Below are 57,671 nucleotides of genomic sequence, written 5' to 3'. Positions count from 1 at the left end.
GTTTCCGGGTTGAGCTACAAAGACTACCTGCAACAGCATATCTTTACGCCGCTGGGTATGAGACACTCGCAGGTACTCATCAAGGGGACGGGTGGCGATGAAGTAAAAGGCTACAGCTCTACAGACGATAAAAAGACACCTGTCGCTCCTTTTTATGTTGATCGCAGTTGGATCTATTCAGCCGGTGGCATCGAGACAACACTGGCCGACATGAGCCGTTGGCACCGTGGCCTGAAAGCCGGCAAAGTAGTCAGCCCGTCCAGTTATCAGGCAATGATCACCAGTGCTACGCTCAACGATGGCTCTGCTGCCAACTATGGCTATGGTTTTTACACCTTTGAGCTTGCCGGACAGCCAAGCTATTTTCACGAAGGGGGGGTGCCCGGATTCCTGGCCATGTCGGTGTATTTTCCTGAGGACGATTTATTCGCCACTGTATTTAGCAATCAGGATACCTTACACCCGGGTCCCGCACTGCTGGATATGGTTGCGCAGCATCTGAACATTACGCCAAAGCCACTACCAGATGCGAAGGTGGAGCATTTCGCTAAAACTTTGGTTGGCGAGTATCAGTCAGCTGGCAAGCAGCTGAAAGTGACGTTTGAGGAGGGGATTCTGTACGGGCAAAAAGGGCAAGGCGAAAAACGTAAACTGGTCGCCAGAGCCAATAACGCTTTTTCTTTTGAATGCACGCAGAATTACTATCAACTTAGTGTGGCTGAAGGCAAAACCAGCCTGACCCCGGTCGGGCTGTATCGGGGTAAGGGCAAGCCGCTGTTTAAGCTGTGAAGGTCAATTCTCATTCGTTCTGAGAAAACTAAAAAACCCGGCTGATGCTGCAGTGCCGGGTTTTTTTTAGCTTTGATTCAGGATGACTATTGCATTGGTGCGACGTATACACCTGCGTTAGCAAATCCGACGACATCAGCCGTGCCATCGCCATTGGCATCCGCCATCATCCGAGGGTGCTGTCCAACTCGCCAGCCACCGGCTGAATAGCCAAAATTATCAACAACGCGTCTCGGTGCTGAGAAACTGCTGCCGTTTGAAGTGGAGATATAGACACCAGCATTGGCAAAACCAACGACATCTTTTCTGCCATCGCCATTCACGTCAGCCAGGAAACGGGGATGATTTTCTACGCGCCAGCCACCAGCGGTATAGCCATAGCTTGCAACCCATTGACGTGCTGTACTAAACCCAGAGCCCGTTGACAGGGATACGTATACACCAGCGTTCGCAAATCCAACAACGTCATCGCGGCCATCACCATTGACATCAGCCATGTAACGAGGGTGGTTCTCAACTCGCCAGCCACCTGCATTATAACCAAAGCTGCCTACCCATTTTTGGGGTGAGCTGAACGAAGAGCCATTGGACAAAGAGACGTATACACCTGCGTTAGCAAATCCGACGACATCTTGTTTACCATCACCATTGACATCAGCCATCATACGCGGGTGCTGTTCAACTCGCCAACCGCCAGCGGTGTAACCGTAGCTGCCTACCCATTGCTTAGCAGCGCTAAAGCTTGTACCGGTAGACAGAGCAACGTAAACACCAGCATTTGCAAACCCAACGACGTCTTGCTTACCATCGCCATTGACGTCTGCCATCATACGAGGGTGTTTATCAGTGCGCCATCCTCCAGCCGTGTAGCCAAAACCACTGTTCCACTTCTGCGGAGCAGTGAAACTACTACCTGTTGACAGAGAGACGTAAACACCCGCATTGGCGAAGCCAACCACGTCGTCACGGCCATCACCGTTTACGTCGGCCATCATACGCGGATGATTTTCGACTCGCCAGCCACCGGCGCTATAGCCAAAGCTGTTAACCCACTGTCTTGGAGATGAGAACGAATTACCATCCGACAATGAAACGTACACGCCGGCATTGGCAAACCCAACCACATCTTTTTTACCATCACCATTGACGTCGGCCATCATGCGAGGATGGTTTTCAACACGCCAGCCACCGGCATTATAGCCATATGAGCCGACCCACTGACTGTAAGGTGGTTGTTGTGTCTCGTGAATAGAAAACAGCAATCGATTAGGAGAACCCTGGGGATCGCCAATCTCATTAGCCGTTGAATCGCCAATAATTCTGGCCGTGACCTGGGCAGGAGTTAAATCAGGCGATTGTTGTAAATGCAGTGCAGCAACACCTGCAACATGGGGGGCAGCCATTGAGGTGCCATCGATAGTATTGGTGCCACCATTGAGCCATGCAGAGGTAATGTCCTGGCCTGGCGCAAAAATATCAACACAGTTACCGAAATTGGAGAACCAGGCTCTGGCGTCTTGATTGGTTGATGCCGCTACGGTGATCGCATTCGGTGCACTTGCAGGCGAAATTCTACAGGCATCATTATTATCGTTACCGGCCGCAGCGACCATAGTGATACCTGCGTTTATACTGGCCTGAACGGCATTGTTTAACGCAGCACTGACCGGTGTACGGAAACTCATATTTGCCACTGCAGGTAAGTTTGCATTGGCCGTTAACCATTCTACACCGTCGATGATCGTTGCTGTTGTACTACTTCCTCCACAGTTAAATATCCTGACACTGACCAGATTGACATCTTTGGCAACCCCAAAGGTTTCAGAGCCAATCGTACCTGCAACGTGGGTACCGTGACCATTACAGTCGGCGGCATTGTTGTCGTTATCGATGAAATCAAACCCACTAACGGCCCGTCCACTAAACTCTGCATGATCAAACTGTATACCTGAGTCCAAAACATAGGCTGTGACATTGGAACCTGTGTAGTTGTATACATATGTAGAATCGAGAGGCAACTGGCGTTGATCTATTCTGTCCAGACCCCATGTCGCGTTTTCCTGTGTAGCGCTGATGCGGGTATCCAGCTGAACGACCTGGTTGGGCTCGACAAAGGCAACGTTTGGATCGGCAAGCAGCGAAGCCAATTGCTCTTTTGAAGCTGTTACTAGGGCACCATTCAGACTGGCAGAAAAGGTCTTTTCAAGTTGTATATTGTACTGATTTGCCAAGTGTTGACTCTGTACTTTGGTAAAGTCGGTTTTGGCACTTAGCGAATCTGCAGCAATTGTTTTTGGGGTCTCAAACACAACAATGTAACTGTCTTTCACGACCTGACTATTCGCGGAGGCTGCCATCAGTTTAGGATGAGCAACCTGTGCCAACGCAGCTGTACTGGACAGTGTAGTAAATAAAATGCCGGTTATGGTTGCGGCGAGTTGATGTTTTTTACGCATTGTAATTCCTTTTTAGTTGTTGGGATTTTACTGTAAGGGCCATCTTGCCCTTGTGTTTATAAAAATGTTTCTATGTGACAATTATGTGATTTTGTTGTGTTATTTATGTTTATTGACGGCGAGTGCTCAAAAATATTTAGTATTTTTTTTGCACACAGAACATCAGGCTTTGTGATGCAAGGTGAGTATTTGTGTTTGATTGGGTGAATGTTGCTTGGGTGAATGTTGAGAGCCGTTTTGGCTACGTTTAGAATGCTTGAAATACTGGATACTGAAGCCTGATGTTGGCAAATGCGCCATTTACAGCGTCTGAGTGCATGACGTAAAAATACTTAACACGTTACTATTTTAAATGTATTTTTCGATTGGTATCACTCACTGCCATCCTGCGCTAGACGAGGCGCTGCTTACAGGCCACTTGTATTTTACTGTGTTATTGACTGCAAAGGCTCAGATGATCCCCTCTTGGTCTGTGAGTAGATACCGGCTCAAGGCCGGTATGACGGAGGTGGGGCGGTATAACGGAGGAGGGCGGTATGGCGGTTGTCAAATTGACTTCGCTCCGCCAGGGTCACATAGTCATAATGAAAAGCGCCATTGAGCGATCAGAAAATGCGTGACACAAGGTCACTCACCTTCTTGATTCCCGCGCCTAAGCATATTTCACCGACCAATTTTCTATTTGAGCGAGCACTTCATCAACGGTTTCTTTAAGCTCGTCACCCATTTTTAATATCTCATTGGGATATTTATCCTGCATCAAGGTCATCAGGGCATAGTAGATGGGCTTGAAACGCTCTTTCAGTTCATATTGTTCGAACCAGCGTTCGACTAAATTGGTCTGGCCTTTGGCAAGGAATGGAATAAAGAGATCTGTGAGCAGGGATTCATCAGCACTGTCAAGCCCGTAATTCTGGCTGAGTAATGCATCCATGGTTTGGGTTGCGTCCTGAAAGAGGTTATTCCATAGCATAGCTCGAATTAGTGCGGCAGTGGAATTTAACGATGGGGGTTTTTCCATTCCCTGCCTGGCGCATTGCAGAGCCGTAGATTTGTTTATTGGGTCTGCCTGGAAGTAGTAGCACAGTGCCAGCATGGTATAAATCACATGGCTTTTATCTTTGCTAAGGAATTGCTCAAAATAATCAATTGCCTGTGAGAAGTTTGCTTTGTACACGTTTAGACATCCCAACATGTCCAATACAGGTTCTCCTGCGTCCAGAGCGGATAGAAAGTGTTGTTCTGAAAGGTCATATTCACCTAGTTGATGGTATATTTCTCCCAAGCTTCTGTGATAGTAATCCGGAAGACTGCTTCGCAGTTCAGATTCTGCAGCTTGCAAAGCCGTTAGGGCTTTATTCCATTGAGCTGAATCTTGATAAATCCCGCATAATCCTATTGCGGCAACAACATTTGCAGGTTCTCTCTCTGTTATTTGCTGAAATACCATCTTCGCATCAGCATCTTGGCCCGATCTAAAGTAGGCAAAGCCTTTAACTATGAGGGCTTTAAAACTGTCTCTTTCTTCTAGATCTTCAGCAAGTGTAAGTAGTTTACTTGATTTATTGTCTTTATCCTTGGCCATGGCGATATGGAAAATGCCCTGCACAGAAAGTACACTCACAGCCTTTTTAACAGCCTCAGTCATATCTGCTGGTTCGTCACTTCGCAGCCACTCAATAAGGATCTGTTTGTTTTTATCTCCCTCTACATCTGTGATATCAATCAGCTCTTTACTCAGCGCGGTGTGTCCCGCACCGCTTAGGTACTGCTGAGTTTGCTCAAGAATTTGTTGTTTGTCTGTGTGCTCAAGCTGGTCACTGCACAGCAACGCATTAGCAAACGTCAGTGTGGCTTGGGGATGACACGGGCCTGTGAGTTGCGCAAGAAAAGACTGGCTGCGCTGCTTTAGCTCGTCGCCAACGCACCAGACTTCCATAAAGCGCGTCAGCCAGAGGACCCGGTTTTTGTCCCGGCGTCTGCCGTAGCGCATTAGATACCAGATATTAAAAAAGCGCTCCTTGATACGATACAGGTTGTTCTTGCCATCGGTTTTGATTTTTTCAATGACCCAGTTTTTCTCCAGCTGGCTGAGCTGGGCCGAGATATTTTTGCTGGGCAGGCGGGTTTTTTCGGCTATCTCCTTGGCTGAGATGGCATCCCAGTGCAGTGCGATGGCGTTGACTATGGGTTTTTGCTGTGGTGCCAGGTCGTCCATACGGTGTTTATACAGCGGCGTGGTGCGGTCTATGGTTTCTTCCAGCAGTGCATAGGTCTGGCCGTTGGCGCCTTCCATCAGAATATTAAACAAAATAACCAGTGTGCGCGGAATACCGCCCGTTAAGCGCCGGATAGATTCAATACGCTGCGGCTCTTGCTCAAGGATAGCCAGCAACCTTTGTTCTTCACGTTCACCACTGTGACTGGCCAGTGCCCGCAACAGCGCCTCGGTATCTGGCTTGTCTAATCCGGCTAAATTGATCACCTCAAAGAACTGGTAAAAGGGGGCCTGGTGATCGTAAAAAGCTTCCAGGCTGACCGCCGAGCCACCTATCAGCCTGAAGTAAGGATTGGTGGTGAGTACTTCCCTGAGTATCTCTGTTTCTTTGCGATTAAAGTTTTCGAATAGTTCCACCAGGTTATCAATAAATAACACAACCCGTTTGTCTTGCTTTTTGAGCCGCTCACTCAGCAACTGAATCGCGGCTTTAGGGTCTGGATCCTGACCAGCAATGGCATCCAGCCCATCCAGCAGCCCGGCAAACTGGTCGTGATAATGCTCTTCCAGCTCTTCAGCGACGCGCTCCCAGAGCGTAAACAAAGAGCTGATCCCGTATTCTTCTTCTTTAAAGGTGACAGGCAGCAGCCAGGTGTTCAGCTCGTCACTTTGTGCAAGCTCTATGGCAAGGCGTCGCAGCAAGGTGGTTTTACCGGCGCCGCGCACGCCCTGGATCAGGTAATTTTGTTCGGGCACCTCTTTGTTGGTGCTGGCAATGGCACGCCAGATTTTTTTGTATTCTTTCAGTCGGATCACAAAGTGCGTTTTAATGAACTGGTCTGATGCATTTTGTGCGTTGTATAGCTTTACGCCTTCTTTATAGTCGTCGAGTTGCATAGCGCCCCCACCATTCTTTGAGCATGGGCGAGGTGAACTGATAACACTGCGCCTGATTGATAAAAATATAACCATCGTGGATCAGACAGTCGATCACGTATTGGCAATTGGTTTGCTGATACTGGTTTTCCTGCGAGAGGTTAAACAAATGGGAACCCGGCAGCTCGGCATGCTCACACATCGCTGTTAATACGTCACTTGCCAGTGTTTTTTCGCTGTCCGCAAAACGGTTTAGCCGTTCTGCCCAGTGATTAAAGTGAGATTGATATTGTATCGAAAACAGCTTGTTGTAAGCGGCGTCAATATTTGCCGGGCTGACAGAATCCAGTCCTTCATCAAAATACACATCAACCAGCTGCATCCACAGGATCTCGATGTAATAGGGCATCAGCCAGCCAACCTTGTCGAGCAGATAATCCTGCGCTGTGGCATCAATCTGGATGGGCTCCAGTTCACGATGGTTGAGCGTGTTGATAAACTCGCGGCCCTGAGCCTGGCTTAGTGGCGCAATAGACACCGGGATGAGCACATTGATGAGATCTGACAGTGCCATTTTGCTCACCAGCGTGTCCAGCCCAATTGAGCCCGTCAGCACAAATTGCACATGTTGGTTGAGCCTTTGCTCTGACCACAACTCACGACAACCAGATAAAAATGACTCCGCACTTTTGTGATCTTGCTGATCATAGATCTTCTCAACAACATCCGGAAACTCGTCAATGATTAGCACCAGTTTTTTGTCCAGTGTCAGTGCATTGAGGGCGGCGCTGAGATCTCGGTGAGTGAGCTGACGGTCCTGTTGATCAAACTTGATACCCGTGGCGCCGACTGATACGTCGGTAATGCTGCTGCGAAACTTGTCAATTTGATCTTTGCCCCATTTAAAAAGGCTACTCAGTTGGTCGGTAAACTCGGAATGGAACAGGTTGTCTATGATCTGTTTGTAGTATTCGTGCTCGATTGCACAGGATTGCACGATATTATAGAGAAACACGTAGCCATCTGGTGGGTTGTCTTGCAGGTAAAACAGCATAGACGTTTTACCGACACGCCGCGGGGCAAGGACCAGCAAGTGACTTCCGTCTCTGAGCCGCCGCAACAGCTTATTTTGATCTGTTTCCCTGGGGAAATATTTATCACCCCGAACCACCTGACCCGCCATAATGCCTCCTGACAAAATTCTTATAGTCAAAGTGTAGTGACAATAAATTTATTGTCAAAAGTTTTGGCAATAAAATTTTTGTCATCTTAGAGGCAGGGTGTCGTTAAAATTGTTCGAATGGCTTTGGCGGTATCTGCGCCTATGCCGTCAACAGCCATTAACTGGGACTGGGTGGCATTAAATACGGTTTCAATTGAGCCAAAATGGTGTAGCAATCTTTTGGCCAGTTTGGGGCCGACATTTGGCAGGCCTTGCAGCAGGTATAGCTGCTTTCTCAAATATGTTTTTGGTCTAAAACCCTTGCGCGGTAATACATCAGAGTTTAATCGGCGCTGCTGCTGCGCAGCATATTGCATAAGCTTTACCGTTTCTTGTTGATTGTGCGTTCTGAGTGTTGTTATGGCATAAATCAGTCCTATGCTGGCCAGCGCGCCTAGCACTGCTCGCCTATCCATAGTGCAGTCCCGGATATCAGCGGCGTTGCCTTCAATGATTAGGAGTGGCTGAAAACCTGAGTCAGAGAGCCGTTGCGCCTGGCTAAACAGCCTGCCATCAATGATGGAAATCAGCAGATCTCTGATTTGTTTGCGTTCTATAATCAGCCAGTCATCGATCAGATAGTCACCAACGGTCAGGCGCTGTCTTATCAGGTTGACGGACTGACAGGTAGAGAGTAATTGGAGTATTCCAGACGCTTGTTCACGGTCATCAGCTACTATATTCATTATCCAATCCTTGTTCTATGGCTACCTTGCCTGTTCAGTTTAGCTCACCGCAGCCATCCCAGCTCTGTCGCAAATCTCTTTCCCTAATAACTTTGTCTGTTATTTTGTTTGGCGACTAATAACAAATATAAAAGGAAGGGTAATGAACAAATCTATGCTAAGTCTGAGTTTGGCGTCGATTCTGGGGGCTTTGAGTATGAGCGCTCAGGCGGCGGATCATGCCAGTTTGCTTAAGCAAGTGGAGCCTAAAGTGATTGAATGGCGACGGGATATTCACCAAAATCCTGAGCTGGGTAATCGTGAGGTACGTACAGCGGCTAAGGTGGCTAAACACCTTAAAGCGTTGGGCATGGAAGTAGAAACCGGAATAGCGTATACCGGAGTGGTGGGTATGCTCAAAGGCGCTAAGCCTGGGCCGACTGTGATGTTGCGTGCGGATATGGATGCGCTGCCGGTGACCGAGAAGAACGACCTGCCGTTTAAATCCATCAAAACTACTAATTACCGGGGTGTGGATGTGGGCATTATGCATGCCTGTGGCCACGACACCCATGTGGCCATGTTAATGGGCGCGGCTGAGGTACTTGCCGGCATGCGTGATGAGCTCGCAGGCAATGTGATGTTTGTCTTCCAGCCTGCTGAAGAAGGCGCACCTGAGGGCGAAGAAGGTGGCGCTGAATTGATGCTAAAAGAAGGGATCTTTAAGAAACACCAACCTGATGTGGCGTTTGGTTTGCATATTACCTCTAAGCTCAATGTGGGTCAGCTGGGATATCGCAGTGGCCCAACCATGGCCAGTGCTGACCGTTTTGAGATCAGTGTCAAAGGAGAGCAAACTCATGGTTCTACACCCTGGGCTGGCGCAGATCCGATAGCTGCTGCTGCACAGATAGTGTCTGGGGTAAACCACATTGTCAGTCGTCAGATCAATATCACCAAAGAACCTGCGATTGTCTCATTCGGTAAAATTGCCGGTGGTGTGCGCAACAACATCATACCGGAAGAGGTAAATATGGTCGGTACCATACGTAACTTTGATATGGATAACCGCGCGCAGATATTTAAAAAACTGACCCATACCGCAGAGCATATCGCTCAGGCCTCCGGTAACACGGCAGAAGTAAAGATCATTGAAGGTTATCCGGTCACGGTGAACGACCCGGCCCTGACTGAGCAAATGCTGCCCACGCTTGAGAAAGTGTTTGGTGCTCAGGGCATGATTGAAATGCCTAAAGTGACAGGCGCTGAAGACTTTTCGTTCTATGCAATGGAAGTGCCCGGATTATTCGTATTTTTGGGCGGCACTCCTAAAGGCACGGACCCCAAAGACGCTGCCAGTAACCACTCACCGTATTTCATTGCCGATGAGTCTTCGTTTAAACTGGGCACTCGGGCACTCACCCAGTTTACCCTGGACTATATGGCGCAAGCTAAATAGCGCCGCGTTAGCAGAGGCCATGGAGAGGCCTCACAGTTAATGCGTTAAACTTCTATCGATTGAGCATGGTGGAGCTGGTTGTTGGGATCCAACTGACGTTTCACCTGCTGTAATCTGGCGTAGTTGTGTTTGTAGTATAAATGCTGCCAGTCAGGGATATCGACGTCGGCATAGTTGACATAACAGCCATCCATCACCTCATCGGGTACCGGACCCGCATCGCCATACATTGCGTGATAGAAGCCGTTGATCCAGCCAATATGATAGGGGTCCTGCGCAGCTTCAAACCAGTAGGTCTGGTATTGCAGTTTCATAATAGAGTCTCGGTGGGATACAGCGGTTTCTGTCTGAGATAGCGCATTGATCTGACCACCATAAGATGACAGCTGCAACATACCACCGGGGCTCAGGTAGTCACCATGGCGCAGTGTGTTCCACAGGGTTTGGATCTGTGCCTCAGGAAAAGGCTTTTTCATATAAGCCGATTTATTTTTACCGCGCGCACCAACCAGAGTGCCCGCCCCATATTGAGTGCCGTACCACCAAGGCATGCTGAAGTAGCTACCAGGCGGTACCGGGCGCTGAGGCGCATTTTCCTGTTCCTGTAAGCCCATATGATTGGTGGTGCGTAGTCCTTTTTTGGCATCCTGCAGTTGCGCAGGGGTGAACAGCCTATCGATAAACTCGTCAATGAGCGCAGGATCACCACTACAATACAGTGATAGCCGGATCTCACCGCTGCCACCCACTGAGTTGGGTATGGCCATCGAAACATGCAGCGGATTAAAGCGACTGTCGGGCCCATTGTGTGTTTGCCAGAACTCACCAAAGTTGCGCAGCAGCGTGGCAAACTGGTCATAGTCGAACAAATGCCAGGGCAAAGCAATTTCCTGTAAGTGCAGGTAAGCGGGCACCGGTGGCAAGTCTTTAAAGAAATACTTAGTGACTATTCCAAAGTTGCCGCCACCTCCACCCTGATGTGCCCAGACAATTTCGTCAGCCCGTGCAGATTGTCCCTTAAAGTAGGTGCGTGGATAGTTGGCCTGCCCGCCCCACTGGTCAAAGGATATCAATTCAACACCTGCCAGATAGTCACTGCTCAGTCCATATTGTCGGGAGTGAATGCCAAACCCACCTCCACAGACATGGCCGCCGACACCCACACCAAAGCAGGACCCACCGGGCATGATCACGCCAAACTCCTTAAACAGGGTTTTATAGGTATGTCCCAAAGACGCGCCGGCTTCGACGACATAATAGTCATCGTTGCGATAGACGCGATCCATATTGCTCAGATCGATCACCACACCCTGATCATTCACTACAAAGCCTTCATAACAGTGGCCGCCCGAGCGCACTGTGAGCCTGAGGTGGTTAGCAACGGCTTCTCGTGCTGCCATATAGACTTCATGTGCCGAGCTACACACCGCAATATAGCCAGGCTGGTTGGGAAACCTCAGATTGGAACCGGTTAACATGGAGTCATATCTGGCATCGTCGGCGTACACTTTGTGGTACTGACCATACTGAGAGCTGGCCGCAGCCGGGTTACTGAGCATCAGTGGGGCTGCGCCGATGGCGCCACCCATTGCCAGAGAGGTTTTGAGAAAATGACGTCTGGAGCTAACGTCGGGGTTAATGCCAGAGCGGTTTTTGTCTTGTTTCATAAACACATCCTTTTTATGTTGTATCTGTGAGGGCGCGTAAATTGAGTGCTTTTTACGCAAGTTGAATGTATCAGATATCGGACCGGGAATGAGCGAAAAACAAGCAAAAAAGTGTCATGATGCAAAAAGTTCAAGATGCCGCCGATATAGATCGGCGGCGGGAGTCTTAATCAACAGCTACCTTTAATATCAAATCATCAAAGTAGCTGTCATTGTCGCTGCCCTGATTACGCGTTCCTTGCAAGACAAACTCGATATAGGCCGTGTTTTCGAGGAGCAATGCTTGCCCGGATACGGTTGTCCACTTTGCAGCCGTTGTGCTGAGTTTTTCACTGTTATTAAGCAACTGGCCGCGATTATCAAGAAAACGCAGCTGTACCGAGGGCGTGTCTTTACCACTGTAATTACGAAGCTTGCCGCCGTATATCACCTTAACCTGGCCAGCAGCGATTAAACTGGCATAGTGCTGCACCGAGATTTTCTGGCTGATCTGTCCCTGAGCTGATTCTCCATTGCAGACACCACCTACTGCAAAAAAGCGCTGGCCGGTTGCTGCGGGGATTGAATCACACTGATAGTTGGTCAGCGATTCTACCGGACCTGCGCCACTCCAGCCCTGAATACCCGCTTCAGCGCCGGGGTTTTGCAGTAAATTTTCAGAGTTGCCTGGTTTTTGGGTAATAAACTCATCGGCTACGCCAGTCGGCCCTCTGTCCGGCACCCTTGTGCAGCTACTTTGCTCAGCCAGTCTTAGCTCCAGATTATCAAAATAGCTGTCGTTGTCAGTGCCGCTGGTACGCTGACCTGTCAGCACAAAATCGATATAGCGAGTGTTCGCAGGGAGTTGGGCTTCATGGCGATGTTGCTGCCAGCTGGCGCTACTGCCTTTGACCTCGGTTGTACGGCTCAGTAGCATCAGGCTTGCATCACGAAATTCAAGCGCAACAGCGGGAATATCGCTGCCTCCCCAGCTGCGAAGCCTGGCAATGTACAGGGCTTTGAGCGTACCATTGTCTATGCTGGCAGCCCAGTTGCTGACATCAACACGCTGATATGCCCGACCCTGGTCACTTTCATTGTCACACACGCCCCCGACGGCAAAAAAGCGTTCGCCCTGATAGGGTGACACCGAGCCACAGGCTTTATCTGTCAGGCTTTCCAGTGGTCCCTCACCTTGCCAGCTGTCGGTGCCCAGCTCTGCGCCTGGGTTTTGCAACAGGTTATCGGTCAGATGTGCGCTGTCTGTGGTGGTGAATGGGTGTGGTTGTGACCAGTCACTCCACGCCAGTGAACGGTCTCGCATTCTCACTCGCAGACAATATTGAGCACCGGGTTCCAGCTGGCCGAGTGCAAAGCGGTTTGGTGCCAGTCCCGCTCGGGTATCGACACCATCCCAGATGTTTTCGTGCTGATACCAGGTATCGACCAATGGCTGACCAAAGTCATCACAGCGGCTACTAAGTTGCCAGTGTGCAGCACCAAAGCGGTCTTTGTCTGGATCCGCAAATAAAGTGGCGACTGCATTGGCACAGCTTGCTGAAATGCTGGCTGTGGGGGCTAATATTTCAGGCGTAAACGGCGTCGTGTTGTTTAATCTTACAGTCAGCGTGTCCTTGATCTGGCTGTTCAGTGGCACCTGCTCATCGCCCATTGAAATGCGTTTGAGTTCGAAGGCCGGGTCGTCACCGGCGGTAACATCGACCACCACAAAGCCATACTCGTCTTCGCTGACCGAGAATTCGGTGTAGTCGCGCTGGGCAAATTCACCAAAATAATCCAGGTTGCCCCCTGCGGAGGCCACGTTCACCATAGTGTGATTGTGATCCCGGCTGGTACCGCGAGAGTAGGCATGGGTATGACCAAAAAAGTGAATACTGGGTTTGTTACAGCGGGTAGAAAAGGCTTCCAGGCGTTCAACAATCTTACCGCTGTAGTTGGTCTCTCCGGCTATCCACATCTCCGACTTATGCGGGTGATGCATCTGGGCGAAGACAAAGTCGGTTTGTGCCCGCAGGCAGGTTTCGGCCAGCACTTTGTCCAGCCAGATCAGCTGCTCATCAATCCGGTAATTGGTGTTGGTGTCGAGTGACAGTACGCGAATATTGGAATGATCCTGATACCACCAGTGTTCTTCATACCCCGGTGTGCCGTTTTCGGGCAGGTGAAAATATTTAAAGTAAGTCGGTGTATCGCGTTCGTGATTGCCCGGGGCTGGGTAAAGGGGTACTGAGCTGGCCAGCGCCGCAATGGGTGAAAAGAAGCTGGTGCGCCAGCTGTTGTAATCCTGACCGTTGTCGACCAAGTCGCCGGGGATCAAGGTCATATTAAGACCGTCTTGTAACTCCAGCCCCAGCGCTTGCTGCACATAAGGTAACACGCCCTGATTAATGATCTCGCCGAATTTACCCGGATTTCCCGAGTCACGCTGCATATCACTGACAGCCAGGATCCGACTGCTTTTCTCTGCAGAAGCCAAAGGAGGTGTTCTGAATTTGTGAACATGACTGTAGGTATTACCCGTTCTCACCCGGTAGAAATACACCGTATCTGGTGCCAGGTTGGTAAGCTGAACTTCGTGAATGCGGCTCAGCAGGTAGCCAGTTTCGCTGGTGCCACTGGCTTGCTGGCCAAGTTTTGCTGTGTCGCCCCATTCTACAATGGACTCATCACCACTGCTGGTTTCCCATTTGATCCAGATACTGGTCGGGGTTGCAGATTGCAAATAGGGATGGACAGCCAGCCCTTCAGTGTGGGCATGGGACTGGCTAATGGCTAGCAACAGGCTCAGCGACAGTACCCGCAGATTATATGTCATGTTAGTTTCCTTGGTAATTGAACGAAACGCGGGATTATCCTGGGAGCTAGTGTATTAAAAGTGTAAATGATGTGAATTTTTGAGGTCTTATTTATGACCCCTACTGGCAGGGGTCTGTGATATAGTAGGGACATTATGCAGCCGAAATGCAGGAGTCAAACGTGCGGGTAAGTGTGATCTTTATGTTGGCCTGGATATGTTTTCATAGTGAAGCTTATCAGCCAAGCCGGCTTATGCACTTTGTCGATGACTGTCGTTCTGAGCAGTACAGTGCACTCAGGCAGGGTTGCCAGGGCTATTTATTTGGCTTTCTTGATGCGCTCAGACTGAATCCACCACTTGGGGTTGATGACCAGTGTCTGCAAGCCTGGAACCCGGACACTTTGCTTGCAGCGCTGGATAAGGCAATTAAGCTACAGCCCGAGCTTGGCAAGCAATTTTATTACGACGGCATCAATGCATTCATTAACACTCAGTGTGGTGCACGGCTGTCATCATGACTGAATCTAAAAGGTCCGTAACAGCATGAAAAAAATCGCCATTCTGGTCGATGTACAAAATATATACTACACCACAAGGCAGGCCTATGGCCGAAGCTTTGACTACAATGCCTTTTGGCAGGCAGTACTGCAAGAGCGTACTTTATACCGTGCGCTGGCGTATTCCAGTGAACCCAATGCCCCTAAACAGCAACAGTTCCAGAATATTTTGCGGGCAATCGGGTTTGAGGTAAAACAGAAGCCCTATATTCAAAGAGCGGATGGTTCTGCCAAGTGCGACTGGGACGTGGGGATCACCCTGGATGCCATGGAGTGTGCCCCGCATTGTGATGTGGTGGTGCTACTGACCGGAGATGGTGACTTTGACCTGTTGGCTGAGCGCATTCAAAGCCGCTATGGGTGTGAGGTTGAGGTATATGGCGTCCCTCAGCTGACCGCGAACTCGCTCAAGCGCGCGGCTACCCGTTATATTGCCATTGATGAGCGCTTGCTGCTAAATGCAAAGCCAAACCATAATAATGCAGGCCAGTAGAGATACGATAAAATTTCTAGGTTCTCAAAAAAGCTATAGCAGATCAGCACGGCCATCAGACACAGTGCGGTCTGTGCAGTTTTCGAATCCTGTGAAGCCCATAATAAATAGACGCTCGACACCAGCATGGGCACGGCCAGTGCCACGGCCCCGACAATGCCTTTTACAAACAGCAAACCATACCAGCTGTGATGCGAGCCGATGGGCATAAACTCCACCATTTTTGGTCCTCGCTCGACAATGCCATGACCCCAGATAGGCGCTTCAGCCTGCCAGCGCTGAATGGCGATATTCGCCAGCGCTTTGCGCACCCGGGTGGACCCCGGGCGCTGCTGTTTCACTGCTTCATACGAATCCATCAATGTGTTGTAGATAGGTTCACCCAGCAGCAGGATAACAGGTACGGCGATCCCCAGCAGTAAGAGCATCCAGGGCTCTTTAAATTTGTCGCTGAATAGCACCAGCGGAAACAACATAATGAAGATGGCTATCCCCGCGCGGGATTGTGACAAGATCAACATGGCCCAGCAACCTGCAATGGCCCAGCGACGAATGCGGGCGTTTTTTTCCTGCAAACAAAACACCAGATAAACACAAGCCATAAAACCGGCGGCCGGTGCCCAGGGGGTAAAGAAGCGCCAGCGTCCGGCGCCTGTTTCGGGGTTAATGCCATAAAAACTGACCATAAAGAAACTCTCACCCGGACCCCCAATTACTTTTAAAGGCGACAGGAAGATATCACCCGGTAACTTAACCACATAAAACGCCAAAGAGATAAAAGAGAAAATCAGGGTGTGAATGGCAACAATACATACGCCCCGGATCACCACTTCTTTGCGAATTTTCGCAAGCGCTGCAATCACCGGAAAAATGGCCAGCAAGGCCCAGCCCTTCATCCAGCCAATGGATGACTTAATGGTTTGCCCGGTGCCCAGAGACCATTCGCTATGGGCGATGAGCAAGGCGATTAACATAAGCAGCATGGCCACTATCCACAACCAGATCATCGGCGAGAGTGGACGAGGTTTGGCATGCAAGTCCAGATAGCAGCGCATCAACACCACCATAAAAATAACCCAGCCTATGATGGACCCCATCACATACAACATGCCCAGCATAAAAGCGGGATAGGTGAGCACCAGACCCGCCCAGACCAGCTTTTCTTCCGTGCTGATAAAGCGTTTTTCCTTAAAGGGTAAGTAGGCGGTAAATAACATGCAGGTCTCCGGCTAGTCTGGCTGCTTCATCACAGCTGAGATAATCACCCGACGCTTGTTGATCATCAGCACGGCCATGGATAAGAAGATCATGGCAGCCAGTGCGGCAGCAACAGCGATGGACTTTTTCGGTGAGTACGAGTTGACGGGTAGCGACGGTGGTGACATCAACTGGATCACAGGGTAAGACGCAAAGATATCTGCTTTACCCGCTTCCAGACGAGCTACCGCGGAGGTGAAGACGGCTTTGGCCAGGTCAAATTCGCGCTCCAGACGTTCCAGCTCAGCGGCTTCCCGGGCGTAGACTTTAAGCTTTTCGTTAAGCAGCTGTACTTCGTTTTCCAGCTCAACCAGTTTGGCTTCAGAACCCTTTTTAGCTGCAAAGGCACTGATCAGATCGGCAAACAGCTGGGCCCGGTTGGGGTTAGAAGCCAGATCTGTGGTATGAAACGCATGAGCCGCATTGATCCCGACCAGCCCTTCTGAGCGGGTTCTGAGCGCCAGTTTTGATTGCTCAAAGCGTGCCAGCTCCGCTTTAACCATGGGATGACCATCATCCCAGCGCGAGCGATATTCGCTCAATTGTGCTGCGCTTTTGTCCAGCTCAGACAAGTAGGCTCTGAATTCACCATCCGATTGCAGCACAAAAGCCTGGCCTGCCATGGAAGGCGAGACACCTAAATCAACACTGAGCTGGCCGACAAAATACTCCGCACGGCCAATCTCCGCTTTTACAATAGCCACCTGTTCTTTCAGGTTTGTCAGTGTGCGCATTTGCTGGTCAAGCTGGTCCCGGCTGATCAGTAAAGAGCGCTGCTGAAAATCTGTAATATTGCTGCGCGTCAGGTTGAGGCGCTCTCTGTACTGGTCCAGCACAGACTTGATGCTGGCATCACGACGCTGCACTTCGTCGGCGCGCAGGTGGTCAAGCTGACCCTGCAGCGCGTTATACAAAGCCCAGGCTTTTTTCTCGGCGATACGCGGGCTGGCACCGGTGATTTCTATTTTCAAAATAGAAGTTTGCTCGGTCAGGCGCACTTTTGGGCGGCCAAACTCTTTGGCGGACATGCCCATGGAAGTCGCTGCATTCTCAAGTAGATTTTTGCTCATCAGCATTTCTTTGTAATTTACTCTGGGGTTGTAGCCCTTACCGAATGGGGCGCTGGTGGACGACACCACCTGGCCCACTTCATCGAGCGAGACATTGCTATTGGCACCTGTGCCGGGTAGCACCATGTCCAGGTCGCTGCGGTACTTTGCAGGTTGTTGCAGATAGGCAAATACCAGCAGCAAAATAACGGCATAGCTAACCAGGCAGGTGACCAGGTAAGGCTTATGCAAGGTGCGATAAATCGCCGCCCTGAACCGTGAATAGGGCGTGGTTACCTGAAGTTGCGTGTTCATGAATCCTCCTTACTCAGCAAAGAGAAGGGTGCCACGATATCGAGTAGCGTTTTTGCGATATCACGCAAGTTAGTGATATCTGAATCATAGCAGGCAATCGCATCGTTCGGCATGACATAAGGGTTAATATGGTCGCGATAAGACATCCGCATCAGATCTTCCACTGAGCGTTCGACGACCTGGGTTTTTCCGGTCAGAGGATGGTTGCTGACCAGTACAACACGACGTGGCGCATTGGTGTATTCTTTACCGCCAACGCAGTTGGCAGAGATCGCAGCTTGTAATAAGCGTGTGCCGTAGGGCAGGTTACTGGAAAAGCGGCCGATCGCTGCATTGGCGTTACTCATTGATGAGTCAATCAGGTTAGACATAAAGACCCGAAAACCTTTAGGCGTGATCTGCGAGGGCTTTACCAGGTTGGGCTGAAAACAGCCAGTACTGGGTACGATGACCTGGTCGCCCGCGATAAGCACATGATCCGACACCGGCTGGCCGGTCATAATACCGGTCAAATCGGCCTCGATACGCCAGCCCTGACGTACCAAAATCACCTGATCCAGCTTGGCATCGGGACGTACACCGGCTGCAGCCCGAATGGCTTCAGAAAGCAGGCGCTGTTTTGAATGGTCGCCAGAGGCTGCGACTTGCTGATCCAACAATTGTTCAGGTAGTTTGGCATTGATGGTGACCCGGCCCGGTGAAAATACGGCTCCGGATACCGGCACTTCGATGGCGGCCCAGGTTTTTACCTTAACGGTGACATCCAGCGTTTGAGCGCGAAAAATTTTGGCACGAATAAGCGCCAGTTCGACTTTTTGTGCCAGCGCTTTGGTGGTTAAACCCGCGGCGTAAATTGGCTCAATCACAGGCAAAGTCAGTGCGCCTGAGCTGTCCAGTACATAGTCGCCGTTGAAACCTTCGCCATACTCCATTTTTACCTGAATAAGGTCGCCCGGGCTCAATGGCGCCGCACCAAATGCACCACGGTGACTTGAATCATTGGGATTCAGACCGGGCGCTGCAAGCGGTATAGGTTGGTCAACCCGAAAGTTTGCCGCGGCTGCAAAGTCGTCAGCGTCAGTGCAGTTCAAACGTGAAGCAAAGACAGAATTCGATTGGTTGAACTGGGTACCGGCCGCATGCGGCATGCCGTAAAATTCGTCATCATGATAGTCCGGGCTGAGTGTGCATCCTGAGCCAAGCACACACAGTACTAACGCAGAGATACGGGTCATCAGGGCTGTGGTTGAAGTTGCTTGTCTCATATTGGGCTCCTTGGCAGTGGCTCTCACTTGGTGGTCTTAATGAGATAGGAGCATAAACTGAGCCAACTTTTAAAGTTGTTAAAATTCAATGGTTTGATTGATTTTTGATTAGTGTTTAAGAGGGCTTTTTTCTATTTTGCAAAGCAGTTTCAAAATGAAAAGAAGCCAGCGAAAGCTGGCTTAAGGGCCATCAATGTGAGGTGCGCTATCTTGCTGAGTTGGTAACAGCAGATAAGCGCACAGGCCCGGGAGCGAAGGGTTAGCCCGCAGGATGTTTACTGGCGTGTCCTATTGTGCGCATTGCCAGCTTCTCGGCACGATCGTACAAGGATTTTGGCAACAGGCTGGTCAGGGCACAGCACCAGGTCAATGCGGTGCGGCCAGGTTCTTCCAGTAAAATGCGAATGTCGGTAAACAGCGCTTTGTGGATCAGTTTAAGTGCGGCTGCGGTGTTGCGAGATTGCACTGCACGGCGGCTCAGGTATCTGAGCTGATACGCGCGTGCCAGCGAGCCACATTGCTTAAAAAACTGCGCATGGCTGCGACGGTGTTTATTGACCGCGCTTTCCCAGCTCTGATATTGCTTTTGCAGGTTAGCTGACAAACCACTGGCATTGACGCGATAAAAGGTCAGCGGCTCTGGGATCCCCGCAAAAGTCGCATCGGTATACAGCGCCAGGCGCAGCCACATCTCTATGTCTTCTGATTGTCTGAGGTTTTCATCGAAATACTGACGCCAGCTGCGGGTTTCATCGTGAAACGCCACTTTTTCCAGTGCGGCTGCACGGATCACCGGCGCTGACCCATTGCCAACCGGATTGCGGCAAAAAATGGTTTTGGCATCAATGTTGTCTAATTTCGGAAACTGGCCAATGCCCAGTTGTTTATTGTCATCATCCACAAACAAAGAAGGACAATAACTGACATCAACATTGGGATGGCGATTCAAATGTGCGACGTGTTTTTCCAGTTTATTGACTGCCCAGTAGTCATCGGCATCCAGCAGGGCGATATAAACGCCCCGGGCGTTGCGGATCCCAGTGTTGCGCGCTCCGGACAGGCCCCGGTTTTGCTGGCGAATAATATGGATCCGATGATCTTTATAATCTCTCAGATAGCTCAGTGTATTATCGCTGCAGCCATCATCAACACAGATCACCTCAAAATTTTGATAGGTCTGGTTGAGTACTGAACAGATGCATTTATCAATATATTTTTCAACGTTGTACATAGGTATGATGATGCTGACAACGGGTTTTGAGTTAATCACATAGTTAGTCATAATGGGCTCCGGATCATAAAGAAGATTTTGTTGCGCCAGCGTGACAACGTCTTAGCGCAAAGTCTGCCAATGGAAAGAGCAGCCACAAGGCGCTACAGCTGACCAGTACGGCGGCAAGTAAATCGGGTTGGCCTGGCTGTATCATTAACAGCCCAACCAGTGAAATCACTAAACAGTAAGCATTCAGTTGGCACTCTCGGGCAAACCGGCCTGCGGCACGTTGCATGACGGCGTAGCTGTCTGTCCATACTGTGCTGGTGGCTATCAGGCACAGCAGCGCACTGGTGGTAAAACTACCCTGCCAATGTTCATTGAATAACACTGGCACATACCAGGGAACCAGCACGGCCTGAAGAATAAAAATTGCAGACACAGCCGCAGTGATCGCGAGCAGCAGGTGACTGTGTCTGGTGCCAAAATTGCCTGCGTTTTTAAGTTTGCAAACAAATGGGTAGAGTGCGGTGGTGTAGGCCTGAGCGACAGATATCGCCAGACCCACGCCCACGCTTTTGGCAAAACTGTAGAGACCGAACAGCTCCGGGGTCAGCAGACGTGCTGCCACGAACATGTCCATATTCACACGTAGTGAGCGCAAGATTTCGCTGCCTGCAAGCTGTGTTGATGCACCAAGTAAGCGGGAAAAAACAGCCTTACTGTAATGTCCGGCCATAGACGATGAAGGGACGAAGGCAAAGCATCCCAGCCAAAGCAGGGTGAATGCCCATTTGCCGATCACGACGGCCAGCAGCCCTGCACCGAGGTAAAGTGCCGCAGCCAGAGCCAGATTTTCGGTGATAATACACACGCTGCTGATCAGGCCAAACAGACCCATCTGGTTTCGGCGTTGCATCAGAAACACCTGATTACAGACTAACGGAAATACCAGGTAAGTCAGTGCCATCAGGGCAATCAGCAAAGTCATGTCCTGACCCGGAAACATCCAGCTGCTGGCCAGTGCGACCAGAATCTGCACGACACATAGTGCGCCACATAACAGCCATTGCAGTAACCGACCGTTTTTCAGAAAAGCGGGTAATTCGTCATCGCTGGCGCGGATCACCTGAGCACCAGCACCAGAGCGCAGTAACAGCCTCAACACTTCATGTACCGTCAGGGCAAGCATCGCCGTGCCATACTCGGTGGCAGACAGGCAAGCGGCCATCGCCATGATACTGATCAGCCGCGAAGCCTTGGCAACCACCTCTGCACCTATGAGGTAGGAGGTATTGCTGAGCAGGGTCCGCATTGTGCTGGTTGGATGTGTCATGGCATCGCTCTCTTGATATCGGATACCTTTACTAACCAAAATCCGTACCAAGGCGCTCAAATGCTCGCAATCAACCTGTGAGAATTATTTAATGTTTTGAATATAAAGGTTTTTTAATTAATTGTAGCAGGGCGGCTATAAAGCCGAAGCTGATGTGATGAGGAGACATTGGCAAAGATAAATGCACGCAGATTGCATTTTGCGACGCCGGTTTTTGCAATTTGCAATCTGCGTATTTGGCAGAGCCCGATAAAATCAGGCGCCTGTGTTCTTGTCTCCCCACTGCTGTATTTTACGGTACAAAGTAGACGGGCTGACTTCCAGTAAACTGGCTGCTTTCACCACATTGTCATCGCATGCTGCAATGGCTTTTTCGATGGCAATTCGCTCTACCTCGGCCAGCGAGCAGATTTGATTTTCAGATGGGATGTCGGCTGCCTGCTGAGGCGATGCATAGCCGTTTTCCTGCACGCTGACTGATTGTTGCGGTGCTCTGCTTTGTATCGGCCCAGAGCCACCAGACTGACCATTGAGCAAAGCCTGGGCATCGCTGGGTTTGAGTTTAAGCTGCATTTGCAAAGTGTCTTCGGTGATCAGTGGCCCGTCTGACATCACCACACAACTGTGGACCAGGTTTTCGAGCTGGCGCACATTACCCGGCCAGTCGTAGTTTAAGATCAACTGCTCTGCAGCAGGTGAAAAACCAACAAAGACTTTGTTTTCGAGCTCGCTGAACTTACTCAGGAAGTGCTGCGCGATTTGTAACGCGTCATGATCGCGTTCATGCAATGCAGGCAAATCAATGGCGATGACATTGAGGCGATAAAACAAGTCTTCGCGTAAACGCTGATCAGCAATGGCCTGATGAGGCTCACGGTTAGTTGCACAGATAAATCGGACATCGACCTTTTCTTCTTTGCCGCTGCCGACTTTCTGGAAGGTTCCCGACTGCACAAAGCGCAGGATCTTGGCCTGCAAATTCATGTCCATCTCACCAATTTCATCCAGAAACAGGGTACCGCCATCTGCCTGCGTCGCTGCACCATCCCGATTGGTAACGGCACCCGAGAAGGCGCCTTTGATATGACCAAAGATCTCGGATTCCATCAGCTCGCTGGGAATGGCGGCGCAGTTAATACACACCAAAGGTTTGTCTTTGCGGGTGCTGGCACGATGAATGGCATCGGCAGCCAGCTCTTTACCCGTTCCACTGGGCCCGGTGATAAACACATTGGCCTGGCTGGGGCCGGCTTTTTCAATGGCCTTATAGACCATTTGCATGGCAATGGAGTCGCCAACAAAGCGATAAAATTGCGAGCGAATTGAGCTGCGGTAGCGCTGCAGGCTGGCACGTAACATATTACGTTCAGCAACCAGCATCTTTGTCTGTATTGCCTGTTCGAGGGTCAGCTTGATATTACTCATGTCGAACGGCTTTTGCATGTAACCCCAGACTTTACCCTGGTTAATGGCGTCAATCAGGTCTTCCACTTCAGTAAAGGCGGTCAGCATCATGCGAATGGTATCGGGAAATCGCTCTGCAACCTGAGCCAGGAACTCAATGCCTGACATGTTGGGCATCATTTTATCCGACACCACCACGTCGATAGGGTGCTGTTCTAACAAGGCCAGGCCTTCTTCTCCACTTTGCGCGGTAAACACAGTGTAGGGCTCATTTTGGAGCGCGCGCTTGAGTGAGCGCAGAATAAGGGGTTCGTCATCGACAAACAGCAAGGTAATGTTAGTAACTGGTTCCATGTAATCCTGCCAGAGTTAATGCGTGTTAATAGAAGTATTACACAGTCTTAGACAAATTGAAGCATTTATACCGTGGAGTTTATGGTGATAAATAAAACCGCCTGCCAGAGGTGAATGGCAGACGGTTTTGCGAGGAATGGTTTGTCGGCTCAGTTGAATTGATGTGCCACTGTGGTTGTTTGCATGCTCAGTTCGCTAAGCAAATGGTTGTCTTGCAGCATGCCGTCCACACTAATCAGCAGTGTTTTGTAATTAACCGGAACGTCCAGAGTCATGGTGATTTGACCGGCACTGTTGAAGCGGGTGGTCGCCAGTAGTGCTTTGTCTGCTATAGCCTGGTCTTCGTAGCTTTCTACAACCTCGTGCAGGGCATACACTTTGACCATTTTATTTGCCAGACTTGCACCTAAAACGTCTTGTCCGCTCAGATCCAGTGTAACCGTCTTACTGGTGCTAAAGTTAAAATCCGCTTTCACATGCAAGTCGTTGGAGGTTTCGGCCTGGCTGTCGAGCAAACTGGGGTCAGGCTCGTAACTGAGGGCAGGTTCAGCGGGTGTGACGCTCGTATCCTGCTGGTCTGAAGTCGTGTCCGTGGACACTGTTGTGTTGGTGTTACTTGCAGACGTACTGGTCGTATTGCTGCTTGAGGTTGCGGAACTTGGTGTGCCGCCCTCACCACCGCCGCCACCGCCACAGGCACTCAGGGTGGAACAAACAAACGTTAGGGTAAAAAGTTTAGTGAATGTATTCATGATCGTATCCTCTTAGTGTGCGCTGAAAGTATGGGTGGTGCGTTCGTTGGTCATAAACCAGTCCTGAGCGTGTTCGCCGTTGCTTTCTACCCAGGTTTCATAAGCGGGATACGCCCAAATCACATCGAGATACTCTCTGGGGTAATGCCAGTCATTACTGATCATCAGTGCCCATGGCAGGTTCTCGGCCGTTCTGAAATAGCGTCCCGACTGCGCACTGGATGTGTCGTCCGCATTGCCAAAGCGACTGGTATCAAACTTGTCTGTCGGTGGGTAATCCGCCAGATGAATTTCCAGAGAACGGTCTTGTGTGCGGTACAAGAAGAAATCGAAGTCATTCACACTGAGCGTATCCAGACCTTGTTCAAAGCTGACATCGAAGGTGTAAGGCACGGGCTCAAAATAGTCACAGGTCATCACGGTATTAAAGTGCTGGCACTGGCCAGATTGACCTGTGTTAGTGAATACATGGGCGTTACTCCACAGCGATAAAACCGCATTACTTTGCCCGTCTTCAGCAAGTTTGTCATAGCTTTGGCCATTTATGGTCAAGGTCGCTTGTTTTACGAGCGCCGGATCGCTGTTCATCAGACGAAGCCCAAAGCCATTCTGATAAGCTGCGCCGCGCGCAGTGATCCAGCCGTTGATGATAAAGCCGCTGATTTGATTGTCGGCATTGTAGGTCATTCGGATACGTTGTTTGACGACCAAATCGTTCATGTCGTGGTCGCCGCGTGCGGGCCAGTTATCTTCAAATGCCAGTGTTGTTACGCCTTGTGCGCTGGGAAAGTACTGGCTGTACGCACGATTAAAGTCGTTGGGAAACTCATCCTGTTCGTCTTCGATGCCATCCGCATCGCTGTCGTTTTGCTCTGGCATAACGGTCAGGTTAAGGGACGAAATCGCAGAGGCCGGGGAGCTTTTAACACTGAAAACCGCATCGTTGAAATCGTTATCGCCCCAGGTACGTGGTAAATCTTCAAACCCGATTACCACTTCCTGTTGTTCTTCATCCAGTAACAGTACGCAATGCTGGCGCAGGGTTTCGTCGCTTTCCGGGTTAAGGTCAGACAACGAATAATAGTAGGGAGTTTTAAAAGGTTTTACGCCGGTGTAGTACCAAAAGCCGTTCGCAGCGATAAAGAAGCCGATACTGGTGCCTGCCGGGAACTCACCTATGCTTACGCGGTGGCCGTTAGTCAGGTGCGGATAACTGAGGTTGGGAAAGACAATGGTTTCCTGCACTTCCTCTGGGGTTTGAGGCGGATTTTGCGGATCAAAGGTGAAATAGCCAAAAGAGTTTTTGTAGCCTGCGCCTTCGTGAATAAAGGTAACAAATACCTCGGCGTCTTCACTCAGGTGAATGGTCGAGCCTTCATCGCCTGTGATAAAGGCTTCGTTTACTCTGGCCTCTGGCAGCGCATTTTGGATACGCTGGAAAAACGCCGGGTTGTACTGGTCGCGTGTGTAAATCAGCGAATCTGGCTTACCCGTGGACTGGTTGTAGCCACCGGGCCACGCCTGTCCAGACTGGAATTGCCAGACATACTGACCATCAACTTGTTGGACTGCGCCGGCGGTGAAAGAGAGAAGCCCTGAGGCCAGTAAGGGATACAGCAGGTTAAATCGTTTCATAATCGTCGCTCCAAATGAAAAGGGTGTAGATTGATTCTGTAAGGACCATTTCACGAAGCATGCCAAAAAATAATGCTCCTATAATCAGTGGGTTATGTTTTTGATTTGAACGGGAAGCGCTTTTTTCGCAAATTGCACTGCATTGCGCTTTGCAAACAAAAAATAGCCAGCCATTTTTGAAAGCCACCCGGGCAAGTAGTGAGAAATTGTGTTTAATGTGCTGTTTTTTGCGATCGGTGCAATACTTGCTTGAGCAGGGAAAACGATAAAGGAGGTGAGTATGAGCGTTAATCGATCACACACTTTGGTGTTTAGTGTTGCCCTGAATGGTTACCAGTGGCGTTACCGACGTTATCTAAACAGCCAGCGCCGCTACGCCAGGCGTATGGGGTACGACTATGTGGTGGTTACACGTCCCTGGTTTAACAGGCTGGGGGCGGAGTGCTGCTGGCTCAAATTATTCTTGCTCAAGGCCGCACTGCTTTCTGGCTATAAACAGGTCCTGTTTGTGGATGCTGATGCCTGTATTCAGACGACGTGCCCAGCACTAGAAACATTATACGACGAAGACACCTTTTTACACCTGGCAAGAGGCTACAGTGGCGCGTTTAATTCCGGGGTGATGCTGATGCGCAACTGTGCCCGGGCAATTGAGTGGCTCGACACCCTGATTGCGGCCATGACTCAGCCTGTGGCTGAGTCGCAAGGAATAGGCTGGGGTGAAAATGGCCATGTGATCCATTATGCCAACAACTGTGACGGGGTGGCGGAGCTGGACCGGCGCTGGAACAACACCTATGACGCAGAGCTGACTGACTACATCCGCCACTTTAACTATGGACCGCTGAAATGCTCCTGGCTGGATAAGTGTTTCCACACTCTTATTTTTAAATGTTCACGTCTGTTGTTGGGCTATAGTCTGTCCCGACCTGATCAGCAGGCAGGCAAGCTGGGTGTAGTTCAGCTGCGTATTCCTGCAACTCTGGCGCAAATTCAGCAGCTATATCCGCGTTATTTTCCCTCTGTCTGAGCGCCGCACGGCGCTTCTCAAAATAAAAAAATTCCCAAAATGCAACGCACTTTTGCTTCTTAAAAAAACACTGAAAACCAACAAACTCATTTGTAATCAGGCATTTAAAATTTGGCATGGTCCTCGCTATATTCTTGTCGTGAACAGATAAGCACCGGAGGACGCGATGTCATTTAATCTCACTACATCATCACCAGAATCAGGCGAGGCCACAGTACGTAAAGCATTGCGTTTTTGTGTTGCCCTGATATTGATTGCAGCATTATTGCCCGTGTTCTCTGTTAATTGTGTGCTGGCTTTACTGTGGTTCAAAGCGCCGCTAAAACGCCTGACCTGGATTGACATCAGCGCGCAGCCAGTGCGTTTATATTGCTGGCAGGCAGGGCTGTTTAAACGCAGCGCTGCCATTTTAAATGTGCTGGGTGGCACGATACGCTTTGTTGGCAACCCGTTAGTACGCGACGGTGTGAGTATTCCTGTGATCAGGCGTTTCCATTCCCCCTGCAGCAGACCAGGCCTTTTCGACAGCCTGTGGCTGTATAGTTTGACCGGGCTCAGTGTTAAAGCGCCTTTAGCGTTGCTGCAGCAGCAAAGAGATCAGAGTGTGCTTGCTGATACCTGTTTGGTTATCAAGGTGATGCTGTGCCTGTGCTTGTATCGCAAGTCTGCACCCATGCCATCACACAGCAAACTATTTGGCATCCCGTTCAGTAATACACGCATGCAAACGGCGGTCGACTGGATTGTTCAGGGGGCCCAGCAGCAACCGTTACAGTCTGCATGCCGAGCGGCCTATTACATCAACGTCAACTCAGTTAATTTGTCGGCGGCGAATGCCCGTCTTTATCAGGCGCTACAGAGCAGCGACCGCAACTTTATCGACGGGTCAGGCATGCGTATCGCGGCGCGTCAGGCAGGAATGGGCCTGGCCGATAACAATAACGGCACAGACATGCTGCCGGCGCTTTGCAAAGCCGCCGTTGAGCGCAAGCGTTCTTTATTTCTGCTGGGTGCACAACCGGGTGTTGCCGAGCAGGCGGCCAGCAATTTACGTCAGCAGTATCCCGGATTGCACATTGCCGGTGTTCATCATGGTTATTTCGATGATGACGAGCAAGTCTGCAACACCATTAATCAAAGCGGCGCCGACATAGTGCTGGTGGCGCTGGGGTCGCCTCGTCAGGAAATCTGGATAGATAACAACAAGCATAAACTCCAGGCACAGTGTGCACTGGCTGTGGGCGGATTGTTCGATTTTTTCTCTGGCAATATAGCGCGTGCGCCAATGTGGATGAGAGAGCTGGGTCTTGAGTGGATCTGGCGCCTGATCCAGGAACCCAGAGCTAAATTTAACCGCTATGTGCTAGGTAACCCGATTTTTCTATTCCGTGTTTACGTTTTACAACAAGCTTTGCGAGGATTTTAATCATGTATAGCATCAAAAAAACCACAGCAACTCAGTTCACTCCAGTAACTCCGTCTGCATCTGCGCAGGTTAAACTGGATGGTCGTCACCATGGTATTCCGGCCTGCTTACAGCGCCTGGCTGCGATAACCGGATTACTGCTGCTCAGCCCGTTTCTGCTGGTTCTGATAGCGTTAATCAAACTGGAAAGTCAGGGTCCCTGTGTGTACAAGCAGGTCCGGGTGGGTAAGCTGGGTCGTCGCTTCACTATGTATAAGTTTCGCTCTATGTATATGCCGGAAGATCCGCGTTTCCGTAACCCTGATCCGGCTCAAAGCGACCGTGAAGGGGTCTGTGCTAAGTATCGTAATGACCCACGCATTACCCGCATTGGCGCATTTATCCGTAAGTACTCAATTGATGAGCTACCCCAGCTGATGAATGTGGTGCGTGGCGACATGCTGTTGATTGGCCCGCGTCCGGCGCTGGAAAAAGAGGTGCATGCTTACAAACAGCATGAGTTAGGACGCTTGAACAGTGAACAGGGTCTGACTGGCTTGTGGCAGGTGACTGGTCGTGCCGATACCACATTTGCGCAACAGGTTCAGCTGGACAAGCAATATATTATGGAGCAAAGCGCGCTGAATGATGTGAGCATTTTGCTCAAGACCATTCCGTGTGTTATTGGTGCCAAAGGCGCTTATTAAACTCAGCAGGAGCTACTATCTTGAACCCGATTTGTCATTTCCCATAAAACCACCGCTCAGTCGGTGGTTTTTCTTTTTTATAAACTCATTTCTATTTTGATAATTGCAGTGTGACAACGCGTCGCCTTTTGCAAATTAGCATTTGTATGAACGTGGAAAAACAATGAAATGCATTTAAAAACAATGGCTTAAATTTTGGCATGAGAGCTGCAGTCACTTAGTATCTTAACTTAGCGAGGCAGCACAATGACAGCAAAAAACAAAGCTTATATTGTCGGCTACTATGGCATGCGTAACAGCGGTGACGATGCGCTTATGCTGGCAGCGGCGATGGGCGCCCGGCGTTTTCTGGGCAGTGAACAGCTCACCATCAGCGCACCTGACAACGACCCTTTGGTCAATCAGTTGGGGTGCAGTGGACAACAGCCATTGCTGTTTCGCGGTCACCAGAGGCTGTGGCATTACCGTCATGCCTATAGTGCAAACCATGTCATTTTTGGCGGTGGCTCGGTATTGCACAGCAGCCGCGATATTGCCCTTAAGCGCCACATGATGGCTCTGAGTGGTCGCAAACAGGCTATGGCGCTGGGTGTGGGCATTGAGTCATTCAAAACTCTGGATGATGAACAGCAGTGTAAGAAGTTTTTGAACGAATGCGGGCTGGTCACCCTGCGTGACAAGCAAAGCTATGAGATTGCCAAGTCACTGGCACCTCAGGCAAACCTGAAGCACACCTTTGACCTTGCGCCTTCTTTGTTGCATCACCTGAAAGGGAGACTGAACCCGGTGGCGCGTCAGGGAATTGCTTTTAATTTTTGCCCGCAATCCATAGACGCGTTTGGCAATGTCAACGAGCACAATGAACTGTGCCGGATTGCCAAAGCCGTTGACCTTATTACCACAGTGTGGAGTTTTACCAACGAAGACATTTATCTGGTGGATCTGAACGATCAGACAAAAGGCAGTGACAGAGCAATCCACGACAAAATAGTGGCTCGCCTGCCTGAGTATGTGCGGGTTAAGCGGATCCACTATGTGGCGAATCCGGCCAGTATTTTACAGTGTATGGCGATGTTCAGGGTCATGGTGGGGATGCGGCTACATGCACAAATTTATGCCTATATGACGCAAACGCCTTTTATCAGCCTGCAATATCACGCCAAATGCACGCAGTGGTGTGAACAGATTGGCTTGCCTGAGCAGTACGCCTTTGACGCCAACGAATTCAGTCCGGACACCCTGTTCCGGGTGATGTATCGCGGCCTCGAACGCGGTTTCGATGCACCAACTCTGGGCCTGGATCAGGCCATCACTTTGTCACTTTCTAACTGGAGCGAAAACTATGAACAGCATTCAATTCACAGTCGTTATTCCACTGTACAATAAAAGCGAGTGTATTGTCCGGGCGCTGCAAAGTGTTCATACACAACACCATCAGGCCGCTGAAATCATAGTCGTTGACGACGGCTCTACTGATGACAGTCCGCAAAAAGTGATTGATCTGGGCCTGCCTAATCTGCGCCTGGTACGTCAGAGCAATCAGGGCGTCTCTGCTGCACGCAATAAAGGCGTTAAAGCTGCAAGCAATGAGTATGTGGCATTTCTTGATGCCGATGATACCTGGAGCCCCTTCTTTTTGGCACGTATGGCGGAATTGATCCAGACCTTTCCACAGGCAGGCCTGTTTGCCTCACGCTATCAAAAGGTGCTGGATAATGGTGAGTATATCGATGCCAAAATCGCACTGACCAACTGGGCACCAGAGGGATATGAGATGGACAACTACTTTGAAGTGGCGGCGAACGGCGACTTACCTTTTACTATGTCGAGCTTAGTGGTTGATAAAAAGGCATTTAACCAGCTGGGCGGTTTTCCGGTCGGTGAATGGATGGGAGAAGATCAGAGTTTCTATGTACAGGCTGCACTGAAGTCGCGTATTGCGTATTCTCCTGCAATTGAGAGCTTTTACTTTCTGGGCGCACCGGGCAGTGCCTGTGATAAAGCGCCGCCGTCGCAGCTGTGTCCGTTTGCTGAGCGTTTACTGACTGCCATTAAAAACGGTGAGGTGGCGCACACTGCGATGGCCCATAAATATGTGGCGACCCACATCTGCGACCTGGCCAAACGCAATATTAAGCATCGTTTATACGGCCATGCACTGCGCTTGCTGGCCAATCCGGTGGCACGCGCCAAGCCACTACACTGGAGCGCCTATATGATGTTAAGCGTTTTCAGAGGGGTATTATCGCGTATGTCCCTGGGGATTATTCGTTAATTCTGCTGTCGGCATTTACAGGGCATTGCAGCAGGTATCTGGTTTTCGCTAGGAGCTTGTCGTCTGGCCAGTCGATGACCTGTATTCTTTTTTGCCGGGGCTGTTGTGGAGGTAAGGTAACGACAGTCCCATTATGCGAGAAATATCGGAGGCGGGCTCATCAATTGGTGTCAAATCGCTCAACGCATTGCCTCCCGGGTTTTACTTTTGCAGATTACCTGAAGCTGACACCCAATTGAGTGCCAGCCGCAGGCAGAGCTTCGCTGTGTTACTGCCGGGCTCTGAGGGTATCTATGATGCTGGCATCGACCCAGTATATATCAACATTCTTGTTGTCGTCACTGACGCCGCGGTTAAAAAGCAGGTATTTACCATCGGGTGTCACTGTGGCGTAGGCATCCCATTTATCTGAGTTGACGGACTCACCCATATTGATTGCTTTTCCCCAGCTGCCGTCTTGTTGTTTAAAGCTGATATACAGATCGGAATCGCCAAAGCCGTCTTCGCGTTCGCTGTCCCAGATAAGATAGCTCTCATCGGGCGCGATAAAGGGGTGGGCGGTCATTTCCCCGGAGTTGACCACCTTACTCATGACCTTTGGCGCTTGTCGCTGGCCATCTTTGATCTTAGAGATACGCACTACTTTATTTTTATAATCGTCAAAGACATAAGTGCCTTTTTGGGATGCAGATAAGCGCATAATGCCAAAGTCCTCGCGGTCAAACATCGGGCCCAGACTTTGGCGCTCTGTCCAGTTATCGCCCTTGCGGTCCCGGTAGCCTTCGGCCATATGCATGCGCTGGCCATCGGGCGAAAAGCTCACTTCGCCGATCCGTAAAAACTCGGTAAACTTTACCCAGGTATTGTTCTGTTGTCTGAACCCAATCACAGTCGGGCGAAAACCGGTTTTGTTGGGCCCTTCATAGACACCCCGGTCAAGGGTAAAGTAAAACTCCTGCATGCCGGGTGCAAAAACGCCTTCCAGCTCCCAGTCTGCTTTTGAAATAATACCCGGGGCAAAGGGCTCAGCAGTCATGCCTGGTGGTTTCTGGCCCATTAACGGGCCTGTCAGGGTGCCGAATTCTCCCTTCGCCTGCACCAAGGTACTGGCCAGCAAGGTACTTAATGCGATAGTTGTCAGGGTTACAGGTTTCATAGTGTGTCTCCTTGCGTTGTGCGTTGTGATAACCATTTGATTGCATACACGCCAGTCAGGGGAGCGGCGCTCTGGTGGGTGCCTTCTATCTCGGCCAGCTCAACATGCAGCTGGGGGTTGTTTTGTTTTTTCAGAAAGCTAAACAGCGCTTTGATATGCGGGCTTAGCTTGTCTTCCAGGGTGCCGTGCGACAAATAGACGTTGGCTTTTGTTTTCGGTGCCCCCTGGTTGCGTGCTCCAAGAAGCTGCGGAAGGCGCCACACCGACGGGCTGCCAAGCAGATAGTTATCAAAGGTATCGGGCTGAGTCAGTAAAGTATAGGCGCCAAATAACCCACCCATGGAGTAGCCAAAGTAACTGTCGTTACCGGGCTTAACACGATAGTGTTGCTCAATATAAGGCTTGACCTGATTGCGGATAAAGTCGATATGGGCATTGGCTCCGCCAAATTGGTATTTTGCCTGATTGTCGGGTTTGGTAGAGGGCGCAAATGAGTAATCACGGAAACGGCTGACGTGTGCGCCTTCTTCTTTGAGCAAAGGCGCTGGCATATTGGTTTGCCAGGAAATACCGACCAGGATCGCGTCTTCCATCAAAAAGTAGGCGGCAGAGGCCAGCATTTCAATGTGCCAGGTCATATCGGTGTAATACAGCACCGGATGTTGCTTTTGTGCTGAATAATTCTCGGGCAGCTGGATAACCAGTTCATACGTCCGTTCGGTGCCAGCCTGAGTCAGCTGAACAACCTGGGTACGGGGTATTTCATAGGGCTCAGGTTTGTTACCAGCCAGTAGCTGCATTGGCAGTAGCAGAATAAAAATTAAAATAAAGATGTTATGGGTCATCGTCGTTCCTCTGTCATTTCAGGTCGCAGTGTGAACGGGTTTGTCACAGCGGGTAACGACACTGTATTGAATAGCCTAAAAAACACATGATGTTTCCTTGATATTCGGCTGAATTCTTTATCCTAATATTAAAAGTGTATTTATCAGTTGGTTAGTTTGTGTATTCAGGTGGAGGTGACTCTCAGGTATGTTCTGTATTGAGAGTTTCGCGCTCAAATTTACTGGAGTTGGATTACAAAAGTGGCATTAAATTGGGTGGGTCAGAGAGCCGCTCACCTGGAAAAGACAGGTCGATGTACCGTTTTTTGTGGGCTGATGACGCAAGTGCGCTGGCTTAACGGAGGAGCTGGCACTCAGTGAAGTGTGCCAGCTGTGTGTCTTTTTACTGACACTTTTTCGCAGTGATGTCGGCCTCGGTCAGGGTCATTTTTTCAGGAGAAATGACGACTTTCTCAGTCGCTGAGCCGACAACCAGAGAGCCACTGCCTACCGTGATGTTGCCACCATAAATAATGTACTGCAGCGTGTTATCTTCATCCACTTCAAACGCCAGGCTGGGCTCTGCGTCTTTAAGTTTAAAGTGGCGCAGGTTTTCATCATATTCAAAGCTCAGGCCATTGAACTTTTGGTTGGGGGTTGAAGCAGAAGGAGCCGCATAACAGTCTTTATTGTTGCCGGTAATGTCATTCAGATCATCAAACACCTGATACTTACCATCAGCAGAAATCACAACAACCGCTTTATTGCCCTGGAAAGTGGCATCGTAAACGCCAACGATAGGCGCAAACTTGTCAGACTTTTCAGGTGTCTGAGTATTAGCCGTACCGGTGTTTGCTTGTGTTTGTGACGAGGTGTCGGCTGCCTTGTTATCCGAGCCAGAGCCGCCGCCACAGGCTGTGAGTGTGAGCGTCATGCACAAAGGAAGCAGTGCCTTTTTAATCATGGATAAAATCCTTATACCTTAAAAAGGTCCGAATCTTAAAGAACTGATGCTTTATTTGCAATAAAAGTGCCGTTCAGTTGATGGCGTTTGCTCAAATATAAACCACCCTTGCGGGCGGCAGTTGACAACCCCTTAGCCTGATGCAATTGGTTTTTAAACTGCACACTTAAGCTGAAGACTTTAATTGAGCTCGATGGTTTGGCTAAAAATCAAACAAGGTTTTGATAGACTGCTCTTTAAGCTTATCCATTTCGACTTTGATTTGTGGTCCCTTAACTCCTTTGGCGATGACATCCTGTGCCCTGACTTGTGCAGCAAGGTGAAGTGCCTGCGCCAGCATGTTGCAGCGCTGCGCCAGTTCATCACTGAAAGTGCGGGCTGCTTTGCACAGTAAAGTCAGGCGTTGTGGTCGTCGCGATGCATCCAGTAGCGTGAAAAGTTGCATGATAGTGGCAGGCTGCCAGTCGGGACCCTGTAGCAATGGCAATGCGGTTTGCAGGTCGCGCAGTGCTTCGCTATAGGCTTTTGGGATCTTATAGTCCTGTTCCAGATTATAGCCCTCAAGCTGAGCATCATGCTGCCACAGTGCAAAGCTGACCGTTAGAAAATCAGGGTCTTGTTTGTCCAGCTGAGCAATACGCGATTGCAAAACTGTGCTGTTTTGTGTGCTCCAGTTAGCCAGCCAGGGCAGCACCAGGTGGAGTGCATTCAGGCTGGTCAGTACCTCAGAAAAGACCTCAATGGCACCATCTTTGAGTGACTTTTCAATCTCCAGCCAGACCCGCTCTTTGGTCAGAGTAGCCAGTTCACCCTCATCAACCATACGGTGCATTAAAGCCTGCGTTTCTGGTGCGATGGTAAAACCAAGATGATGATAGCGAGCAGCAAAGCGGGCTACTCGCAGCACGCGCAGAGGATCTTCAGCAAAGGCATCACTGACATGGCGCAGGATACGCGCTTCCAGGTCTTGTTGCCCCTGATACGGGTCTATTAATGTACCATCCTGATCCCGGGCAATGGCATTGACCGTGAGATCACGGCGCATCAGGTCTTCTTCCAGCGTGATGCTTGGGGCAAAATCACAAATAAACCCGGTATAGCCCTGGCCCTGTTTTCGCTCAGTGCGGGCAAGGGCATGTTCGTCTTTGCTTTGGGGGTGTAAAAATACCGGAAAGTCTTTGCCAACTTGCTGATAGCCCAGAGATTGCATTTGTTCAGGGGTGGCACCCACCACCACATAATCGCGCTCCAGAACAGGGCGTCCAAGGAGTTGATCACGCACTGCGCCACCGACCAGGTAAATTTTCATGGTAAATTCCGTATTGAAAAAGCAAACAAGGTTTTAACTTGTGCCGTTTTTTTGCCATTATAGGCCCCATTCTAACAAGAAAGAGACGAGCCGTGTATTTACGATATTTTGGTCTGACCGAAAAGCCGTTTTCGATAGCACCAAACCCGGAGTTTTTGTTCCTAAGCGAACGCCATAAGGAAGCGCTTGCTCATCTGACTTATGGCCTGGGCGATGCTGGTGGTTTTGTGTTGCTGACCGGGGAGGTGGGAACAGGTAAAACCACAGTGACCCGCAGCATGCTGGCACAGTTGCCCGAATCTACGCAGGTGGCATTTATCCTCAACCCGGCGTTGTCGGAAATGGAACTGCTTGCAAGTATCTGTGATGAACTGAACATAGACTACGACGCAGACAATGCGACGCTTAAGTCACTGACCGATGTCATTAAAGCACGCCTGCTGGAGAATCATCAGCAGGGCGGCCACACTATGTTGATCATTGATGAGGCGCAACACCTTGCTGCTGACGTGCTGGAGCAATTGCGATTACTTACTAATCTGGAGACCGACCATAAAAAACTATTACAGATAGTGCTTGTGGGTCAGCCGGAACTCCAGCAGTTACTCAAACGCAATGAGTTGCGTCAGTTAGCACAGCGTATTACGGCTCGGTATCATTTATTACCGCTGACAGAGTCTCAGGTTTTTGCCTATGTGAAGCATCGTCTCAATAAGGCCGGTTGCCAGACCAGCCTGTTTGAACCTCAGGCCATTGCCTATATGCATCAGGTGACGGCTGGTATTCCGCGGCTGATTAACTTGCTGGCCGACCGCTGTTTACTCGGTGCCTACTCTGCACAGCAACAAGTGGTGACTAAGGCCGTCGCAATTCAGGCAGCCAAAGAAGCTTTGCCACTGGATTTGGTTCCGCAGGCAAAAGAGCAAAGGATGAATATGCCGGTACTGGTCTCTGGCTGGGTGGCCGCCATGTTTATGTGTGGCATCGGTCTTTCATATATTTTTTAGTGGTGTGATATGTCGTACCTAATCAATGCATTAAAACAATCTCAACAAATCGACTCTGAGCAGGATTATCAACAATCACGTCATGAGCAACAGGTCCGTTTCTATCGCCGTCTAAGTCTGTCTCTGGGTGGCGCGCTGATCAGCGTATGTGCTTTGGGCGCTGGCTATTTTGTCGGTGAAGCCTTTCAGGAGAGGCAGGCCGACGCAGTGGTTGCGAAAACAGCCGCTGAGCACGATGACACCGCAAATGTTACAGTGGCGAATCAGGCAGAGAAACAAGACAGCCCCGCCACTGCCGCAGCGCCAATAACGGCCGTGCCGGCAAATGTTCAGGTGCCCCATAATCAGGTTGCTATGGGTAATCCGGTTGTTGCTCAGACTGGTCAGATTGTCAGTCAACCAGTGAGTCAGGGTGTCAATCCGGCGATTAATCCTGTCATGCATAACGCGCAGCGTCAGATCCACTATCAGTGGATGTCAGTCCAGGTTGGTTTTGATGCTCAGGGGCAACCGGTTTATTCGCAACAGCTGGTACCGGTCTCTGCCAATGGGCAGATTGTTCAGCAACCAGTCGGCAATCAGTATACAGCGGTACAGCAAGGTTTCCGGCCCAATAACCAGCCTGTTTATGCGACCAATCAGGGGCTCCCGAATCAGCAGCCGCTGGAAGATCTAAGCGGCTATCGGGTACTGGGTGTGCCACTGGAGCAATCTCGAGCCAATGCTGCCCGACAAGAAGCACAACGCCAGGAAGCCGAGGCCCTTGCTGGCGTGCCTGATGAATTAAAGAAAGCGTTTGAACAGGCTGTGGAAGAAACCGCGCCTAAGTCGGATCGTATTGTCTCAGAAGTCTTGTCCAGCACCCGTGGGTCGGCCAGAGCAACGCCCGTTGAGTTACTGCCAGAGCAGCTACAAAACAGCCTGCCAAGGTTGCGTTACCAGGCTCATATTTACGCCACCGATGCTCAAAAGCGTTGGATTAAACTGAATAACCGTGAATTGTATGAAGGCGATAACATGGGTGCCCTGCAGCTGGTGGAAATCACCCCAGAGCAAGCCATGTTCGATTTTGATGGGATAGAGTTTACCCTGCAGGCGATGCAAGACTGGCCTGACAACCAGTAACACTTATACCAACTACACATTGCTATTATTCAGGGCATCATGGTGTGGCGGAAAAAGCGGATCAGATCAATGCTGAACTCTTCCGGTTTGATCGCCGCTTCCAGCTCATCGGTCACACGCTTATCTGCCAGGTCAATGTCTTTTACTTCGGTATAAAGCATGTTTTTGGCGTGATAAAACACTTTCACCACTGGCTTAAGAGGCTCGTTGGGGTTACTTGACGCCACTATGCCAATACGCTCACTTTTGAGTTTGACCAGAGTGCCAACCGGGTACACGCCAATACAGTTAATAAAATGGGCCAGCAGATCGGCATCATAATGCGCCGGTGTGCCTTCTTTTAAAATACGAAAGGCGCGGATTGGAGTTAACCCTACCTTGTAGACGCGTTCTGCTGTCAGGGCATCGTAAACATCAACGATGGCTGCCATGCGAACATACTGAGACAGGTCATCACCTTGTTTACCAAAGGGGTAACCACTGCCATCCAGACGTTCATGGTGAAAGCCCGCAATCTCTGTGGCTATCTGGCCCAGTCCGCTTTCGCCAACAATCTCATAGCTGTATTTGGCATGGGTCATCATTTGCTGATATTCGTTGTCGGTGAGCTTACCGGGTTTATTAAGGATTTCGTTTGGCACCTTGATTTTGCCAATGTCATGCAACAAGGCGCCGGTGGCGAGCTGCTCGATAATGTCGCGTTCAAGGCCAAGGTGTTTAGCAAAAATGCTCATCAGAATAGACACATTCAGTGAGTGCTCGAGTAAATAGCTGTCTTTTTCACGGATCCGGGCAATGCAGGCCAGTGCGTCCTGATTGCGAAAAATGGAGTCAATAAACCCCGAAGCCGTTTGTTTAAACTCTTCAACCGAAATGGCTTTACCAGCTTTGACGTCAGCGAAGGCTTTTTCCTGCAGTCCTTTGGCTTCCTCGTATAAGGCACTTGCATGGTCCAGCTCGGCCTCAACACTGGTGCTTTTGTGCCAGGGGTCATGCACCGTGACATTATCCTGATGTGGTTCATTTTGCGGTTCAGACTGAACTTTGGTTTTGGCCTGCAGGGTTTTGTCCGGATCGATTTCTACTTCGAGCACGCCCGCTTTTTGTAAAGAGCCGATGGCGCCTTCGGTGCGCACCCAGCCCTGACTTTTAACGCGTACGTGTCCTGCCTGTCGGGTGACACTGACCACAAACATACCAGGCTTTAAGTCATTGATAGTAATCGTTTTCACGGCTGCAATTTGATGGTTGTTCAGACTTTAAGCTTAGCAAAAGTTATGCAGAAAGAAAGGAATAATCGGTGCGGCTGCGCCTTTTATCATCGCCCTGACACCGCAAAGAGGTTGCAATTAGAAAAATTTCTTCGCAAGCTGGTTATCCAAAAAAAACGGTAAGAATAATAACGATGAAAACACTACTATCTGCACTATCGCTGGCGTTGGCGAGTCATTGCGCGCTGGCCTATCAACTGGATACCCAGGTATCCCGGGCTTTGCCTGAGTTAGAGGCACTCTATTTGCATCTGCATCAAAACCCCGAACTGTCCTACCAGGAAGAGCTGACCGCAAAGCGACTGGCGCATGAACTTCAAAAACTGGGATTTGACGTGACCGAGCAGGTCGGCGGACATGGCGTGGTTGGATTGCTGCGCAACGGTGAGGGGCCAACAGTGATGATCCGCGCCGATACCGATGGCTTACCAATTGTTGAGCAAACCGGTAAACCCTATGCATCTAAAGTGCGGGTTAAAGATGCCAACAACAACGAAGTCGGTGTCATGCATGGGTGTGGCCATGATATTCATATGACCAGCTTTATTGGTACCGCTCAGCAGCTGGCGAATAACCGCGATCAGTGGCAGGGTACCCTGATGATGGTCGCTCAACCCGCAGAAGAAGTCGGGGCTGGTGCGAAAGCCATGCTTAAGGAAGGCTTATTTAGCCGCTTTGCTAAGCCCGATCATGTTCTGGGGCTACATGTCAGTGCGTCGTTACCGGCAGGGCAGGTTGCCATTGCACCGGGCTATGCACTGGCCAATGTTGACTCGGTAGACATCATAGTGCGCGGCAAAGGCGGTCACGGTGCCTATCCTCATACCACAGTTGACCCAGTGGTGCTGGCATCACGCATTGTACTGGCGGCGCAAACCATTACCAGCCGCGAAATTTCGCCGTTAAAACCTTCGGTGATCACGGTAGGCTCCATTCATGGTGGTTCAAAACACAATATCATTTCTAACGAAGTTAAACTTCAGCTGACACTGCGCTCATATGACCCCGCTGTCCGCGAGCAGCAAATTGCCGCACTGGAGCGCATGACCAGGGGGATTGCTCAAAGTGCGGGCTTGCCGCCTGAACTCGCCCCAATTGTGTATGTTCATGAAGAAGAGAGCATTCCTTCAACCTATAACACGCCTGAGCTCGCTGTGCGGGTTGAAAAGAGCATTCGTACTGAGCTTGGTGATGAACACGTTGTTAAGGCAGAGCCTGTGATGGCCGGTGAAGATTTTGGCTTGTATGGCCGTACTCCGGAAAATATCCCGGCAACGATTTTCTGGTTGGGTGGGGTTGAGCCCGAAGCATATCAGCAGGCTCAGTTTTCAGGTGAAGCACTGCCGTCATTGCACTCGAGCAAGTTTGCACCGGACTATCCGCTGACCATAAAAACCGGCGTACGTGCCATGACCGCCAGCGCGCTGGATCTGTTTAAAACGGCACAGGTGCAATAAAGGTCATCCTCTGTTCAGATTCTGGGTGACTGATCTGCAGCATTTCTGCGTGCAACTGAAGCCGGGATGCTGCTGCCAGCGCTTCACCTTGCGAGTAGAGGCGATCTCCTAAAATGGGGTGGCCGAGTGATAGCATATGCACCCGTAACTGGTGGGAGCGTCCGGTGATCGGGGTAAGCTTGACGCGGGTTGCCATGGCTTCGTGTGATAACACTTCAAAATGGGTTAATGAAGGCTTGCCGGTCTCGTGGCAGACCATTTGCTTTGGACGGTTTGGCCAGTCGCAGATCAGTGGTAGATCCACAGAGCCCTGTTCCTGTTTCAGATGACCATGCACGCGGGCAATATAACGTTTAGCAGTCAGACGATCCTGAAATTGCATACTCAGAAATCGATGCGCTGCTTTATGCATGGCCAGACACAGCACACCGGATGTTGCCATATCCAGACGATGGACTATCTTTGCGTTGGGAAACACCAGATTAACCCGGCTGATCACACTGTCCCAGTGCTTTGGATCTTTACCCGGCACGCTCAGCAAGCCACTGGGTTTGTTTAACACCAGCATGTGTTCGTCCTGATAGAGAATATCAAGATAGGGATCGGTGGGAGGAGCGTAATTGACTAACACAAATAACCTGCAACTGGCATCGACTTCAAGGGCCGACATTTTACCTAGCGTGAGGCGAAAAGGCCAATCACAATACACGTAATGTCTTGTTATTGACACCTGTCAGAAGATAAGTGAAAGTGCAACACATAAGCGCGTAAAGGAATCAAGTATGAAGCTACCATTACACTGCGAATCCAGCTATGACCCCGACTTTCTGAGTGACGCACAAAGCCAGGCGCTGTTTCAGTCGCTGACAGAACACTTTGATGTATCACAGCCTGAAATCATTACCTTGCCCAATGGCACCGACATGCCTATTTTGCCATGGAAAATAAACCTGCTGGCGCCGTCACTGGCAGAGTCAGGGAAATTTGAGCGTCATCATGGCAGACAACATCCCTGGTTTCCTTTAATCGAACAAATTCATCAGCGCATTGCCGAGCTGACCGGGCTGGAGTTTGCTGTATGTGTTTGCCTCTATTACCCCGATGGTGAACAGTCGATGGACTTTCATTGCGACTTGTCAGCATTTGGACCCACCAACGTCATTGCATCGCTCAGTATAGGTGCTGAGCGTACCTTTTTGATCCGCAATGAAACAGATCATCAGGAACACTATGAAATTGAACTGGAAAACGGCTCTTTGTTTTTGATGGGCCCAGGTTTTCAGAGCAAGTATCAGCATGCGATAGCACGTGCTCCGGAAGGAACCGGTCCGCGCTTTAACCTGACTTTTCGTCAGTTTGCCCAAAACTAGCCATAAGGAATAACAATGAAAGTCGGTTTTTTTCAGTTTGATGTGGCGTTTGCGGAACCTGCGCAAAATCGCGCTACCATTAAACAAGCGCTCGCCAATGATGAGTTTGATCTTCTGCTATTGCCAGAGTTGTGCACTACCGGCAGTTTGTTCTTTGACCGTAAACAGGTAAGTGAACTGGCAGAGGATATGCGCCGGGGTGAATCTTCGCTGCTATTGCAAGCTCTGGCCCGGGAAAAATCGGCTTGTATTGCCGCGGGCCTGGCTGAACGAGATGCCGATGCGCTTTTTAACAGCACTTTGCTTGTCGACCCAGAGGGAGTGCTCGGTGTGCATCGTAAGGTACATCTTGCGCCAACGGATAAAATGCGCTTTGACGCAGGGAAGGCGTTCTGTGTCTATGAAGTGAAGGGCGTTAAAATTGCCGTTTTGTTGTGCTACGACATTTGGTTCGAAGATGGCCTGAGCAGTCTGAAAGAACAAGGGGTTCAAATCATCCTTAACCCATCGAATTTTTGTGGTGAGGACAGCCTTGAGGTGATCACTCAGGCTGCAAAGGACTACGGGGTGTATGTGGTAGCAGCCAATCGCCTTGGCATGGATCACGTCTGCGAAACGGGTGTGCGCTTTATCGGCAACAGCCTGATTGTAGACCCACAAGGCAAGGTACTGGCACAGGGAGACGAGTCTCAACAATTGCGGGTGATTGAGATAGCGCTTTGATCCGGTTCATACGTCATCGGAGTATCTGGTCAGTATGCGGATAATGATGCGTAAACCAGTGCTGTAAAAACTGAATGCATTGCAACACGCTGGCCGGAACGTGATGGCGGGCAGGATAGAGTGCCAGCAGGGTGAGTTGTGGCTTCTTACTGTCTGGCAGAATACTGACTACCTCTTTGCTCGCAATTGCTTGCCGGCAGGCAAATTCAGGTAAGATACCAATACCCAATCCAGCTTTAATAGACTCCAGCATAAAAAGGACGTTGTTCGCTTTGAGCGTGCCCGAAATCTTTACTCCTTCATCCAAAGGCCAGATATTTTTTCCTTTGAAGTAGCGGTATTCAAAGCAGTTATGCAGAGTTAAATCCCGCGGGTGATCAATGGCTGGGTTTGTTGCCAGGTATTCGGGGCTGGCGCAAATATGATAGTCAAAACGGGTTATTTCACGTCCAATGTAATTACTGTCGATGGGTCGGCTGGTGGCGCGCAGTCCAAGGTCAAATCCTTGCTCAACCAGGTCTATATCCTCATCACCAAGATGAATGTCGAGTTCTATATTCGGGTAAGCCTGCATAAAGTCCGCAAACACTTTCCCCAAATCTGTGATCCCCAGCACCATAGGTAAATTAATTTTTAACTTGCCTTTGGGCGCCTGCTGCGTTGACAGAACAAAGGAGTCCGCTTCTTCCAGTTTACTGAGAATGTCTCTGGCACGTTGTAAATAGCCCTCACCGACTTGGGTCAGCTGGAGATGGCGGGTGGTGCGATGGAGCAAGCGCGCACCCAGTTGATCCTCAAGGCGACTAATCTCTTTGCTGATCATCGACTTTGATGTGTTGAACTGCTCAGCAACCCGGGTAAAGCTGCCAACCTCCGCCAATTTCACAAAGAGTTCAATGGCACGTAGCTTGTTCATTTAAATTATCCTTAGGGGCAGTGGAGCATATCAAATCAAGGATATACTGTTTCTTGTGTGTGAACACTTGGTTTCTTTTGTAGTTATATATCAAACAAAGCACAAGTCATAGACTAACAGGGTTGAACATATCTGCAGGTGAAGAACGCTTATTTCATCTGAATTACACAACAAGAAGGACTATGACTATGTACACCCTATACTATAAGCAAGAAGCCTGCTCACTGGCCGTACACACCGTATTGCGTGAGCTTAGGCAGGATGTGACGCTTATCCGTGCCGACAGCCTCAGTGACTTTGCCGCCGTGAACCCCGGGCTACAGGTACCGGTATTGATAGATGGCGACGACAAGCTGGTTGAAGGGGCTGCGATTATGCTGCACCTTACCAGCAAGCACCCCAGCCGTTTGTTTCCCACAGAGCAAGGGCCCGCTCGTCGCCGTGCAGTGGAGCACTTGCTGTTTGCCAATGCCACCATGCACCCAGCCTACTCCAAATTGTTTTTTGTGGCTCAGGCTGCTGAGGGCGGTGCTGTGCGTCAGCAGCTGTTTGAGGCGGCCGCAAAGGTGATCAATCAGTTATGGGAGCAGGTTGAATCTCAGTTGCAATCTCAGCCATTTCTGGGTGGCCAGCATGCTTGTGTCGCTGATATTTTGCTGGCTGTTTACTCGCGTTGGGGAGCTGCCTTTGCTGTCGACATTATAATACCCCCTCGCACTGCAAGCATGATTGAAGCGGTTACTTGCATGCCTGGTTTTGTCGCGGCCTTACAGGCTGAACAGGCGCAGGGGGCATAATGGATCACGTTGAGATGAAAAGGGAGCTGAGCGAGATCCGGGCCATGGTGCAATGTTACTTTACAGGGCTGCATGAGGGAGATAGTGAGACATTACGGAACTTGTTCCACCCCGACTGCTGGCTCAAAGCCCCGGGTTTGAGGCGCACCCGGGATGAATGGCTGCAACTGGTCAGCGACCGCACGTCACCGGCAGAAAACGGCGATGAATTTTCCTATCAGATACTGGCGATAGACTGGCTTGGGCAGCAGGCTATGGTCAAGGTGTTATGCCCGCTGTTTGAACATCACTATATCGACTTTCTCGGCCTGCTGAAAGAACAGGGGCAGTGGCGGATAGTCAACAAAATGTACGCGAATTTACCACACACATATCAGGAGTAACTATGCCTTATATTCATATTCAAGTCACTGATGAGGGCGTGACAAACGCGCAGAAGCAGTCACTGATCAAAGGTGCCACCCAGCTGATGGTAGATGTATTAGGTAAAAATCCACAGACGACGTTTGTGGTCATTGACGAAGTCCCGACTGACAACTGGGGGATTGGCTTTGAACAGGTCACGGCGCTCAGGCAGCGACAATTATAATAATTACAGCTTATTGGCTTCGTCATACCGAGTACGGGCGGCGCTTATTTCATCGAAGTGATCGTCGGCCCAGGACACCAGCTGCCAGGCGGGTTTGGCGAGTCCCCGACCCAGTTCAGTCAGCTCATATTCCACTTTTACTGGTACCTGGGGGTAGACAGTACGTTTGACATAGCCATCGCGTTCCAGGTCACGCAATGTTTGTGTCAGCATACGCTGCGAAATTCCCCGAATCCTTGATTTTAGGGCGTTGAAACGGTCTGGGCCATCGACCAGTGCAAACAGGATTAAAATCGACCATTTATCACCTATCTGTGCCACCACATTACGGATGGGGCAACGTGCGTTTTGTTCAAACACCCGACGAGTCTGCGCTTTGGTATCGCTCACAATACTAATTCCTGAATTTGGGTTAAGTATAAAATAGGCTGCTTTGTCGAAATGAGCCATGTTACGAATAATTAATGGCCTTAGTATACATAAGTAACCGATTGGGTTAAAGGTCTAAGCTTAGCGTCCAAGCCTGTACTCGTGGAAGTTTTCTTTGCGAGCGGGTCGTTTTTGTGTAACGGGAAAATATTGTTTAACTCTTTGTGTTAATATGGCGCGTTTGCTGTGTAGCGTGACTGCCCGAATAGGAGCAATTTAGTCAGGCGCTGCGTTCATTAACAAACCTCTATTTATTTACAAGATGTGGCTATATTAAAAGGTGTTTTCAATGAGTCATTTAAATGTTCTTTCAAAGCTTGCAGTTGCAGCGTTGTTTACGTTTTCCCCGTATAGTTTTTCAGAGGTTGAATTTACCTCTGAAAGTGAAGTCAACCGCTTAATATCCTACGCACAATTTGGCAAAGGTGACGTTTTCATCTCTCTCAAGAAGAATGGAGCAAAGTGCTCGTCTGGGTATTTTGTCAACAGAGACAGCGTAGGGTTTGAATCTCTTTATAGCATGCTGCTTGCGGCGTATCATGCCAGAACACCGGTGATTTTAGGAGGTCATGATAATAAGCAATGGAGCGGTTCTACGGACCCCGTTTGCGAGCTTTACTCTGTAGAACACAAGAAATCATAATCTGGTTTGTCCAGAAGACACCGTTTTCCAAAAAGAAGAAAAGGCGCTATTGCGCCTTTTCTTCTTTGCTGTGTAGCAGTTTTATGATGGCCTTAAAGTTTCGCCGCGAGGTCTCGTTTTGCAGTGCCTGACGCAGTATGGGTTTTATACCGTCTTTTTGCTTTTGAGTTGCTAAGGCTTTGATAGCGGCCAGGCGAACGGCGTCGTCCTGATCACTGACCGCCATATTCAGCACGGTATCACTGGTTTTCGCACTCATCTGATAATTCCCCAGGGCACTGAGCAGCGCTTTTTTATTACGCTCAGGCGACTTGAAGAAGTGCTGTTCCAGGTTTTGATAAGCCGTGTCGGTTTTCATCATGCCCAGCGCACGGATAGAAGCTTTCTCAATACGGGCGCTGTTGTCAGACAAGTGAGCTGCGAGCAATGGCTCATGCTGCGGGTCGCGACTGTTCCCCAATGCGGTGAGCAGACTGGCCGTTTTGCCTTCACTTTCACCCAGCGTGATCTGTTCAGTAATGGCCAGACTTAACTGTGTGGCTGTGTCAGATCCGCTACGATTGTTGAGCAAGATCCCCAATGTCATGTAGAAACTGGATTCGACTTCTGAGTCAAGAGTACTAAAACCATCGGTCAGCATCCCCAATAGCATGTCTGCAGCCTGCTGTGACAAGGGGGCATTGCCCTGAGTCAGCGCGCGCAGCGCACGAAACTGAGTTAAAGGTTGCTTTTCAGCCAGTAATAACTGGCTAAGTAATTGCTGGCTAGTATCCGAGTCGAGTTGTCCTAGTGCATTGAACAGGCGCATCTGGGCTTTATCGTTTAACTCGCCCGAGAGTATGAGCGGCGCCAGAGTGCCAATCACAGCATTGTATTTTTGCAGCAGAATAGACAGGGTATGGGCGTCTATCTGAGTAATATCTTGCGTGGTAATCAACTGGTTTAGCTCAGCCGCCAGCCGTGCTTTTTCAGCGTCACTGAGTTCTGCCTCAGTTGTCTGCCAAGCCGCCAGGTTGTTGTCCAGCTCGTATAAAGTGCTCTTAAATGGCTGAGGGGCCAGTGTCAGTGTATAGCTTTGTTGTGAACCAAAGCGCAGATCTGTGCCTGTCAAAGCGAGGGCTTCCTGGCCTTCTCTGTGTTCAATAAAGCAAGCTGAGGGTGTAATGAGGTGTGCGGAGTCGAGCACCTCAATACGATTAAAGGTGCTCAGCACAGTGCGGTCAAAGTCGCTGTAGTGTTGTTTGACCATTTTTAGTTGCTTATCGGCTTGCTGGTATGCAGGCTGGTATTGCCCAAGGGTATCGGGCTCTTTACTTACCTGACTGATATCACGTTGATATTGCAGATAATAAGCTAGCCCTTTGAGCTTGTCCTGGGTTTGCTGGTCGAGCTCACCGGCAAAGTAGAAATCGCTGATAAGCCCTTTGTCCGTTAATTTAAAGGCAAAGGCATGCTCATAACTGGGCAGGGGGATCTGCGTTTTACCCTGAATGGCAGCAACCTGATCGGCCTTGATGGCCCACCAGTTTTTCTCTTCGCCTTTTTGCGCCGCTTTAAGCGACAGCTTGCCCTGCAAATGCACCGTCGACGTTTGCGGGGCACTTTGCAGCTTAATGTAATCAAAGGAAGTCTGGGTTTGGATATCAAACCGGTATTGTGGCTGGCAGAGTGTGCCAGCCATTACCTGAGTGCTTGTCAGCGCCACCCAGGGCGCCGCAAGCAGAGTCGATCGACACAAGGTCATAGTTCGATTTCGTCCTCTTTGGAGTACAGAGTCCAGGATTTGTTATATACGCTTGGCGTTTGGTATAGCCACAGGTCGTAACGGTGAGTTTTCTTACCACAAGGATAAGGAATACCCCATTTCTTACACCACTTGACCCCAATGGTTTCGGCGTATAAACCAAATTTGCCTGAGATCACATCCAGGTCGTTCTTCAGTTCAATACCATAATAAATGTGCGGTGCTTTGTTACCGGTTGAGACCAGAGCAAAGCCTGCATTAGACTCCATGGCAAAAGTGTTGTCGATTAAGGTCAAAATCGCCTGGATACCGGCTGAGACCAGACCCAGGTTAACACCGCCACGGCCGAAGGCGCCAAAGTCGACATGGAACAAGTCACCTTCAGCATAGAGCTCTGCGTTGTAGCCGACTGTCAGCTCAAAACCCAGGTTACCAGTGACACCAGCTTCAACACTCATAGGAACCGGACCTATGGTAAAGCGAGCCTGGGCCAGCACTTTTTCCTCTTCCCAGGATTTCTCCCAGGATTTTTCGTATTTCGTGGTGTACTTCTCATCCTCAAACGCAACGTTATTAAAGATGATCATTTCCGATGCATAGCCGGTGTTTTGCCCACTGATATAGGCACTGCCGTCATAGGAAATACTGAACAAGGTATTTTGCGCGTTAAAGAAGTAGGCTTCGACCACGCCTTCGCCGGCAATGCGCCCGCCCGGATCGCCGGTCGGTACAATAAACAGCTGGCCGCTTAAGTCAACGCCGACACTGAACTTTGATTTATCGCCGTAAGATTTATCAAATTCTTTTTCTAATTTGATGTTCGCCAGACCCACTGAATACTGGGCATCACGTTTTGCCAGGCTTTGCTCTGTGTCTGTGTTTTCTGCGGTAAAGAAGTACAAAGGGATCTCAGTTTCGATCACATTGTTGTCTGTGATGGTCTCTGCATTTTGCGCCAGATCCGTTAAGGTAAAGCGAACTTGCAAAGACTGCCCCTGAGTGGCGTCATAACCCTGATAAATCTGGCTCAGCAGGGCGTCATCCAGGGCAATGTCAAAACCAATGTGCTCATCGTGCAAGCCGGCAGTAAAGTTATGGGTTAGCTGCGCCTCGTAAGCGGTATTTTCGGCATTCCAGAAATGGGTTGGTTGCCAGTTGCCGTTTACCAACACTTCTGCTGTGATAGCGGTACTACCCAGGTTCGAACCTTCGTAATCTGCGCTCAGATAGCCGACCAGATCGGAATGATGCTCACTGGTACCGTCATTGGTGTTGGGCACATCCAGGATCAGCGCCTCCTGACCAAATGCAGCACTGACGAGTTTGTAGTCGTGACTTTCTAAGACGCGTACATGTATATCTGCAAACGGGAAGTCGCCATCTGCAAAGGGTTCATGATCTACCGATGGGTGGTTGTCTTCTTCGACATCTTCAACATGGTCATCATGAGGGTCTATTTGTGCTATCAGATGATAGTGACCACCCAATAGTGTATCTGGAATGGTAATGTCAGTTTGGAAGTTGTGACTGCCCTCAGATACCTGCGTTAATTCCAATGCGCCAACTTTGTGCACTTCTTCAATTTCGGTTTCTTCACCGTCAGAGGTGTCCAGCTCAGCTGCGTGTACCAGATAAAAATGTACGTCGACGTCAATATCCTTAAAGCCGGTGATATCAACATCGTAGAAGACCGTCACCGTTGTGTTCGGTTCCAGCGTTTCAAGCGGACCTGTGGATACTTTGGTGATGGCAATATTGCTTTGTGCGTCGTTACTGCCGAGTTCACAACCCGACAGCATGGTTAGCATCGCTCCGGCTAACATAGCACGTGTAAAATGGCGCATTGTATTTCCTACTCTATTCTTACCCAATGTTCAGTATATCGCAAAAATATGGAGGAATAATGAGTTTGGATGGAGTTTAGTTACAAATGCCATCTTGAAGTACTAAGAGGGGCGCTGATGGAGGTGCGAAAGCATGTCTGATTGACTCATTTGTGCTGATATTATCAATTATAGAGTCGTGCATATGTGCTCTTTCAGGTATCAGGTTAACGGCCAGGCGCCTGAGTGAACGGCTCTGGCACCTGGCCGGTAATGTCCGTTATTGAGTTGATGCTTCTGAGTTTGCTCTGACAGGCACCTTAGCGGCACCGTACCAGTTAACATGCCGGGTTGCGAGCATGACAACTGCGAGTACAACAAAGCATACGAGGCTACCCATGAGCAACGCATAGTGTTCGGCACTCAGCATAGCGTAGAGCATGGCATACAATGCACTGAGTCCGGCAAAATAACTGATACTCAGTCGTGCACTTTGCAGGATCCCCCAAATGTAGCTCACAAGCAATATAATTGCCGCCAGTGCGGATAGGGTATAAGCCCAGCTAAATCCAAGGTGTTCGCTCAGAGAAATCAGCAACAAGTAAAAGACCGCCAAAGATAAGCCGACAAAGCCATATTGTACCGGGTGGATGGCTTTGGATTTACTCAGTTCCAGTAAAAAGAAGCTCGACATCACCAGAATAATCACCAGCAGGGCATAGTTGGTGGCGCGATGACTCTTAAGGTAATGATCGACCGGGTCCACCAGACGTACGCCCATATTACGTGCTTCTAATGCTTCACATTGGTTGCCAAAGAGACAACGTGAGAAAAGCTCTTTCATATTGGTCGCAAAGTAGCTGGTTTCCCAGCTGGCACTAAAGTGAGTGTCACTGATATCAGAGCGAACGGGCAGATAATCTCCCTGAAAACTGGGGTGTGGCCAGTTGGCTTCGAGCGAGACCTGAGTGTGCACTCCCAGAGGCGCGACAGCCAAAGTGCTCATGCCTTGCAAGTGCAGTTGGATATCAAATGTCACAGCTGTCTGCTCCAGTACTGCCATAGTCAGTGGAATATGCACGCCCTCGTCAATTGAGTTAAGTGTGGTCCCCGGTATAAGTGTGTGTGTCTGGCCGTTTATTGAGACCTGCGTGTTTTGGCCAATCCCCCGGATATCACTGATCCCCATTACCATGCTCAGGCGGGTCAACGGCAGCTGAGTTAAATCATGCAATTGTTGCTTATCAAAATGGCCTGTCAGCTTCAAGTCTGCGCGATATAGCTGTGCTTTGTAGATGCTGCGGTATTTTTCAAAGGTGTCTAGCGTGCCCGATACCGTCAACTGTTCAGGAAGTATGACATGGCGATGCTTTTGCGGTGTTTGCACGCCGTCGATCACCTTGGTTACTTCGTATTCGGCGTAAAGAAATGGTGCTATTAAAGATTGGGTGCCACTGGTGCTGCGGGCTATTTCCTGTTGCACCTTGTGCTGAGTGGATGATCGCTCGTCGATTAGGTCGCTGATCATGGCGATGGGGATCATCAGCAATACGATGATTGCGGCGATGATGGCTAGTTTAATCCCGGTTTTTTCTGTGATTTGTTGTGTCATAAGTGTCTCGGTTAAACCTGATGCAGATACAGGCTAACCGAGCTGATTGGTGTTTAAATGGCGCTTATGTGGGGATCTTATGGTGATTTTATGGTGAAGGTGGCCATGACTCCCTGCTCATGATTACTGATAGCCAGCTTCCCCTGATGTAGTCTGGCAACTCTTTCGACAAAGTTGAGGCCCAGCCCGGTGCTTTTTGTTCCATTCGCGCGTGCCAGGGAATAAAACCGTTCACATAACCTGGGCAGGGCATAATCCGGAATTGCCGGGCCCGTGTTATAAATGCTGAATGTGCAGGTGTCGCTGCTGTGTGTGACGGACAGGCGGATCTCGCCCTGTGGTGTGACGAAGTCCAGTGCGTTTTCAAGCAGGTTGAGCAAGGCTTGCTGTAACAGGAATGGATCGCCATTGACGCTTGTGATTTGACTGCACGAGGTACTGAAGGTGGCAGACTTTTGCATTAGTCGATTTGTAAGTATTTGCTCACATTTGTCGAGCAGGGGCGCAATCGGCACCGTTTGTCGAGTGTTCAGAGCAGGTAATTGCTCCAGCCGGGCCAGCTCGAGCAATCTATCAATCAGTTGCTGCATACGGAGCGTTTCTCGCTCTATATTACCTGCAAACTGCTGGCGCTTGTCCTCGCTCAGGGGCATCTGCAATAGTTCACTGGCGCCTTTGATACCAGAAAGCGGACTTTTCAGTTCGTGGGTGAGCGTTTCTATATACTGCTCGATATACACTTTGCCGTCGAGCTGGTTTCGCATCTGTTCTAAGGCGTCACTCAGTTGACGATATTCGTAGAAGATCCGAAACTGGGGTTTCGCGGCCTGTTCACCCAGGCCCATTTTTCTGGCGTATTCAGCCAGCTTTGTGACTGCGGAATTGACGCGCCAGGCGATCAGGGCACCTATCAGCAGGGCCAGTAAACTCAGCAGGCCGAGCCACTTTAAGATCCGCTGCTGGCTGTGCTCAATAAATGGCTGAACAGAACGATTTGCTTTGGCAACGGTGAGGCTGCCGATGATCTTACCTTGATATATCACTGGTGCGGCAACATGCATGACGGTTGATAAAGGATCCTTCGGGTCGGTGGCACTTGAGCGCGCACCGTACTCACCGCGCAATGTCAGATAGACGTCATTCCACTGAGAAAAGTCACTGCCGACGTCTTTTTGCCACGAGTCGGCAACCACAATGCCGTTGTGATCGGTGAGGTAAATGCGGTGCGACATGTTGGTTTTTTCTATTCCCCAGATTGCGGCATCCACTTTGCGCTGCCCATATACCCGCATTAATTCCACCAGCCGGCTATTGTCAGCGCTCCCCTGGGCTAAATCTTCCGCCACAACAACAGACAATAAGTTGGCCATATCCACCAGCGTTTCTTCTGTGGCTTGTCGAATGGTGGGTTTAATTTCACGCAACATAGTGTTGCTGATCACATAGGTCGTCAGTAGTACCATGATGAGGTATAGAAAGAAAAATCTCAGCCCCAGAGGGATGCGAGGCCAGCGTAGTGACTTCACAAAAACTCCTCGAAGTAATAACCAAATCCGCGCTTAGTTTTTAACGATTCAGAACAGCCTAATTGTTTCATTTTTATTCGTATTGCTTTGATATGGCTGTCAATATTTCGCTCATAGCCGCAATCTGCCGGGGCTTGAGTGGCATCCAACAGCTGTGCTCGGCTTAGCACATTTGGTGAGTGTGTGATCAGGGCATGAGCCACTTTAAATTCCAGTGCAGTCAACCCCAGCGCCATTCCCTGATAGTAATAATCAAAGTTTTTAGCCTCCCATTTCTTTACCGATTGAACGGGTGTAGTCGCAGCAGCTGGCTGAGGCTTTCTTAATCTGAGCTTCACCCGCGCGAGCATTTCTCTTGGACTAAAAGGTTTAGTGACATAATCGTCAGCACCAATTTCAAGACCTACCACGCGATCGATTTCATCACCCCGCGCGGTTAAAAAGATAATAGGCACCGTAGAAAACTGGCGCAGTTGCTTGCACAAGTCAAAGCCATTGCCATCGGGTAAGCCAACATCGAGGATCACTAAATCGGCGGTCTGCTGTTGCAAGTACGTCAGCCCATCGCCGGCGGTGGTAAACCATTGCACGTCAAACCCGTCCATCTCCAGAATATGAACCAGCGTATCGGCAATCGCAGGCTCATCTTCAATTATCACTATGCTCATCTGTTGTCGCTGTCTGTTTGTGTAAAGAGTCGCTAAACATATTACCCGTAAAGCAAAAAACGGTAAAACACTGAAAAAGTCATTGCGCGTTCAGTTAAGTCTCTATATTATGCGCGGCGCTCACAGAGTCGTGAGCAATACCGCTTTACTATATGGAAATAAAGGGTTTTTATGAAAAAGCTACTCACACTTGCGGCACTCGCCGTTATTACCGCCACATCCGCTCATGCCACACAAACCAAGCAATGGTTTAACAGTGCAACCTATACTGATCAGGACCGTACCTTTGATAACGATGCGTTGATGCTAAGCAGCCGTTATTTCTTTGCTCCGCAACAGAACTCTGGTGTTTGGGATGATTATGGTTACCTGGATACAGACAGCAATGTGGGCCTGAGTTACTACAACGATGAGTATATGAACCGCTTTTCTTTTGCCGGTGAGGGATATTTCAGCAAAGAAGTATTCGTGATTGGTCAAGTCAGTGACCTGGGTGAAATAGATGACCATTACACTTACGGCATCGGGTATTTGTACAACGACAAGCTGAAGCTGAGTGTTCGTCGCAATGAGTCTGACCTGGGATCAGACAGCACCTGGTTAAAAGCTGAGTATAATCATCAGCTCAATGACACCGATTATTTAGGTGTGACTATCGATACAGATGATGAGATGGACAACTACACAGTATCTGGCCGCTACTTTATGCACCTGGATGCTGAGCGTTATATCAGCGTGGATGTATCTCACCATGAGATCGATTTAGGTTACACAGATGTCTCGTACAATAATGCCCTGGTAAATTACTACTTTAACCGCAACATTGCTGTAGGCGTTGGCTCTTATGACTCCGATTTGGCGTTGCAGGGTAAGTACTTTTTCAACGACAGCTACTATCTGACTGCTGAATACATTGACCGTGATGCCGGTGAAGAGACCAGCTTAAAGTTTGTCGCTCAGTTTTAATTCATTTATGAAGCCTGGGGTTGCAGTGTATCCTGCAACCCTGGATTGTTATTCCCCATCTGATTTAAAGGCCAGCAGATCGCCTGGCTGACACTCTAAATAATGACAGATCTGTGCCAGTGTTTCGAAGCGCACACCTTTGACCTTGCCGCGCTTGAGCAAGGATAGATTCGCTTCGGTGATCCCTATGGCTTTAGCCAGCTCCTTTGATGACACTTTGCGCATTGCCATTACTACGTCTAAGTTGACAACAATTTCCATGACTTAAATAAACTCCTTGTTTTCGTCTTCTATTTCTTTTGCTGCTTTTAGCAGGTATGCCACCATGGCAAATAGTCCGAGTGTCATGAGTTCACCAAAGGGGATTTTTAACACCACCTGATTGGAGTGGTAGAGCGAGTGATACCAGTAATCCAGCGAGAAAGTCAGGCCTGATGAATACAGTTCCAGCGCGATTTTTGTCCAGATAAAGCCCAGGTAGCAAGTGTAACAGCTGTTGTGAAAGAACAGCCCCTTGCTAAAAAGTTTCATCAGCCGAATGATCCAGTACACACTCAATAGCATACCAGCCAGCAGCGGGACAGACAGAGCAAATAAAACGCCGTTACCTACTTGCTCACTTTGCCACAGTAAGTCGAATGACTCGCTATCTAAATAACGCACTTGCCCATTGACGATAAGCTGATAAGCCAGAAACGAAATTACGATGCCACTGATACCCAGCACAGCAGCGCGGAAGGTACCGCACCAGCGCTGAATTTTGTCTGTTGATTTGACCATAAAGATCCCTTCTTTCTACGTTGTTCTTGATAAGAATAATACCACACAGAAACTAATTTCTGAAAAAAGAAAATAAATTATCGTTTTACAATAATAAAAAATCGTGTAATGATGTTTTTCAACAAGCATAAGGAGTGACATGATGAAGAACAAAAACAAATTAACCAGACTGACGCTAAGTGTTGCACTAAGCACCGTACTAGGTACAACGGCTATGTTGTCAGGCTGTATACTGAGCGACAAGCCGCCGCTTACTCAGTCAGAGTCGGTTCAGCATGTGTCGGCATTTGTGGATGTTGAGAGTTTATTCAGTACCAGTGAGAAAAAGTCGATATCGATGTCAAAGGATGGCAAATGGATCGCATTTCTGAAAATGCACAACGGCGCACATAACCTGTTTGTGGTTGCTGCTGATGAGCCTGATATGGCACCTGTGCCAGTCACCAACCTTACAGACTCAGTTGATAGTTTTATCTGGTCTGCCAATCACAACGAAATTATTTTTTCTAAAGATCATCAGGGCAACGAAAATAGTCAGATTTATAAACTGGCGCTGAACGATAAGACGCTGACAGCCAGTACCATGACCCGGCTCACCCACGATGACAAGGTTGATTACAGTCTGCTGGGGCAATCGGAGCAGGATGCAAATGTGCTCGTTATTGCAGCGAATCACCTTACTCCGGAGCGGATCGATTATTTTCACCTGAGCGTGAATACAGGTAAGCTGACCCAAACCCAGACCAACAGTGTGAGCCTGTTCGAGGCGCAGTTGAGTAAATCTGGTCAGGTAGCATTAGGATTGGCGCTTAATGCGGACAATTCCAGAAGTATGTACAGATTCACTGATGGACGCTGGCTCAAGGTGATGACAACTGAACCGGGCGAGATACTGGAGCTCATCAGCTTTGATGAACAAACCAATACCGCTTTTGTGGCAGGTAGCATCGAAGGTCGTGATAAGCAGGAACTCATTAAAGTGGGCCTGGCGAGCAAATCTATTGAAACGGTGCACCGCGATCCAGAACATAGCTCTGACCTGCATCACGTTGTGTTTGATGAGCAAGGTCAACCACTGATTGTATCTTACTATGGCGGTAAACTGCGTAATTACCCACTGACAGACACTGCGGCCAACGCTCTGAACAAAATACAAAGTCGCTTCTCTCAGGAGATTGAAGTAAAAGTAGATAAAATTAATCACAAGGAAGACCAGTGGCTACTGACGGTGTCATTTGCCGACCAGCCAGATCAAAAATATGCTTATTATCCGGCTCAGGATAAGCTGACAGGTTTGTTAAATGAAGCGCCCGGATTTGACCCTGTCCTTTTGGGAGACAGAAAGTCGATTACCTACACGGCATCTGATGGGGTTGAAATCCAGGCATATCTGACCTTACCTAAGAATTTAAATAAGAATCTGCCAACCATAGTGCTGCCACATGGCGGACCTTGGGCGAGAGATCAGTGGGGCTACAGTAGCGGTTATTTTGTACCCGTAGCCCATTATTTTGCAAACCGTGGTTATGCCGTACTGCAACCTAACTTTCGCGGTTCACTTGGGTTTGGTAAGCGTTTTGTTCAGCTTGGTGAGAAAAACTGGGGTACCGGCACCATGCAGCATGACCTGACAGATGGCGTAAATTATCTGATAGAGCAAGGCATCGCAGACAAACAGCGCGTTGGCATTATGGGGGCTTCGTATGGCGGGTATGCTGCGCTGGCCGGTGCGACATTTACGCCAGATGTATATAAAGCTGTGATTTCTTATGTTGGTCCATCCAGTCTGGTGACTTTGATGGAATCTTTCCCTGCGCATTACCGCCCCTATCTGGGTACCTGGTATGTTTCAGTGGGAGACCCTGAGGTAGCCCGGGACAGAGCCGATATGCAATCGCGCTCGCCGATTAACTTTGTTGACCGAATCAAAGCGCCTTTGATGTTGGTGCAAGGTGCAAATGACCCTCGAGTTACCCAGGTTGAGTCGGATAACATCGCCAGAGCGCTGGCAGCTAAAAACCACCCCGTCGAGTACATTCTCGCTAAAGACGAAGGTCACGGCTTTATGAAGCAAAGCAATAAACTGGCGTCGATTGTGGCGATGGAACGGTTTTTTGCCAAACATCTGGGTGGTGGTACTTCGAACAAGGTAGACCCGGCGATTAGTGCACATTTGGATACACTGCGTGTTGATATCAAAAAGCTATAGAAGCGGCTAATCGGTTTTTATAAAAATAAAACAGGGCGATTAAATCGCCCTGTTTTTTATGAGCTTGCAAGTACTCGAAGTTACATCGAGATGGGCCCTTCAGACATAACTGAGAGCAGAAAAGGTGTATAACCCACGATGCCGATTAGCATAAGTAAGGTTAATGCACACAAAGTGATACTGACACCTAGTTTTACTGATGTCTTGTGGTTTGCCTGAGCATAAAAGTATAGCTGCGCTGCTAATAGCGGGATCAGAAAGCAGCCAAAAGTCCACATTGAGAAGAAGGGATCGCCAAATGCGGGGTTAAGGCCCAATGTGGTGCCTGTGATCAGGTAACTGAATACACCCACTCTAAGAAACCATTGTGCATTTGAAACCAGAAACAAACAGATGGCCCACTTTCTGTGACTTGCCATGTCTTTCTTTATCGCACTGTGAACTGTTAAATAGGCGAACCCCAGGATCAACGACCCATTAATACTGGTGCCTATGTCGCCCAATTGGATAGGGCTTGTGTCTCTGAACCACACCAGATAATAACCTGAGAGGGCCAGCAAGATGACG

At 49.5% G+C, this 57,671-nt stretch carries 50 protein-coding genes (2 of these 50 cut by a window edge); 20 read left to right on the top strand and 30 right to left on the bottom strand.

Translation table 11 applies throughout. The features are described from left to right. A protein-coding gene (locus ACXAH1_RS10585) for a serine hydrolase domain-containing protein (RefSeq protein ID WP_475196590.1) crosses the window boundary here: on the top strand, nucleotides 1-789 show its 3' portion. Its footprint begins 552 nt before the window's first position; the window shows 789 of its 1,341 coding nt (coding positions 553-1,341); its start codon lies beyond the left edge, outside the window; its stop codon occupies nucleotides 787-789. A gap of 86 nt (nucleotides 790-875) precedes the next feature. On the opposite strand, the gene ACXAH1_RS10580 is transcribed toward ACXAH1_RS10585, so the two are convergent. From ACXAH1_RS10580 to ACXAH1_RS10565, 4 genes are all read right to left on the bottom strand, one after another. Then, nucleotides 876-3,245 carry a S8 family serine peptidase gene (locus ACXAH1_RS10580; RefSeq protein ID WP_475196588.1) on the bottom strand — a complete coding sequence of 790 codons (2,370 nt, stop codon included), beginning with the start codon at nucleotides 3,243-3,245 and terminating at the stop codon, nucleotides 876-878. A gap of 652 nt (nucleotides 3,246-3,897) precedes the next feature. Next, nucleotides 3,898-6,360, bottom strand: coding sequence for an AAA family ATPase (locus ACXAH1_RS10575; RefSeq protein WP_475196587.1), 2,463 nt, complete (start codon nucleotides 6,358-6,360; stop codon nucleotides 3,898-3,900). After that, a complete protein-coding gene (locus ACXAH1_RS10570) occupies nucleotides 6,341-7,522 on the bottom strand; it encodes an ATP-binding protein (RefSeq protein WP_475196585.1) in 1,182 nt (393 codons plus the stop codon). Before ACXAH1_RS10570 ends, ACXAH1_RS10575 begins: the two co-directional genes overlap by 20 nt. Before the next feature lie 86 nt (nucleotides 7,523-7,608). Then, nucleotides 7,609-8,247 carry an ERCC4 domain-containing protein gene (locus ACXAH1_RS10565; protein ID WP_475196583.1) on the bottom strand — a complete coding sequence of 213 codons (639 nt, stop codon included), beginning with the start codon at nucleotides 8,245-8,247 and terminating at the stop codon, nucleotides 7,609-7,611. Nucleotides 8,248-8,443: 196 nt separating this feature from the next. Here ACXAH1_RS10565 and ACXAH1_RS10560 point away from each other — a divergent pair, with 196 nt between their 5' ends. Continuing rightward, nucleotides 8,444-9,685, top strand: a complete 1,242-nt coding sequence (locus ACXAH1_RS10560) for an amidohydrolase (RefSeq protein ID WP_475196744.1) — start codon at nucleotides 8,444-8,446, stop codon at nucleotides 9,683-9,685. Nucleotides 9,686-9,729: 44 nt separating this feature from the next. Here the strand turns inward: ACXAH1_RS10560 and ACXAH1_RS10555 are convergent, their stop codons facing one another. Next, a complete protein-coding gene (locus tag ACXAH1_RS10555; RefSeq protein ID WP_475196581.1) occupies nucleotides 9,730-11,352 on the bottom strand; it encodes an FAD-binding protein in 1,623 nt (540 codons plus the stop codon). 166 nt (nucleotides 11,353-11,518) lie between these two features. Continuing rightward, on the bottom strand, nucleotides 11,519-14,167 hold the full coding sequence (locus ACXAH1_RS10550; RefSeq protein ID WP_475196579.1) for a purple acid phosphatase family protein: 2,649 nt from the start codon (nucleotides 14,165-14,167) through the stop codon (nucleotides 11,519-11,521). Nucleotides 14,168-14,313: 146 nt separating this feature from the next. Here ACXAH1_RS10550 and ACXAH1_RS10545 point away from each other — a divergent pair, with 146 nt between their 5' ends. Both ACXAH1_RS10545 and ACXAH1_RS10540 read left to right on the top strand, forming a co-directional pair. Then, entirely contained in the window at nucleotides 14,314-14,667 is a 354-nt protein-coding gene (locus ACXAH1_RS10545; protein ID WP_475196578.1) for a hypothetical protein, read from the top strand. A gap of 25 nt (nucleotides 14,668-14,692) precedes the next feature. Next, nucleotides 14,693-15,199 (top strand): LabA-like NYN domain-containing protein, encoded by a 507-nt coding sequence (locus ACXAH1_RS10540; protein ID WP_475196577.1) that lies wholly within the window; start codon nucleotides 14,693-14,695, stop codon nucleotides 15,197-15,199. On the opposite strand, the gene ACXAH1_RS10535 is transcribed toward ACXAH1_RS10540, so the two are convergent. The 8 genes from ACXAH1_RS10535 to ACXAH1_RS10500 all read right to left on the bottom strand — a co-directional run bounded on the left by ACXAH1_RS10535 (nucleotide 15,133) and on the right by ACXAH1_RS10500 (nucleotide 25,779). Continuing rightward, a complete protein-coding gene (locus ACXAH1_RS10535; protein WP_475196574.1) occupies nucleotides 15,133-16,416 on the bottom strand; it encodes an O-antigen ligase family protein in 1,284 nt (427 codons plus the stop codon). The two genes, ACXAH1_RS10540 and ACXAH1_RS10535, sit on opposite strands and share 67 nt — an antisense overlap. Nucleotides 16,417-16,428: 12 nt before the next feature. Then, complete coding sequence (locus tag ACXAH1_RS10530) at nucleotides 16,429-17,820, bottom strand: GumC family protein (RefSeq protein ID WP_475196572.1); 1,392 nt, start codon at nucleotides 17,818-17,820, stop codon at nucleotides 16,429-16,431. After that, nucleotides 17,817-19,085, bottom strand: coding sequence for a polysaccharide biosynthesis/export family protein (locus ACXAH1_RS10525; protein ID WP_475196571.1), 1,269 nt, complete (start codon nucleotides 19,083-19,085; stop codon nucleotides 17,817-17,819). The genes ACXAH1_RS10530 and ACXAH1_RS10525 overlap by 4 nt, the downstream gene beginning before the upstream one ends. A 259-nt stretch (nucleotides 19,086-19,344) precedes the next feature. After that, a complete protein-coding gene (locus ACXAH1_RS10520; protein ID WP_475196567.1) occupies nucleotides 19,345-20,367 on the bottom strand; it encodes a glycosyltransferase family 2 protein in 1,023 nt (340 codons plus the stop codon). A gap of 13 nt (nucleotides 20,368-20,380) precedes the next feature. After that, nucleotides 20,381-21,634 carry an oligosaccharide flippase family protein gene (locus tag ACXAH1_RS10515; RefSeq protein WP_475196566.1) on the bottom strand — a complete coding sequence of 418 codons (1,254 nt, stop codon included), beginning with the start codon at nucleotides 21,632-21,634 and terminating at the stop codon, nucleotides 20,381-20,383. Between the two features lie 255 nt (nucleotides 21,635-21,889). Then, nucleotides 21,890-23,392 (bottom strand): sigma-54-dependent transcriptional regulator, encoded by a 1,503-nt coding sequence (locus ACXAH1_RS10510; protein WP_475196565.1) that lies wholly within the window; start codon nucleotides 23,390-23,392, stop codon nucleotides 21,890-21,892. Nucleotides 23,393-23,541: 149 nt separating this feature from the next. Next, nucleotides 23,542-24,144 (bottom strand): hypothetical protein, encoded by a 603-nt coding sequence (locus ACXAH1_RS10505; protein ID WP_475196563.1) that lies wholly within the window; start codon nucleotides 24,142-24,144, stop codon nucleotides 23,542-23,544. Between the two features lie 12 nt (nucleotides 24,145-24,156). Next, nucleotides 24,157-25,779, bottom strand: coding sequence for an LruC domain-containing protein (locus ACXAH1_RS10500; protein WP_475196561.1), 1,623 nt, complete (start codon nucleotides 25,777-25,779; stop codon nucleotides 24,157-24,159). 280 nt (nucleotides 25,780-26,059) lie between these two features. Here ACXAH1_RS10500 and ACXAH1_RS10495 point away from each other — a divergent pair, with 280 nt between their 5' ends. The 5 genes from ACXAH1_RS10495 to ACXAH1_RS10475 all read left to right on the top strand — a co-directional run bounded on the left by ACXAH1_RS10495 (nucleotide 26,060) and on the right by ACXAH1_RS10475 (nucleotide 31,196). Then, nucleotides 26,060-26,809, top strand: coding sequence for a hypothetical protein (locus tag ACXAH1_RS10495; RefSeq protein ID WP_475196560.1), 750 nt, complete (start codon nucleotides 26,060-26,062; stop codon nucleotides 26,807-26,809). A 166-nt stretch (nucleotides 26,810-26,975) separates the two neighbouring features. After that, the gene (locus tag ACXAH1_RS10490) at nucleotides 26,976-28,235 is read left to right on the top strand and encodes a WecB/TagA/CpsF family glycosyltransferase (RefSeq protein ID WP_475196559.1); all 1,260 of its coding nucleotides are present in this window, start codon (nucleotides 26,976-26,978) and stop codon (nucleotides 28,233-28,235) included. Nucleotides 28,236-28,237: 2 nt separating this feature from the next. Further along, entirely contained in the window at nucleotides 28,238-28,921 is a 684-nt protein-coding gene (locus tag ACXAH1_RS10485; RefSeq protein WP_475196558.1) for a sugar transferase, read from the top strand. A gap of 246 nt (nucleotides 28,922-29,167) precedes the next feature. Further along, nucleotides 29,168-30,307 (top strand): polysaccharide pyruvyl transferase family protein, encoded by a 1,140-nt coding sequence (locus tag ACXAH1_RS10480; protein WP_475196556.1) that lies wholly within the window; start codon nucleotides 29,168-29,170, stop codon nucleotides 30,305-30,307. After that, the gene (locus tag ACXAH1_RS10475; RefSeq protein ID WP_475196555.1) at nucleotides 30,264-31,196 is read left to right on the top strand and encodes a glycosyltransferase family 2 protein; all 933 of its coding nucleotides are present in this window, start codon (nucleotides 30,264-30,266) and stop codon (nucleotides 31,194-31,196) included. Before ACXAH1_RS10480 ends, ACXAH1_RS10475 begins: the two co-directional genes overlap by 44 nt. Before the next feature lie 268 nt (nucleotides 31,197-31,464). Here ACXAH1_RS10475 and ACXAH1_RS10470 read toward each other — a convergent pair whose 3' ends face one another. From ACXAH1_RS10470 to ACXAH1_RS10455, 4 genes are all read right to left on the bottom strand, one after another. Continuing rightward, nucleotides 31,465-32,352 (bottom strand): TolB family protein, encoded by an 888-nt coding sequence (locus tag ACXAH1_RS10470; RefSeq protein ID WP_475196553.1) that lies wholly within the window; start codon nucleotides 32,350-32,352, stop codon nucleotides 31,465-31,467. After that, the gene (locus ACXAH1_RS10465; protein WP_475196551.1) at nucleotides 32,349-33,197 is read right to left on the bottom strand and encodes an alpha/beta hydrolase; all 849 of its coding nucleotides are present in this window, start codon (nucleotides 33,195-33,197) and stop codon (nucleotides 32,349-32,351) included. Before ACXAH1_RS10465 ends, ACXAH1_RS10470 begins: the two co-directional genes overlap by 4 nt. Before the next feature lie 382 nt (nucleotides 33,198-33,579). Beyond that, nucleotides 33,580-34,140 (bottom strand): hypothetical protein, encoded by a 561-nt coding sequence (locus ACXAH1_RS10460; RefSeq protein WP_475196549.1) that lies wholly within the window; start codon nucleotides 34,138-34,140, stop codon nucleotides 33,580-33,582. A 202-nt stretch (nucleotides 34,141-34,342) separates the two neighbouring features. Beyond that, on the bottom strand, nucleotides 34,343-35,449 hold the full coding sequence (locus ACXAH1_RS10455; RefSeq protein WP_475196547.1) for a tRNA nucleotidyltransferase/poly(A) polymerase-related protein: 1,107 nt from the start codon (nucleotides 35,447-35,449) through the stop codon (nucleotides 34,343-34,345). 92 nt (nucleotides 35,450-35,541) lie between these two features. Here ACXAH1_RS10455 and ACXAH1_RS10450 point away from each other — a divergent pair, with 92 nt between their 5' ends. Next, nucleotides 35,542-36,456 (top strand): ExeA family protein, encoded by a 915-nt coding sequence (locus ACXAH1_RS10450; RefSeq protein WP_475196546.1) that lies wholly within the window; start codon nucleotides 35,542-35,544, stop codon nucleotides 36,454-36,456. Nucleotides 36,457-36,465: 9 nt separating this feature from the next. Further along, nucleotides 36,466-37,581, top strand: a complete 1,116-nt coding sequence (locus ACXAH1_RS10445; RefSeq protein ID WP_475196544.1) for a general secretion pathway protein GspB — start codon at nucleotides 36,466-36,468, stop codon at nucleotides 37,579-37,581. A gap of 29 nt (nucleotides 37,582-37,610) precedes the next feature. Here the strand turns inward: ACXAH1_RS10445 and ACXAH1_RS10440 are convergent, their stop codons facing one another. Next, nucleotides 37,611-38,813, bottom strand: a complete 1,203-nt coding sequence (locus ACXAH1_RS10440; protein WP_475196541.1) for an HD-GYP domain-containing protein — start codon at nucleotides 38,811-38,813, stop codon at nucleotides 37,611-37,613. 173 nt (nucleotides 38,814-38,986) lie between these two features. Between ACXAH1_RS10440 and ACXAH1_RS10435 the strand changes: the two genes are divergently transcribed. Then, the gene (locus ACXAH1_RS10435; RefSeq protein WP_475196539.1) at nucleotides 38,987-40,309 is read left to right on the top strand and encodes an amidohydrolase; all 1,323 of its coding nucleotides are present in this window, start codon (nucleotides 38,987-38,989) and stop codon (nucleotides 40,307-40,309) included. On the opposite strand, the gene rluA is transcribed toward ACXAH1_RS10435, so the two are convergent. Further along, nucleotides 40,287-40,940, bottom strand: a complete 654-nt coding sequence (gene rluA / locus ACXAH1_RS10430; RefSeq protein ID WP_475196742.1) for a bifunctional tRNA pseudouridine(32) synthase/23S rRNA pseudouridine(746) synthase RluA — start codon at nucleotides 40,938-40,940, stop codon at nucleotides 40,287-40,289. The genes ACXAH1_RS10435 and rluA overlap by 23 nt on opposite strands. A 151-nt stretch (nucleotides 40,941-41,091) precedes the next feature. Here rluA and ACXAH1_RS10425 point away from each other — a divergent pair, with 151 nt between their 5' ends. Then, a complete protein-coding gene (locus tag ACXAH1_RS10425; protein WP_475196537.1) occupies nucleotides 41,092-41,679 on the top strand; it encodes an alpha-ketoglutarate-dependent dioxygenase AlkB in 588 nt (195 codons plus the stop codon). Nucleotides 41,680-41,694: 15 nt separating this feature from the next. Then, a complete protein-coding gene (locus ACXAH1_RS10420; RefSeq protein ID WP_475196536.1) occupies nucleotides 41,695-42,402 on the top strand; it encodes a nitrilase-related carbon-nitrogen hydrolase in 708 nt (235 codons plus the stop codon). 13 nt (nucleotides 42,403-42,415) lie between these two features. On the opposite strand, the gene ACXAH1_RS10415 is transcribed toward ACXAH1_RS10420, so the two are convergent. Next, complete coding sequence (locus ACXAH1_RS10415) at nucleotides 42,416-43,318, bottom strand: LysR family transcriptional regulator (protein ID WP_475196534.1); 903 nt, start codon at nucleotides 43,316-43,318, stop codon at nucleotides 42,416-42,418. Nucleotides 43,319-43,506: 188 nt separating this feature from the next. On the opposite strand from ACXAH1_RS10415, the gene ACXAH1_RS10410 reads away from it, so the two are divergent. The 3 genes from ACXAH1_RS10410 to ACXAH1_RS10400 are packed head-to-tail and all read left to right on the top strand — an operon-like array spanning nucleotide 43,507 to nucleotide 44,704. Further along, on the top strand, nucleotides 43,507-44,115 hold the full coding sequence (locus ACXAH1_RS10410; protein WP_475196533.1) for a glutathione S-transferase family protein: 609 nt from the start codon (nucleotides 43,507-43,509) through the stop codon (nucleotides 44,113-44,115). After that, nucleotides 44,115-44,498, top strand: coding sequence for a nuclear transport factor 2 family protein (locus ACXAH1_RS10405; protein WP_475196531.1), 384 nt, complete (start codon nucleotides 44,115-44,117; stop codon nucleotides 44,496-44,498). The genes ACXAH1_RS10410 and ACXAH1_RS10405 overlap by 1 nt, the downstream gene beginning before the upstream one ends. A 2-nt stretch (nucleotides 44,499-44,500) precedes the next feature. Next, on the top strand, nucleotides 44,501-44,704 hold the full coding sequence (locus tag ACXAH1_RS10400; protein WP_475196530.1) for a tautomerase family protein: 204 nt from the start codon (nucleotides 44,501-44,503) through the stop codon (nucleotides 44,702-44,704). Nucleotides 44,705-44,707: 3 nt separating this feature from the next. On the opposite strand, the gene ACXAH1_RS10395 is transcribed toward ACXAH1_RS10400, so the two are convergent. After that, nucleotides 44,708-45,094, bottom strand: a complete 387-nt coding sequence (locus tag ACXAH1_RS10395; RefSeq protein ID WP_475196529.1) for a winged helix-turn-helix transcriptional regulator — start codon at nucleotides 45,092-45,094, stop codon at nucleotides 44,708-44,710. Between the two features lie 328 nt (nucleotides 45,095-45,422). On the opposite strand from ACXAH1_RS10395, the gene ACXAH1_RS10390 reads away from it, so the two are divergent. Further along, the gene (locus ACXAH1_RS10390; protein WP_253047728.1) at nucleotides 45,423-45,776 is read left to right on the top strand and encodes a hypothetical protein; all 354 of its coding nucleotides are present in this window, start codon (nucleotides 45,423-45,425) and stop codon (nucleotides 45,774-45,776) included. Between the two features lie 46 nt (nucleotides 45,777-45,822). Here the strand turns inward: ACXAH1_RS10390 and ACXAH1_RS10385 are convergent, their stop codons facing one another. The 5 genes from ACXAH1_RS10385 to ACXAH1_RS10365 all read right to left on the bottom strand — a co-directional run bounded on the left by ACXAH1_RS10385 (nucleotide 45,823) and on the right by ACXAH1_RS10365 (nucleotide 53,149). Beyond that, on the bottom strand, nucleotides 45,823-47,520 hold the full coding sequence (locus tag ACXAH1_RS10385) for a HEAT repeat domain-containing protein (RefSeq protein WP_475196527.1): 1,698 nt from the start codon (nucleotides 47,518-47,520) through the stop codon (nucleotides 45,823-45,825). Next, the gene (locus ACXAH1_RS10380) at nucleotides 47,517-49,364 is read right to left on the bottom strand and encodes a hypothetical protein (RefSeq protein WP_475196526.1); all 1,848 of its coding nucleotides are present in this window, start codon (nucleotides 49,362-49,364) and stop codon (nucleotides 47,517-47,519) included. The genes ACXAH1_RS10385 and ACXAH1_RS10380 overlap by 4 nt, the downstream gene beginning before the upstream one ends. 259 nt (nucleotides 49,365-49,623) lie before the next feature. Further along, nucleotides 49,624-50,955 carry a cell envelope integrity protein CreD gene (gene creD / locus ACXAH1_RS10375; protein ID WP_475196524.1) on the bottom strand — a complete coding sequence of 444 codons (1,332 nt, stop codon included), beginning with the start codon at nucleotides 50,953-50,955 and terminating at the stop codon, nucleotides 49,624-49,626. A gap of 77 nt (nucleotides 50,956-51,032) precedes the next feature. After that, nucleotides 51,033-52,481 (bottom strand): two-component system sensor histidine kinase CreC, encoded by a 1,449-nt coding sequence (gene creC / locus ACXAH1_RS10370; RefSeq protein WP_475196522.1) that lies wholly within the window; start codon nucleotides 52,479-52,481, stop codon nucleotides 51,033-51,035. After that, on the bottom strand, nucleotides 52,478-53,149 hold the full coding sequence (locus ACXAH1_RS10365; protein WP_475196520.1) for a response regulator: 672 nt from the start codon (nucleotides 53,147-53,149) through the stop codon (nucleotides 52,478-52,480). The genes creC and ACXAH1_RS10365 overlap by 4 nt, the downstream gene beginning before the upstream one ends. A gap of 171 nt (nucleotides 53,150-53,320) precedes the next feature. On the opposite strand from ACXAH1_RS10365, the gene ACXAH1_RS10360 reads away from it, so the two are divergent. Further along, nucleotides 53,321-54,115 (top strand): putative porin, encoded by a 795-nt coding sequence (locus tag ACXAH1_RS10360; RefSeq protein ID WP_475196519.1) that lies wholly within the window; start codon nucleotides 53,321-53,323, stop codon nucleotides 54,113-54,115. A gap of 48 nt (nucleotides 54,116-54,163) precedes the next feature. On the opposite strand, the gene ACXAH1_RS10355 is transcribed toward ACXAH1_RS10360, so the two are convergent. Beyond that, nucleotides 54,164-54,376, bottom strand: a complete 213-nt coding sequence (locus ACXAH1_RS10355; RefSeq protein WP_253047714.1) for a helix-turn-helix domain-containing protein — start codon at nucleotides 54,374-54,376, stop codon at nucleotides 54,164-54,166. Nucleotides 54,377-54,379: 3 nt separating this feature from the next. Further along, complete coding sequence (locus tag ACXAH1_RS10350) at nucleotides 54,380-54,895, bottom strand: hypothetical protein (RefSeq protein WP_253047710.1); 516 nt, start codon at nucleotides 54,893-54,895, stop codon at nucleotides 54,380-54,382. A gap of 139 nt (nucleotides 54,896-55,034) precedes the next feature. Between ACXAH1_RS10350 and ACXAH1_RS10345 the strand changes: the two genes are divergently transcribed. Continuing rightward, nucleotides 55,035-57,104, top strand: coding sequence for a S9 family peptidase (locus ACXAH1_RS10345; RefSeq protein WP_475196515.1), 2,070 nt, complete (start codon nucleotides 55,035-55,037; stop codon nucleotides 57,102-57,104). A gap of 80 nt (nucleotides 57,105-57,184) precedes the next feature. On the opposite strand, the gene ACXAH1_RS10340 is transcribed toward ACXAH1_RS10345, so the two are convergent. Continuing rightward, nucleotides 57,185-57,671 carry the 3' portion of a DUF2306 domain-containing protein gene (locus tag ACXAH1_RS10340; RefSeq protein ID WP_475196514.1) on the bottom strand. 404 nt of this gene lie beyond the right edge of the window, so the window shows 487 of its 891 coding nt (coding positions 405-891); its start codon lies beyond the right edge, outside the window; the stop codon is at nucleotides 57,185-57,187.

This window comes from Pseudoalteromonas sp. AWH4_217 (genome assembly GCF_056161105.1).
This window is presented reverse-complemented; position numbering and strand designations above follow the sequence as displayed.

What these genes read in the sequence shown, in the direction of transcription:
- ACXAH1_RS10365 (WP_475196520.1), bottom strand. Translation starts at nt 53,149, where the DNA reads ATGAGCATAGTGATAATTGAAGATGAGCCTGCGATTGCCGATACGCTG.
- ACXAH1_RS10435 (WP_475196539.1), top strand. Translation starts at nt 38,987, where the DNA reads ATGAAAACACTACTATCTGCACTATCGCTGGCGTTGGCGAGTCATTGC.
- ACXAH1_RS10485 (WP_475196558.1), top strand. Translation starts at nt 28,238, where the DNA reads ATGTATAGCATCAAAAAAACCACAGCAACTCAGTTCACTCCAGTAACT.
- ACXAH1_RS10350 (WP_253047710.1), bottom strand. Translation starts at nt 54,895, where the DNA reads ATGGTCAAATCAACAGACAAAATTCAGCGCTGGTGCGGTACCTTCCGC.
- ACXAH1_RS10355 (WP_253047714.1), bottom strand. Translation starts at nt 54,376, where the DNA reads ATGGAAATTGTTGTCAACTTAGACGTAGTAATGGCAATGCGCAAAGTG.
- ACXAH1_RS10520 (WP_475196567.1), bottom strand. Translation starts at nt 20,367, where the DNA reads ATGACTAACTATGTGATTAACTCAAAACCCGTTGTCAGCATCATCATA.
- ACXAH1_RS10415 (WP_475196534.1), bottom strand. Translation starts at nt 43,318, where the DNA reads ATGAACAAGCTACGTGCCATTGAACTCTTTGTGAAATTGGCGGAGGTT.
- ACXAH1_RS10345 (WP_475196515.1), top strand. Translation starts at nt 55,035, where the DNA reads ATGATGAAGAACAAAAACAAATTAACCAGACTGACGCTAAGTGTTGCA.
- ACXAH1_RS10360 (WP_475196519.1), top strand. Translation starts at nt 53,321, where the DNA reads ATGAAAAAGCTACTCACACTTGCGGCACTCGCCGTTATTACCGCCACA.
- ACXAH1_RS10580 (WP_475196588.1), bottom strand. Translation starts at nt 3,245, where the DNA reads ATGCGTAAAAAACATCAACTCGCCGCAACCATAACCGGCATTTTATTT.
- ACXAH1_RS10445 (WP_475196544.1), top strand. Translation starts at nt 36,466, where the DNA reads ATGTCGTACCTAATCAATGCATTAAAACAATCTCAACAAATCGACTCT.
- ACXAH1_RS10535 (WP_475196574.1), bottom strand. Translation starts at nt 16,416, where the DNA reads ATGTTATTTACCGCCTACTTACCCTTTAAGGAAAAACGCTTTATCAGC.
- ACXAH1_RS10525 (WP_475196571.1), bottom strand. Translation starts at nt 19,085, where the DNA reads ATGAGACAAGCAACTTCAACCACAGCCCTGATGACCCGTATCTCTGCG.
- ACXAH1_RS10490 (WP_475196559.1), top strand. Translation starts at nt 26,976, where the DNA reads ATGTCATTTAATCTCACTACATCATCACCAGAATCAGGCGAGGCCACA.
- ACXAH1_RS10575 (WP_475196587.1), bottom strand. Translation starts at nt 6,360, where the DNA reads ATGCAACTCGACGACTATAAAGAAGGCGTAAAGCTATACAACGCACAA.
- ACXAH1_RS10505 (WP_475196563.1), bottom strand. Translation starts at nt 24,144, where the DNA reads ATGAATACATTCACTAAACTTTTTACCCTAACGTTTGTTTGTTCCACC.
- ACXAH1_RS10515 (WP_475196566.1), bottom strand. Translation starts at nt 21,634, where the DNA reads ATGACACATCCAACCAGCACAATGCGGACCCTGCTCAGCAATACCTCC.
- ACXAH1_RS10565 (WP_475196583.1), bottom strand. Translation starts at nt 8,247, where the DNA reads ATGAATATAGTAGCTGATGACCGTGAACAAGCGTCTGGAATACTCCAA.
- creD (WP_475196524.1), bottom strand. Translation starts at nt 50,955, where the DNA reads ATGACACAACAAATCACAGAAAAAACCGGGATTAAACTAGCCATCATC.
- ACXAH1_RS10405 (WP_475196531.1), top strand. Translation starts at nt 44,115, where the DNA reads ATGGATCACGTTGAGATGAAAAGGGAGCTGAGCGAGATCCGGGCCATG.
- ACXAH1_RS10540 (WP_475196577.1), top strand. Translation starts at nt 14,693, where the DNA reads ATGAAAAAAATCGCCATTCTGGTCGATGTACAAAATATATACTACACC.
- ACXAH1_RS10400 (WP_475196530.1), top strand. Translation starts at nt 44,501, where the DNA reads ATGCCTTATATTCATATTCAAGTCACTGATGAGGGCGTGACAAACGCG.
- ACXAH1_RS10480 (WP_475196556.1), top strand. Translation starts at nt 29,168, where the DNA reads ATGACAGCAAAAAACAAAGCTTATATTGTCGGCTACTATGGCATGCGT.
- ACXAH1_RS10560 (WP_475196744.1), top strand. Translation starts at nt 8,444, where the DNA reads ATGAGCGCTCAGGCGGCGGATCATGCCAGTTTGCTTAAGCAAGTGGAG.
- ACXAH1_RS10420 (WP_475196536.1), top strand. Translation starts at nt 41,695, where the DNA reads ATGAAAGTCGGTTTTTTTCAGTTTGATGTGGCGTTTGCGGAACCTGCG.
- ACXAH1_RS10465 (WP_475196551.1), bottom strand. Translation starts at nt 33,197, where the DNA reads ATGACCCATAACATCTTTATTTTAATTTTTATTCTGCTACTGCCAATG.
- ACXAH1_RS10550 (WP_475196579.1), bottom strand. Translation starts at nt 14,167, where the DNA reads ATGACATATAATCTGCGGGTACTGTCGCTGAGCCTGTTGCTAGCCATT.
- ACXAH1_RS10385 (WP_475196527.1), bottom strand. Translation starts at nt 47,520, where the DNA reads ATGACCTTGTGTCGATCGACTCTGCTTGCGGCGCCCTGGGTGGCGCTG.
- ACXAH1_RS10510 (WP_475196565.1), bottom strand. Translation starts at nt 23,392, where the DNA reads ATGGAACCAGTTACTAACATTACCTTGCTGTTTGTCGATGACGAACCC.
- ACXAH1_RS10475 (WP_475196555.1), top strand. Translation starts at nt 30,264, where the DNA reads ATGAACAGCATTCAATTCACAGTCGTTATTCCACTGTACAATAAAAGC.
- ACXAH1_RS10390 (WP_253047728.1), top strand. Translation starts at nt 45,423, where the DNA reads ATGAGTCATTTAAATGTTCTTTCAAAGCTTGCAGTTGCAGCGTTGTTT.
- ACXAH1_RS10555 (WP_475196581.1), bottom strand. Translation starts at nt 11,352, where the DNA reads ATGAAACAAGACAAAAACCGCTCTGGCATTAACCCCGACGTTAGCTCC.
- ACXAH1_RS10500 (WP_475196561.1), bottom strand. Translation starts at nt 25,779, where the DNA reads ATGAAACGATTTAACCTGCTGTATCCCTTACTGGCCTCAGGGCTTCTC.
- ACXAH1_RS10545 (WP_475196578.1), top strand. Translation starts at nt 14,314, where the DNA reads ATGCAGGAGTCAAACGTGCGGGTAAGTGTGATCTTTATGTTGGCCTGG.
- ACXAH1_RS10460 (WP_475196549.1), bottom strand. Translation starts at nt 34,140, where the DNA reads ATGATTAAAAAGGCACTGCTTCCTTTGTGCATGACGCTCACACTCACA.
- ACXAH1_RS10380 (WP_475196526.1), bottom strand. Translation starts at nt 49,364, where the DNA reads ATGCGCCATTTTACACGTGCTATGTTAGCCGGAGCGATGCTAACCATG.
- ACXAH1_RS10495 (WP_475196560.1), top strand. Translation starts at nt 26,060, where the DNA reads ATGAGCGTTAATCGATCACACACTTTGGTGTTTAGTGTTGCCCTGAAT.
- ACXAH1_RS10470 (WP_475196553.1), bottom strand. Translation starts at nt 32,352, where the DNA reads ATGAAACCTGTAACCCTGACAACTATCGCATTAAGTACCTTGCTGGCC.
- ACXAH1_RS10530 (WP_475196572.1), bottom strand. Translation starts at nt 17,820, where the DNA reads ATGAACACGCAACTTCAGGTAACCACGCCCTATTCACGGTTCAGGGCG.
- ACXAH1_RS10455 (WP_475196547.1), bottom strand. Translation starts at nt 35,449, where the DNA reads ATGAAAATTTACCTGGTCGGTGGCGCAGTGCGTGATCAACTCCTTGGA.
- ACXAH1_RS10425 (WP_475196537.1), top strand. Translation starts at nt 41,092, where the DNA reads ATGAAGCTACCATTACACTGCGAATCCAGCTATGACCCCGACTTTCTG.
- ACXAH1_RS10410 (WP_475196533.1), top strand. Translation starts at nt 43,507, where the DNA reads ATGTACACCCTATACTATAAGCAAGAAGCCTGCTCACTGGCCGTACAC.
- ACXAH1_RS10570 (WP_475196585.1), bottom strand. Translation starts at nt 7,522, where the DNA reads ATGGCGGGTCAGGTGGTTCGGGGTGATAAATATTTCCCCAGGGAAACA.